This window comes from Nonomuraea sp. NPDC059023 (assembly GCF_042740095.1).
In the GTDB taxonomy this organism is placed as follows: domain Bacteria; phylum Actinomycetota; class Actinomycetes; order Streptosporangiales; family Streptosporangiaceae; genus Nonomuraea.
Genome location: NZ_JBHYIO010000062.1, coordinates 1 through 50,280 on the forward strand (window position 1 = coordinate 1; position 50,280 = coordinate 50,280).

45 protein-coding genes and 2 pseudogenes are annotated in these 50,280 nt (G+C 73.0%); 20 read left to right on the top strand and 27 right to left on the bottom strand.

What is annotated here, in order from left to right:
• Positions 1-1,325: pseudogene (locus tag ACFWYW_RS54210) on the bottom strand (hypothetical protein); the annotation flags it as partial.
• Here ACFWYW_RS54210 and ACFWYW_RS54215 point away from each other — a divergent pair.
• The 3 genes from ACFWYW_RS54215 to ACFWYW_RS54225 all read left to right on the top strand — a co-directional run bounded on the left by ACFWYW_RS54215 (position 1,324) and on the right by ACFWYW_RS54225 (position 3,769).
• Positions 1,324-2,631 carry a S8/S53 family peptidase gene (locus tag ACFWYW_RS54215; RefSeq protein WP_379612821.1) on the top strand — a complete coding sequence of 436 codons (1,308 nt, stop codon included), beginning with the start codon at positions 1,324-1,326 and terminating at the stop codon, positions 2,629-2,631. The pseudogene ACFWYW_RS54210 and the gene ACFWYW_RS54215 sit on opposite strands and share 2 nt — an antisense overlap.
• A 105-nt stretch (positions 2,632-2,736) precedes the next feature.
• Positions 2,737-3,306 (top strand): RNA polymerase sigma factor, encoded by a 570-nt coding sequence (locus ACFWYW_RS54220; RefSeq protein ID WP_379641378.1) that lies wholly within the window; start codon positions 2,737-2,739, stop codon positions 3,304-3,306.
• Positions 3,307-3,310: 4 nt separating this feature from the next.
• Complete coding sequence (locus ACFWYW_RS54225) at positions 3,311-3,769, top strand: hypothetical protein (protein WP_379612823.1); 459 nt, start codon at positions 3,311-3,313, stop codon at positions 3,767-3,769.
• Between the two features lie 2 nt (positions 3,770-3,771).
• Here ACFWYW_RS54225 and ACFWYW_RS54230 read toward each other — a convergent pair whose 3' ends face one another.
• The 5 genes and pseudogenes from ACFWYW_RS54230 to ACFWYW_RS54250 all read right to left on the bottom strand — a co-directional run bounded on the left by ACFWYW_RS54230 (position 3,772) and on the right by ACFWYW_RS54250 (position 8,933).
• The gene (locus ACFWYW_RS54230) at positions 3,772-5,022 is read right to left on the bottom strand and encodes a matrixin family metalloprotease (RefSeq protein ID WP_379612989.1); all 1,251 of its coding nucleotides are present in this window, start codon (positions 5,020-5,022) and stop codon (positions 3,772-3,774) included.
• A gap of 6 nt (positions 5,023-5,028) precedes the next feature.
• A pseudogene (locus ACFWYW_RS54235) lies at positions 5,029-5,265 on the bottom strand (peptidoglycan-binding domain-containing protein); the annotation flags it as partial.
• A 74-nt stretch (positions 5,266-5,339) separates the two neighbouring features.
• The gene (locus ACFWYW_RS54240) at positions 5,340-6,071 is read right to left on the bottom strand and encodes an RNA polymerase sigma factor (protein WP_379612824.1); all 732 of its coding nucleotides are present in this window, start codon (positions 6,069-6,071) and stop codon (positions 5,340-5,342) included.
• A gap of 4 nt (positions 6,072-6,075) precedes the next feature.
• Positions 6,076-7,245 (bottom strand): S8 family serine peptidase, encoded by a 1,170-nt coding sequence (locus tag ACFWYW_RS54245; RefSeq protein ID WP_379612825.1) that lies wholly within the window; start codon positions 7,243-7,245, stop codon positions 6,076-6,078.
• A gap of 113 nt (positions 7,246-7,358) precedes the next feature.
• Entirely contained in the window at positions 7,359-8,933 is a 1,575-nt protein-coding gene (locus tag ACFWYW_RS54250) for a PQQ-dependent sugar dehydrogenase (RefSeq protein WP_379612826.1), read from the bottom strand.
• Positions 8,934-9,278: 345 nt separating this feature from the next.
• On the opposite strand from ACFWYW_RS54250, the gene ACFWYW_RS54255 reads away from it, so the two are divergent.
• A complete protein-coding gene (locus ACFWYW_RS54255; RefSeq protein WP_379612827.1) occupies positions 9,279-10,847 on the top strand; it encodes an alpha/beta hydrolase in 1,569 nt (522 codons plus the stop codon).
• Here ACFWYW_RS54255 and ACFWYW_RS54260 read toward each other — a convergent pair.
• From ACFWYW_RS54260 to ACFWYW_RS54280, 5 genes are read right to left on the bottom strand one after another with little or no spacing between them, the layout of a single operon-like run.
• Entirely contained in the window at positions 10,831-13,464 is a 2,634-nt protein-coding gene (locus ACFWYW_RS54260) for a sugar-binding protein (RefSeq protein ID WP_379612828.1), read from the bottom strand. The two genes, ACFWYW_RS54255 and ACFWYW_RS54260, sit on opposite strands and share 17 nt — an antisense overlap.
• A gap of 16 nt (positions 13,465-13,480) precedes the next feature.
• Positions 13,481-14,260, bottom strand: a complete 780-nt coding sequence (locus tag ACFWYW_RS54265) for a carbohydrate ABC transporter permease (RefSeq protein WP_379612829.1) — start codon at positions 14,258-14,260, stop codon at positions 13,481-13,483.
• The gene (locus ACFWYW_RS54270) at positions 14,257-15,135 is read right to left on the bottom strand and encodes a carbohydrate ABC transporter permease (RefSeq protein ID WP_379612830.1); all 879 of its coding nucleotides are present in this window, start codon (positions 15,133-15,135) and stop codon (positions 14,257-14,259) included. The genes ACFWYW_RS54265 and ACFWYW_RS54270 overlap by 4 nt, the downstream gene beginning before the upstream one ends.
• Positions 15,132-16,484 carry an extracellular solute-binding protein gene (locus tag ACFWYW_RS54275; RefSeq protein WP_379612831.1) on the bottom strand — a complete coding sequence of 451 codons (1,353 nt, stop codon included), beginning with the start codon at positions 16,482-16,484 and terminating at the stop codon, positions 15,132-15,134. The genes ACFWYW_RS54270 and ACFWYW_RS54275 overlap by 4 nt, the downstream gene beginning before the upstream one ends.
• 3 nt (positions 16,485-16,487) lie before the next feature.
• Positions 16,488-17,624 carry a PfkB family carbohydrate kinase gene (locus ACFWYW_RS54280; protein ID WP_379612832.1) on the bottom strand — a complete coding sequence of 379 codons (1,137 nt, stop codon included), beginning with the start codon at positions 17,622-17,624 and terminating at the stop codon, positions 16,488-16,490.
• 122 nt (positions 17,625-17,746) lie between these two features.
• Here ACFWYW_RS54280 and ACFWYW_RS54285 point away from each other — a divergent pair, with 122 nt between their 5' ends.
• From ACFWYW_RS54285 to ACFWYW_RS54300, 4 genes are all read left to right on the top strand, one after another.
• Positions 17,747-18,505, top strand: coding sequence for a DeoR/GlpR family DNA-binding transcription regulator (locus tag ACFWYW_RS54285; protein WP_379612833.1), 759 nt, complete (start codon positions 17,747-17,749; stop codon positions 18,503-18,505).
• Entirely contained in the window at positions 18,502-19,848 is a 1,347-nt protein-coding gene (locus ACFWYW_RS54290) for a 6-phospho-beta-glucosidase (RefSeq protein WP_379612834.1), read from the top strand. Before ACFWYW_RS54285 ends, ACFWYW_RS54290 begins: the two co-directional genes overlap by 4 nt.
• A gap of 101 nt (positions 19,849-19,949) precedes the next feature.
• The gene (locus tag ACFWYW_RS54295; protein ID WP_379612835.1) at positions 19,950-20,333 is read left to right on the top strand and encodes a VOC family protein; all 384 of its coding nucleotides are present in this window, start codon (positions 19,950-19,952) and stop codon (positions 20,331-20,333) included.
• Between the two features lie 63 nt (positions 20,334-20,396).
• On the top strand, positions 20,397-21,095 hold the full coding sequence (locus ACFWYW_RS54300) for a TetR/AcrR family transcriptional regulator (RefSeq protein ID WP_379612836.1): 699 nt from the start codon (positions 20,397-20,399) through the stop codon (positions 21,093-21,095).
• Positions 21,096-21,313: 218 nt separating this feature from the next.
• Here ACFWYW_RS54300 and ACFWYW_RS54305 read toward each other — a convergent pair whose 3' ends face one another.
• The gene (locus ACFWYW_RS54305) at positions 21,314-22,513 is read right to left on the bottom strand and encodes an acyltransferase family protein (protein ID WP_379612837.1); all 1,200 of its coding nucleotides are present in this window, start codon (positions 22,511-22,513) and stop codon (positions 21,314-21,316) included.
• Between the two features lie 205 nt (positions 22,514-22,718).
• Here ACFWYW_RS54305 and ACFWYW_RS54310 point away from each other — a divergent pair, with 205 nt between their 5' ends.
• From ACFWYW_RS54310 to ACFWYW_RS54320, 3 genes are all read left to right on the top strand, one after another.
• Positions 22,719-23,564 carry an ABC transporter ATP-binding protein gene (locus ACFWYW_RS54310; protein ID WP_379612838.1) on the top strand — a complete coding sequence of 282 codons (846 nt, stop codon included), beginning with the start codon at positions 22,719-22,721 and terminating at the stop codon, positions 23,562-23,564.
• A gap of 82 nt (positions 23,565-23,646) precedes the next feature.
• Complete coding sequence (locus tag ACFWYW_RS54315; protein ID WP_379641379.1) at positions 23,647-24,732, top strand: DUF6745 domain-containing protein; 1,086 nt, start codon at positions 23,647-23,649, stop codon at positions 24,730-24,732.
• A gap of 11 nt (positions 24,733-24,743) precedes the next feature.
• The gene (locus ACFWYW_RS54320; RefSeq protein WP_379612840.1) at positions 24,744-25,193 is read left to right on the top strand and encodes a hypothetical protein; all 450 of its coding nucleotides are present in this window, start codon (positions 24,744-24,746) and stop codon (positions 25,191-25,193) included.
• Positions 25,194-25,273: 80 nt separating this feature from the next.
• Here ACFWYW_RS54320 and ACFWYW_RS54325 read toward each other — a convergent pair whose 3' ends face one another.
• The 5 genes from ACFWYW_RS54325 to ACFWYW_RS54345 form a co-directional block, all read right to left on the bottom strand.
• A complete protein-coding gene (locus ACFWYW_RS54325) occupies positions 25,274-26,302 on the bottom strand; it encodes a FecCD family ABC transporter permease (RefSeq protein WP_379612841.1) in 1,029 nt (342 codons plus the stop codon).
• Positions 26,302-27,363, bottom strand: a complete 1,062-nt coding sequence (locus ACFWYW_RS54330) for a FecCD family ABC transporter permease (protein ID WP_379612842.1) — start codon at positions 27,361-27,363, stop codon at positions 26,302-26,304. The genes ACFWYW_RS54325 and ACFWYW_RS54330 overlap by 1 nt, the downstream gene beginning before the upstream one ends.
• On the bottom strand, positions 27,360-28,385 hold the full coding sequence (locus tag ACFWYW_RS54335) for an iron-siderophore ABC transporter substrate-binding protein (RefSeq protein ID WP_379612843.1): 1,026 nt from the start codon (positions 28,383-28,385) through the stop codon (positions 27,360-27,362). Before ACFWYW_RS54335 ends, ACFWYW_RS54330 begins: the two co-directional genes overlap by 4 nt.
• On the bottom strand, positions 28,382-29,317 hold the full coding sequence (locus ACFWYW_RS54340) for a siderophore-interacting protein (RefSeq protein ID WP_379612844.1): 936 nt from the start codon (positions 29,315-29,317) through the stop codon (positions 28,382-28,384). The genes ACFWYW_RS54335 and ACFWYW_RS54340 overlap by 4 nt, the downstream gene beginning before the upstream one ends.
• Positions 29,318-29,378: 61 nt before the next feature.
• The gene (locus ACFWYW_RS54345) at positions 29,379-29,807 is read right to left on the bottom strand and encodes an Lrp/AsnC family transcriptional regulator (protein ID WP_379612990.1); all 429 of its coding nucleotides are present in this window, start codon (positions 29,805-29,807) and stop codon (positions 29,379-29,381) included.
• 123 nt (positions 29,808-29,930) lie between these two features.
• Between ACFWYW_RS54345 and ACFWYW_RS54350 the strand changes: the two genes are divergently transcribed.
• Positions 29,931-30,755 carry a tryptophan 2,3-dioxygenase gene (locus tag ACFWYW_RS54350; protein ID WP_379612845.1) on the top strand — a complete coding sequence of 275 codons (825 nt, stop codon included), beginning with the start codon at positions 29,931-29,933 and terminating at the stop codon, positions 30,753-30,755.
• An 11-nt stretch (positions 30,756-30,766) separates the two neighbouring features.
• Positions 30,767-32,074, top strand: a complete 1,308-nt coding sequence (locus ACFWYW_RS54355) for an FAD-dependent oxidoreductase (RefSeq protein ID WP_379612846.1) — start codon at positions 30,767-30,769, stop codon at positions 32,072-32,074.
• On the opposite strand, the gene ACFWYW_RS54360 is transcribed toward ACFWYW_RS54355, so the two are convergent.
• Entirely contained in the window at positions 32,071-33,351 is a 1,281-nt protein-coding gene (locus ACFWYW_RS54360) for a UDP-glucose dehydrogenase family protein (RefSeq protein ID WP_379612847.1), read from the bottom strand. The genes ACFWYW_RS54355 and ACFWYW_RS54360 overlap by 4 nt on opposite strands.
• A 119-nt stretch (positions 33,352-33,470) precedes the next feature.
• On the opposite strand from ACFWYW_RS54360, the gene ACFWYW_RS54365 reads away from it, so the two are divergent.
• The 3 genes from ACFWYW_RS54365 (at position 33,471) to ACFWYW_RS54375 (ending at position 37,020) form a co-directional block, all read left to right on the top strand.
• The gene (locus ACFWYW_RS54365; RefSeq protein ID WP_379612848.1) at positions 33,471-34,697 is read left to right on the top strand and encodes an alpha-L-fucosidase; all 1,227 of its coding nucleotides are present in this window, start codon (positions 33,471-33,473) and stop codon (positions 34,695-34,697) included.
• A gap of 4 nt (positions 34,698-34,701) precedes the next feature.
• Positions 34,702-36,162 (top strand): M81 family metallopeptidase, encoded by a 1,461-nt coding sequence (locus ACFWYW_RS54370; protein ID WP_379612991.1) that lies wholly within the window; start codon positions 34,702-34,704, stop codon positions 36,160-36,162.
• A 198-nt stretch (positions 36,163-36,360) separates the two neighbouring features.
• Positions 36,361-37,020, top strand: coding sequence for a class I SAM-dependent methyltransferase (locus tag ACFWYW_RS54375; RefSeq protein WP_379612849.1), 660 nt, complete (start codon positions 36,361-36,363; stop codon positions 37,018-37,020).
• A 30-nt stretch (positions 37,021-37,050) separates the two neighbouring features.
• Here ACFWYW_RS54375 and ACFWYW_RS54380 read toward each other — a convergent pair whose 3' ends face one another.
• Genes ACFWYW_RS54380 through ACFWYW_RS54395 form a run of 4 tightly spaced genes read right to left on the bottom strand, consistent with a single transcriptional unit; the run spans position 37,051 to position 40,738 of the window.
• Positions 37,051-38,289, bottom strand: coding sequence for a flavin-dependent oxidoreductase (locus ACFWYW_RS54380; RefSeq protein ID WP_379612850.1), 1,239 nt, complete (start codon positions 38,287-38,289; stop codon positions 37,051-37,053).
• Positions 38,290-38,292: 3 nt separating this feature from the next.
• Positions 38,293-39,057 carry an ABC transporter permease gene (locus tag ACFWYW_RS54385; RefSeq protein ID WP_379612851.1) on the bottom strand — a complete coding sequence of 255 codons (765 nt, stop codon included), beginning with the start codon at positions 39,055-39,057 and terminating at the stop codon, positions 38,293-38,295.
• Entirely contained in the window at positions 39,054-39,797 is a 744-nt protein-coding gene (locus tag ACFWYW_RS54390) for an ABC transporter permease (RefSeq protein ID WP_379612852.1), read from the bottom strand. The genes ACFWYW_RS54385 and ACFWYW_RS54390 overlap by 4 nt, the downstream gene beginning before the upstream one ends.
• Positions 39,794-40,738, bottom strand: coding sequence for an ABC transporter substrate-binding protein (locus ACFWYW_RS54395; protein ID WP_379612853.1), 945 nt, complete (start codon positions 40,736-40,738; stop codon positions 39,794-39,796). The genes ACFWYW_RS54390 and ACFWYW_RS54395 overlap by 4 nt, the downstream gene beginning before the upstream one ends.
• 145 nt (positions 40,739-40,883) lie before the next feature.
• Between ACFWYW_RS54395 and ACFWYW_RS54400 the strand changes: the two genes are divergently transcribed.
• Positions 40,884-42,506, top strand: coding sequence for a tetratricopeptide repeat protein (locus tag ACFWYW_RS54400; RefSeq protein ID WP_379612854.1), 1,623 nt, complete (start codon positions 40,884-40,886; stop codon positions 42,504-42,506).
• Here the strand turns inward: ACFWYW_RS54400 and ACFWYW_RS54405 are convergent.
• From ACFWYW_RS54405 to ACFWYW_RS54415, 3 genes are read right to left on the bottom strand one after another with little or no spacing between them, the layout of a single operon-like run.
• Entirely contained in the window at positions 42,495-43,541 is a 1,047-nt protein-coding gene (locus ACFWYW_RS54405) for a LysR family transcriptional regulator (protein WP_379612855.1), read from the bottom strand. The genes ACFWYW_RS54400 and ACFWYW_RS54405 overlap by 12 nt on opposite strands.
• 17 nt (positions 43,542-43,558) lie before the next feature.
• Positions 43,559-44,218, bottom strand: coding sequence for a response regulator (locus tag ACFWYW_RS54410; protein ID WP_379612856.1), 660 nt, complete (start codon positions 44,216-44,218; stop codon positions 43,559-43,561).
• On the bottom strand, positions 44,215-46,236 hold the full coding sequence (locus tag ACFWYW_RS54415) for a sensor histidine kinase (protein WP_379612857.1): 2,022 nt from the start codon (positions 46,234-46,236) through the stop codon (positions 44,215-44,217). Before ACFWYW_RS54415 ends, ACFWYW_RS54410 begins: the two co-directional genes overlap by 4 nt.
• A 155-nt stretch (positions 46,237-46,391) precedes the next feature.
• Here ACFWYW_RS54415 and ACFWYW_RS54420 point away from each other — a divergent pair, with 155 nt between their 5' ends.
• Positions 46,392-46,958 (top strand): hypothetical protein, encoded by a 567-nt coding sequence (locus ACFWYW_RS54420; RefSeq protein ID WP_379612858.1) that lies wholly within the window; start codon positions 46,392-46,394, stop codon positions 46,956-46,958.
• A gap of 54 nt (positions 46,959-47,012) precedes the next feature.
• Complete coding sequence (locus tag ACFWYW_RS54425; RefSeq protein WP_379612859.1) at positions 47,013-47,336, top strand: ArsR/SmtB family transcription factor; 324 nt, start codon at positions 47,013-47,015, stop codon at positions 47,334-47,336.
• 6 nt (positions 47,337-47,342) lie between these two features.
• Here the strand turns inward: ACFWYW_RS54425 and ACFWYW_RS54430 are convergent, their stop codons facing one another.
• Complete coding sequence (locus ACFWYW_RS54430) at positions 47,343-47,945, bottom strand: AAA family ATPase (RefSeq protein ID WP_379612860.1); 603 nt, start codon at positions 47,943-47,945, stop codon at positions 47,343-47,345.
• 37 nt (positions 47,946-47,982) lie between these two features.
• Positions 47,983-48,522: a winged helix-turn-helix domain-containing protein gene (locus ACFWYW_RS54435; protein ID WP_379612992.1), complete on the bottom strand. Its 540-nt coding sequence runs from the start codon at positions 48,520-48,522 to the stop codon at positions 47,983-47,985.
• A gap of 112 nt (positions 48,523-48,634) precedes the next feature.
• On the opposite strand from ACFWYW_RS54435, the gene ACFWYW_RS54440 reads away from it, so the two are divergent.
• Positions 48,635-50,203: an MFS transporter gene (locus ACFWYW_RS54440; RefSeq protein ID WP_379612861.1), complete on the top strand. Its 1,569-nt coding sequence runs from the start codon at positions 48,635-48,637 to the stop codon at positions 50,201-50,203.
• The last annotated feature ends 77 nt before the right edge of the window (positions 50,204-50,280 follow it).

A 50,280-nucleotide genomic window follows, 5' to 3' on the forward strand; every position in this document is an offset into this window, starting at 1 on the left:
GCCTGTTCGGCGCCCTGCGGGGGGGCCTGGGCGCGCAGTTCCGAGGAGCCGAGCGTGCCGCGGTGCTCGTCGATGACGGCGAGGCCGCGGCCGCAGGCGTGCAGGAGCGCCCGCGCGTCGCCTTCGAGCCGCGCGAGCAGGGCGTGGGCGAGCCAGCCCGTGGTCCGCGCCTGCGCGGGGCCGCCCCGCCGCGCCCGCGCCGCCGCCGTGAGGTGCTCGCGCGCCACCCGGGTACGGCCCAGCGCGAGCGCGATCCGGCCGGCCAGCAGGTGGCCGAGCGGCAGGTGCGGTGAGGAGAGCGCGGCCAGTTCGCGCACGCACGCCCCGGCCGCCCGCAGCAGCGCGCCGGTCGGCGACCCGGCGGCGAACTCGGCCCGCACCATCACCAGCCGCGCGTGCGCCCGCCACCACCGGCGCCGCTGCCGGTCGAAGAGCCGGGCGGCGCCTTCGGCACGTTCCAGGGCGGCGGCTGGGCGGCCGGCCGCGAGGGCGCAGTCGGCCGCGGTCAGCATGAGCTCGGCCTGTTTGGAGCGCTGCCCGCGCGTCCCGAGCAGCCGCTCGATGGCCTCGTCCGCCTCTGCCAGCGCCTCCTCTGGCAGCCCGGCGGTCAGCAGGGCGGCGCAGCGGTGCAGGCTCAGGTTGGCGTCGGCCGCGCCGAGCCGGTCGTAGTGGCGGGCGGCGGCGTCGAAGTGGCCGAGCGCGGCGGGCAGGTCGCCGACGCGCAGCGCCAGCACGCCGTGGTTGGCGGTGGCGTCGGCCGACTCCAGCTCCTGTCCCGTCTGGACGAACAGCTCCCCGGCCCGGCCGAGATCGGCGGCGGCGCGGGCCAGCGCACCCAGCGCGAGGTGGCAGAAGGCCCGCTCGGTGCGGGCGCGGGCCTCCCACAGCAGGTCACCGGCCACGCGCAGGACGGAGATGGCGGCGTTCAGGTCGGCCAGCGCGGCGCGGTGGCGGCCCAGTACGAGCAGCACGCCGCCGCGCCTGAGCAGGATGCGGCCGTGGGTCAGGCCGGTGGACAGCTCCACGGCGGTGTTGAGCGCGGTGCGGCCGGAGGCGGTGCGCCCGGCGAAGACGAGCGCGACGCCGAGCGTGGCCAGGACGTCGGCCTCCCGCTCGGCCGAGCGGGACTTCCTGGCCAGCCGCTGGGCCGCGCGCAGCTCCCGTACCGCCTGCTCGATGTCGCCGAACTCACGCAGCACGATGCCGATGGCCTGCCGGGCGAGCGAGGCGGCGTACGGGCCTGGATCGTCGGCCAGTAGCCGGCGGGCACGTTCCAGCGCCTCGTTGGGACGCGACAGCGCGAGGGGGAGCAGGTCGGCCGCCATGAGTCCGACAATGCGCGCCGGCCGTAGCGCCCGCAAGCCCTACGGCGATGTACTGGCTATGGATGCGGTCTTCGAGGCGCAGTTCCGAGCCATCCAGCGCAGGATGGCGGCAAGGGGGGTCACCGCCGAGGTGGCGTGGACTCCCGACGGGCAGGTCGACTACGTGTACGAGGCCGATCGCCTGCTGGTGATCGACGAGGGCAGGAACGTGGGCCGGGTCAGGGAGTTGCTGCCCGGCGCCGAGGTCGTTCCCGAGGAACGGCAGCGGCCGGAAGGAGAGGAACGCCAGCCCGGCAACACCACGATGCTGGTGTCGATCGAGAACCTGGACGACGGCCGGCGTACCGTGCCGGAGGCGCTCGACCTGCTGGAGGAGCGGGACGGCTCGGCCCGTGCCGCGGACGAACCGCCGCTGGCCTCGCCCAACCACGTGCTGCACATCACCCGGCTGTGCCCCGCGGTCGAGCCCGAGGTGCCGGGCGGGATGCCCGCGCAGCCGTGGCCGCCCCAGCGGGCCCCGGCGGAGAAGGCGCGGCGAATCCTGATCGGGATCGTGGACACCGGCATTCTCGAAGACCTCCCGCACCCCTGGCTGGCGGGGGTGCGCGGCGACGTCGAGCGGATCGGGCCGATCCTGCCCTCGGGGCTGGCGCACATCGAGCAGTTCCAGGGCCATGGGACCTTCGCCGCCGGGGTCGCGCGCTGCACGGCGCCGGACGCGGAGGTGTACGTCGCCGACCACTTCGCCGAGTCGGGGGCGGAGCGGGAGAACGTGATCATCAACAAGATCATCCGGCTGATCAGGGACCTGCGCCCGCAGGTCGTCAACCTGTCCGCGGGTACCTACACCCGCAACCGCTGGGACTCGCTCGGCTTCTCCCTGTTCCCCGACCTCTTCCCGGACGTGCTGCTCGTGGCCGCGGCCGGCAACGACGGCACCTGCCGCCCCTTCTACCCCGCCGCCTTCCCGTGGGCGCTGGCCGTCGGCGCGCTCGGCCCCGACCAGGTCCACCGCGCCTGGTTCAGCAACCACGGCCCGTGGGTGGACGTGTACACGCTCGGCGAAGGCCTGGTCAACGCCTACGCCACCGGCACCTACACCTACCGCGAGCCGCCCCGGCGCCCCGCCAGGCAGAACTTCGCCGGCATGGCCCGCTGGGACGGCACCTCCTTTTCCGCACCGCTGGTCGCCGGGATCGCCGCCGCCCACCTGGCCACGCACGGCGGCGGTCCCGAGGACGCCAGGCGGGCGGTGCTGGACGCCACCCGGCACGAGCGGGGTATCGGGGCCGTTCTGCGGCTCTGACGTATCAGGGCGCCGCCGCCCGCCTCTGTAAGGAGTGAGAACGACTGTGACGGAGGCCGGCATGATGCGCTTTCCCGGCGGCGCCCGCCGTATGAAAATGGCGTGATGCGCGATGATCCAGCGGTTGTGTCCCTTGTCCGGCGCGCACACGCCGGCGACAAGGACGCGTGGGACGAGATCGTGGAGCGCTACGCTCCGCTGGTGTGGGCGACCTGCCGGGCCTTCCGCCTCAGCCGGGACGAGGCAGACGACGTGGCCCAGACCGTGTGGCTGGCGCTGCTGGACCACCGGCTGCGCGAGCCGGCGGCGCTGCCGGGCTGGCTGGCCACGGTGACGCGGCGCGAGTGCGGCCGGCGCAGCGCCTCCGCCGCCTGGCAGCGCACGCACCTGAAGCCGTGGGCCGACCACGACGCGCCCGCCGACGACGAGCCGGTCGACCGCGAACTGCTGGAGGCCGAGCGCAACACCGCCCTCTACGCGGGTTTCCGCCAGCTGGGCGAGCGGTGCAGGGCTCTGCTGTCCTTGCTGGTACGGCTGCCGCCGGCGCCGTACGAGGAGATCAGCGCGACGCTCGGCATCCCCGTGGGCTCGATCGGCCCCACGCGCGGACGCTGCCTGGCGGAGCTGCGGCGGCGCCCGGAGGTCGCGGCGCTGATCCGCTCGGAGGGAGGCTGACGCGATGGAGTCACCGTGGTGGGCGGACGACGAGCGGCTGCTGGCCGCGCTCGGCCAGGCCAAGCGGGCGGCCGAGGAGGTGCCGCCGGAGTTCGTGAGCGCGGCCAAGGTCGCGTTCGTGTGGCGTGATGTCGAGGCCGAGCTGGCCGGGCTGGTCTACGACTCGGCACTGGACCGGGAGCTCGTGGCGGTCACCAGGGGCGGGCAGCGGGTACTGATCTTCCGCACCGGCAAGGACACGATCGAGGCCGAGGTGGGACCCGAGACGCTGCTCGGGCAGTTGCTCCCACCCCGGCCCGGTACGGCCGAGCGCCAGCTCGCGACCGGGGAGGCCGAGACCACCCCGATCGACGAGGCCGGCTGCTTCGTCTTCCCCTCAGCGCCGTCCGGCACCTTCCGGATCCGCTGCCGCTCGCAGGAGGGCGTCGTGCGGACCCCGTGGGTGACCGGCGCGCCACGCTGAGGTCACGACCAGCCGTTGCTGGGCGCGGTCTGCCAGCGGTGCCAGAGCGCGGAGTCGGTGCCCTTGATGAAGACCTCCAGCCGCCCGTCGTGGTTGGTGGTCGCGATCGGGCCTTCGAGCATCTCGCCGCCGAGCCCGGACCAGCCGGACCAGCCGCCGCCGGGCGAGACCTGCCAGATGTGGTAGACGGTGTTGTCCAGGCCGCGGACGAACACCTCCAGCCTGCCGTCGCCGTTGCGGGCCACGGAGGGCTCGTCGATCCAGCCGCCGAGCGAGGCCCACCCGGACCAGCCGCCGCCGGGGGTGACCTGCCAGATGTGGTGCAGGGCCGAGTCGGAGCCCCGGACGAACACCTCCAGCCGCCCGTCGGGGTTGACGGCGACCTCGGGGTCCTCGATCCAGCCGCCGAGCCCGTGCCAGCCGGACCAGCCGCCGTTCGGGACCGTCTGCCAGTTGTGGTAGAGCCCGCCGTCGGTCCCCCGGCCGAAGATCTCCAGCCGCCCGTCGTGGTTGCGCCCGACCGCGATCCGTCCCTGCAGGACCCCGCCCAGGCTCGACCAGCCGCTCCATCCGCCGCCGGGACTCGTCTGCCAGTTGTGGTGCACGGCGTTGTCGGTGCCGCGGACGAAGACCTCCAGGCGGCCGTCGGCGTTCGTGCCCGCGGCCGTGGCGAAGACGACGCCCTGCAGCGACGACCACTGCGGGCGGGCGCCGTAGATGGAGCGGATGCCCTGGATGTCGTCGTCGCTGAGCTCGCGGCGTACGCCCTGGTAGGACGGGAACATGACGGCGTTGTTGTCGGCCGAGTGGGCCAGGCCCAGCCCGTGGCCGATCTCGTGCAGCGCCACCGTGTACAGGTCGAACCCGCTCGGCGGTACGTTGACCGACCAGGTCTCGTCCTCGTCGAAGTGGCAGTCCCCGGCGATGTCGCCGCCGTTGGGCGGCGGGTAGAAGCAGTGCGCGAGCACACTGCCCTGGCCGTCGAAGGGGAAGCCGTCACCGTGGTCGCGGGCCGCCCAGGCGATCCGGATCTGGCCGTTGTTCCCGACCTCGGTGAAGGTGAGGTTCGTGACCGCCGCCCACCGGTCGAAGGCCGCCCGCAGCGCCGCGCGCTGGTCGGCTTCCGACACGTCCGGGCTGAAGGGCGGGGTGAAGCTGTAGGTGACCTCGTTCGTCGGCCACCGGTTGCCCTGCGCGACGAACTGGCCCGCCGACGGCTGGTCGGGGAAGCCGCAGCGCGGGGTGCGCATCATCGTCAGCGTTTCCTCGTTCAGCGCGCCGGTCGGCTCGATGCCGTGCTGGCGCTGGTACTCCGAGAGCGCCAGCTCCATCCGGTCGTCGAACAGCGTCAGGTCCTCCGGGGCGAAGACGACGGCCGGGCGGAACAGGGCGTTGCCGGTGCGCAGGCCCGGGTTGGGGAAGTAGCCGAAGCGCTTGAGGAACATGTAGAGCTGCCGCACGTCGGGACCGGAGTCGCCGTGCTTGAGAGGGATCATGAAGATCGCCTTCCTGCGTGGGAACGTTCCGTTCACCCCTACGGAGGCGGGCGAACCCCTCGTGATACATCCGGTCAGCCGAGAATCCAGCCGGTGACGATCTTCCTGCCGCCCGCCGTACGGCAGAGCAGATAGAACGGGAAGCGAGGCAGCGGCCGGATCGTGAAGCGGCCCTTCTCGCCCGGCGTGGCCGGGTGGGACGGCGGGCACGGGCCGCGCGCCTCCACCTCGGCGGGCTGGGCGGGCCCTGCGGCATGCCCGCTCCCCTCCAGGATGCGGCGGAGCCTGGCCAGGCACCGGCCGCGGCTCGGGCCGATCCCGCCGACCGGCATGCCGAGCCGCTCGCCGATCAGGGCGTACGGCAGCGGATCCGGGCCGAGGCACAACGTCAGCAGGTCGCGGCAGCGCGGCGGGAGCTGGGCGAACGCCCGGCGCAGGAGCAGGTCGCGCTCGGCCTTCTCCAGCTCTTCGGCGATCAGGTCCGGCCCGGTCTCCGGCTCGAAGTCCAGCGGCCGCTCCACGTCGCCGCGCCGCTGGACCTCCCGCGCCCTGCGCAGGCACTCCCGGTGGGCGGTCCTGGCCAGCCAGCCGGGAAGGGCGGCCGGTTCGCGCAGGGCGTCCAGGTTCTCGACCAGGCGCAGCCACACCGTCTGCGCCGCGTCGTCGGAGTCGGGCCGCACCAGGCGGAAGCGGCGGCACATCGACCACACCAGCGGGGAGTAACGCTCGACGATCTCGTCCCAGGCGGCCTGGTCGCCCTTTCTCGCCCGCGTGACCAGGGCCACGACCTCCGGGGCGTCCCTCATCGGCTCAGGTCTGGCCGGGCGGATGGATGTCGTGGACCGCCGGGCGGTGAAGCAGGTACTCCTTGGCCTCCCTGGCGCTGGATCCGCGCCGGTGGGCCAGGCCCGCGATGGCGCCGCTCACCGCCGCCGCGGCGAACGAGGTCCCGCTCCAGGTGGCGGCGCCGGAGTAGAAGGCCTCCTCGCCCTTGGGCAGGCTCACCCTACCCTCCAGGTAGGTCGAGGTGACCCCGGCCCCCGGGGCGTGCAGGGCCACCCACGGCGCCTTCGGGCTGAACTCCGCCTCCGCCCCCACCGCCACCACACCCTCGCAGGCGGCGGGGAACGCCTTCGCGTGCCGCCGCCCGCCCGGCTCGGCCCCGTGGTTGCCCGCCGCGGCGACCAGCACGGCCTGCTCCCTGAGGCGGGCCACCGCGCGCCCGATGACCAGCGGGGGCTCGTCGTCGGCGGTGAAGCAGGCGAAGGACAGCTGCAGCAGGTCCACCTCCTCGGCGACGAAGCTCACCATGCGGGTGGCGACGTCCCAGGAGTCGGCGCAGACGGCGTCCTCGTCGAGTGCGGCCCGCACGACCAGCTCGGCGTCGGGGGCGTGGGCGGCGATGATCCCGGCGACGAACGTGGCGTGTCCCGCCAGCATCGGTGTGGGCGCCTCGCGCACCCGTGGCAGCAGGGCCGCCGAGTCCGCCATGAACCGGCCCGCGAGCTGGTCGTGCGGCCAGATCGGGGTGTCCAGGATGCCGACGCGCAGCCTCGGGTGATCGGTCAGGCTCCTGGGCGCCAGCCGTACGCCGCCCGGGACGTTGCGCGGGGCGCCCGCGGACGCGAGTCCTTCGACGTTCTCCACCAGCCGGTGCTTGCCGATCACGAACTCCGGGCGTTCCTCCCGCAGCGCGCGCAGCACGAGATCCAGATCCTCCACCGGTGTCTTCGTGCCCCGCGGCACCAGGTCCCGCCGCTCGCGTAACATCCTTGCCACCGCCGGCAGCCCGGTGACCTCGATCCGCGCCAGCCCGAGCAGGGCGCTGCCCGCCTCGTCATCCCGCCGCACCCACGCGGGGCCGTCGATGTCCGCCCATGTGTCGATCAGGTGCGTGACCGCTCTGAGGTGCACCAGGTCGACGACGAGCTCGTCGTCGTAGTACTGCTCCACGCCGGTGTCGGTGATCCGGCCGCTCATGTGACCCTCCGGGGTGCGAGTTACGTGCCATCTGTACGGAGGGCGCTGAGCGCCGGCTGATACAAACCGCCGGGGGTGGGGTGCCGTGTGGGGTGGGCGCGGCACCCCCCGGGTCAGGACTTGGTGATGCGGACGCTGTCCAGGCCGGCCTCCAGGAGGCTGGCGGTGGCGGCGTCGTTGGCCTGGACCTCCAGCTGGACGGTCTGGCCGGCGAAGGCGGTCAGGTCGGCACTGGCCTGCTGCCACGCCCCCGCCACCTGGGATGCCGCGCCCAGGCGCTCGTAGACGGTGGTGCCGCCCACGCGTACGCGCAGGTAGTCGGCGGAGGAGGAATTGTTGAGGTGGGACAGGTAGGCGGAGAAGGTGAGGGTCAGCCGGGTGGCGGCGGGCAGGGTGATCTGCGGGGAGCGCACGGTGGTCAGGCCGCCGTCGACGTCGTTGGCGCCCGCCTGGCTGCCGGCGGTGCGGCCGGTGACCAGGGAGTTGGCGCCTCCGGCGGCGTTGCCGGGCTGGATGGTGGCGCCGGAGTACGTGGTGGGCTCGGGGTCGCCGCGCTCCCACCGTCCGGAGGTCGCCGTGTCGGACGCGCCGGGGGTGGTCCAGCCCTTGTCCGTCTCGAAGTCGTCCTCGTAGACCGTCTCGCCGCCGCCGGTGTCTCCGGGCGGGAAGCGGACGACGCGGTCGTCCTGGGGTGCGGGGGTGCCGCGGCCGTCGCGGTTGCCGGTCAGGATCCAGAGGTGGCCGTCGGGTGCCACCGCGGCGTGGCGGAGCCTGCCGTACGTGCCCCGCAGGACGTTGTCGGGTGTGCCGCCCGGGAGAGGGACGCGCCAGAGGCGGGTGCCGCGCAGCGCGGCGGCGAACAGGGTGTCGCCGATGATGGCGGCGCCGCTCGGCGAGGCCTCCGCCGTGGTCCAGGTGACGAGGGGGTCGCGGTAGCGGGGCGCGCCGCCGTTGCCCTCGACGACCGGCCAGCCGTAGTTGCCGCCGGCGACGATCTGGTTGACCTCGTCCCAGGTGTTCTGGCCGAACTCGGTGGCGTACATCTGGCCGGCCGCGGTCCAGGCGAAGCCCTGCACGTTGCGGTGGCCGAGGGTGTAGACGAGTGAGCCGGCGTACGGGTTGTCCGGGGGGACGGTGCCGTCGGGGCGCATGCGCAGGATCTTGCCGGCGAGGCTCTGGAGGTTCTGGCTGTTGCCGGTCTGGTTGGCGTCGCCGGTGCTGGCGTAGAGCATGCCGTCGGGGCCGAAGTGGATGCGGCCGCCGTTGTGGATGCCGGACTTGGGGATGCCGCCGCGGATCAGGGTGGGCGTGCCGGGGGCGGACAGGGTGAAGCGGACGATCCGGTTGTCGGAGGCGGCGGTGTGGTAGGCGTAGACGTAACGGTCCTGGGCGTAGGTCGGGGATACGGCGATGCCGAGCAACCCGCCTTCGCCGGAGGCCGAGACGCCGGGGACGCGGGCCACCTCGACGGGGGCGGCGCCGGGGCGTACCTGGACGATTCTGGCGCTGTTGCGTTCTGAGACCAGCGCGCTCCCGTCCGGCAGGAAGGCGAGGCCCCAGGGAATCTGCAGGCCGCTCGCCACTACTTCCGGACGGGTGAAGTCGATGTCGGCCGGCTGTGCGTGGGCCGGGGCGTGGAAAGCCGTCGCGATGAGGGTGGTCGCGATCAGCGTGCGAATAAGCACCATAACGCCGACATGACAAAAGCCAATAAACGCTGTCAAGGCCCGAAACCCCCGGCTTTCAGCCGAAAACCCAACCGTATATACGTCACATATCCGACTATCAGGCGATATTTCTGGTCGCTCCGAGTTTTTCAGGGTTTCAGCGTTAGCCACCGCCCCACCAGACCCGACCACACCACCTTCCACCGCCCAAGATTCCCACCTCACCGCCACCCCTAACAAAACGCCATGCCGCAAACCCGCTCCCGATCCATCCCCCCGGCCCCACCCGGGTCGGCCGAACGGCCGGGTGATCTCCGTCATCCGGCCGATACGCCGGGAAATCGGCGGCCACTAACGTCGCTGCACATGCCGATGATCCACACCTCTTTTCCCACCTCCCCGGGCCCGCGGGCCGGGCGCCGGTGGGCGGGCCGCGTGGTGGCGGCCGGGCTCGGGGTGGCGCTGCTGCCCGCGCTCGCCCTGCCGGCCGCCGCCACGACAACCACCGACCAGGCCGCCGCTGTCACGACAACCGCCGACCAGGCCGTTGCCTGGGGTGCCTGCAAGGACAGGCAGCTCAAGCGGGCGGGCGCCCAGTGCGCCAAGGTGCGCGTGCCTCTCGACTACGACGATCCGGCGGGCCGTACCATCGAGATCGCGGTTTCGCGCGTCAAGGCCACGGGCGAGCGGCGCGGCATCCTGCTGGCCAACCCGGGCGGGCCCGGCGGCGTGGGGCTGGGGTTCGCGGCGTATCTGCGGGCCACGTTGAAGGGCGTCGCCGGCCGGTACGACCTGATCGGGTTCGACCCGCGCTTCCTCGGCGAGAGCACCCCGATCACCTGCGGCAAGGCCGCCCCCAAGCCCGAACCGCCACGCACCACCTCTCCCCGGAGGGAGTTCGAGGAGTCGCTGCGCGCGGCCCGCGACACCGCGCGCCGCTGCCTGGACAAGGGCGGCAACAGGGAACTCCTGCCCCACGCCACCACGAACAACGTCGCCAGGGACATGGACGCCATCCGGGCCGCCCTCGGTGAGCGGAAGCTGTCCTTCTTCGGCGTCTCCTACGGCGCCGACCTGGGCGCGGTCTTCACCCAACTGTTCCCCGGCCGGGTGGACCGCATGGTCATCGACTCCTCCAGCGACCCGAGGGTCACGCAGTACGAGCTGTTCCGGCAGTCGGGCGGACCGCTGGAGCGGGCCCTGGACCAGTGGGCCCGCTGGGCCGCCGCCCGGCACGACCGCTACCGGCTGGGCCGTACCGGAGCGGCGGTACGGGCGGCGGTGCGGCGGCTGGTCGAGCGGGCCGAGCGCAGGCCGCCGGTGGTGGACGGCGTACGGCTGGACGCGGCCGTCCTGCGCCTGCTGCTGAGACAGCTCGTCCAGCACCGGGAGCAGGACGAGGCGCTGGCCGGGGTGGTGCGCGACCTGGTGAACCGGCCGGTCAGGCCGGGACCCCACCTGCGGGCGATGCTGGACCTGCTCCGCTCGCCCGACCTGGCCGGCAGCATGCTGGGCGCCACGTTCTTCATGTGCGGCGACGCCGGCTGGCCCGCGGGCGGGTGGCCGGACGATCCGGAGACGTACTGGCGGAACATGCGGCAGAGCCGGGCCGCGCAGCCGGTGTTCGGGCCGCTGGTCAACGGGATGATGGCGCCGTGCGCGTACTGGGAGGTGGGTTCGCGCGAACCGGTCACCGCGATCGGCAACGCCGTACCCGTGCTGATGCTGCAGGCCAGGTCGGACAACCTCGGCGGTGCGCTCGTCCTGCACCGGCGGCTGCGCGGATCGCGGCTGCTGACGGCCGAGATCCGCGCGCACGGCGTGTACGGGCGCGGCGCCGACGGCGGCAGTCCGCTGCCCTGCGCGGACCGCGCCGTCAACGCCTACCTCGGGGGTGGCGAGCTCCCCGGCAAGGACTTCACCTGCCGCCCGTGAGGCGGGCCTGTGAGGCCTGCGTCCCGGGTCCGGCCTGCCAGCCCGCGACCACGGCCGCCCTGCCGGACAACGCCCGGGTGAGGGGCACGCTGACCGTCGTGCTCCCCTTTCCTGACACGGTGACCACGTGGCCGCCCGCCGTACCCTTGGCGTCGCGCACGAACAGGTGCGCCTTGCCCGCGGCGCCCGTGACCAGCGTGACCTTGACCGAGTCCCCGCGAACGACGGCCGAGACGACCCGCCCGAAGGCCGCGCGCGCGACGGGCGGGCCGCCCGCGAGCGGCAGGCCCAGCCGTACGGCCTGCTCCAGCGACTCCGGCGAGTCCAGGCTGGACAGCCCGGTGTCCGGGATCACCGGGTCGGGCGGCGTGGTGGGCCGGCCGGCCGGAGGCTGGTAGCCGGGCATGGTGGCCAGGCCCCACCGGTACGGGTCCCCCTGTACGCCGCCCCATGTGGACCAGCCGATCCGGGTCTGCCCGGTCTTGTCCTGGGTGTCGGAGTCGTAGAAGAGGATGTTCACCCCGAGCCGGGCGGGGTCGACGGCGCCGGGCACCTGCTCCAGCGGAATGGCCAGCTCCACCGTGTAGCCGCCGTCCCCGGTCTTGGCGGCCACCGGCAGGTTCGCCGGCCCCTGCCGGTTGTCGGCGTCGCGCAGCACGCACGGCGGCCCTTCCGCGGTCACCGGCAGCACCGCCGCCTTGAAGGTGGTGGAGGTGTTCTCCGAGACGCCGCGCGGGTCGAGCGTCACCTCCAGCGCGTCGGTACGCCAGTGCCGCTTGCAGTCGGCGGCCGGCAGCTTGGTGCCCACCACGTCGTCCTTGATCCGGGCCAGCACGTAAAGGGTGTCGTCACGCCAGGCGAGCTTGGCCGTGCCCGAGCAGTCGGCCGGGGAGGCGCAGGCGCTGCCCTCCCAGAGCCGGGAGATGTCGAGCGCGGGCCCGGGGTACTCGCCGTCCGCCTCGGCCCCGTCCACGGTGGGCGCGGCGGCCGGGATCACGGTCGCCGGGACGAGCTCCAGCGCGGGCTTGCTCACGCTGGAGCCCTCCCCGCTGGTGGCGGTGATCGTGTAGGCGTAGTCGCCGCCCTCGTTGGAGGTCTTCAGCGAGGGGTCGGAGTTGGTGACGATGAACGGCACGGTGACCGACGCGCCCGGCGCCAGCCCGCTGTAGGGGGCCTCCACGCGGTCGGCGGTGAACCCGTCCGGCAGCTCCACCTTCACGCTGCCCGACTGCGCGGTGCCGGAGACGTTCGTGACGACGACGCCGACCTGCCGCGAGCCGCCGGAGCCCAGCGTGAGCACGGGGGTGACCAGGCCGCGCAGTTGCGGGGCGAGCTCGCCGGCCCACGTCTCGTACTGGCCGACCTGGGGAAGCAACTGCTGCGTCGCGCGTACGGCCGCGCCGACCTCGACCTGCCGATCGGTGTACCCGCTCCCCCGCTCGGTGGCCAGGGTGGCGGCCAGCCGTACCCGCTGGCCGGTGGCGGCGCCCTGCGGCGGCGTCACCGTGAAGACGGCGGCGCCATCGCGCCCCGCGGACAGCCTGCCGAGCTCACCCGAGCCGCTGACCTGCCACCCGGCGGGCACGCGCAGCGTCACCGACGAGCGGCCGAGCGCCGCCCGGCCCCGTACGGCGGCGCGCACGGTGAACGCCTTGCCCGGCCGCACGTCGAAGGCGCTCGGGGTGAGCGTGAACTCGGTGCCGAGCGGCACCGTCCCCGGCGCCCTGACCAGCGCGCCGTCGAGGATCGCGGTCGGCGCGGCGGCGGCCTGGCCACCCGGAGCCGGGAACGGCGCCCGCGCGTCCACCTGCGTGAACAGGTCGCAGCCGAGCTTGGCCGGATCCGTGGGCACGTCGGGGAACCCGGCCCAGCCCTGTGAGGCGTAGACGCGCTGGGCGTCGCGCTCGATCGCCGCCCACGTGCGTCCCTGGGCGGACGAGGCGCGCCCGCTCCACACGCCGTAGACGTTGCGCACCGGGTCGGTGACGGCCGAGCAGCCGGGGCCGGCCGGCGCGGTGATGCCGCGCGCGCCGCCGAGCAGCAGGCGGGCGGGCGCGAACGGCCGCAGGCCCTCTTCTCTCAGCTGCTCGGGGAAGGCCTTGGGGTCGGCGGCGGCGTAGAACGCCTCGACGGCCAGCCTGGCGGCCTGCTGGTGGTTGCCGTGGTTGCCGGGCGACGGGGCGGGGTCCATGGTGAGCAGCACTTCCGGCCGGGTCTGCCGGACGATCCGCACGACCTTGGCCAGCGTGTCGCCGCCCCAGATGCGGTCGGTGAGCGGGGCGCTGACGGTGTAGTAGAAGTCGACGTCGTCGAGGTTGAACACGTCGGTGACGCCCGCCTTGGCGACCGCCCGGCGCTCCTCCCCTTCGCGCAGCAGGCCGAGCGCGGGCCCTTCCTCGGGCCCGACGGCGTTGCCGCCGCCCTCGCCGCGGGTGACGGTCACGACGCCGGTGCGCACGCCGTGGTCTTCCTTCCACTGGCCGAGCGTGGACAGGCTGAAGGCCTCGTCGTCGGGGTGCGCGCCGACGAAGAGCACGCCCAGGTCCTTCGCCGGCTCAGCCTTTGCGGGTACGGCGGGCGTCAGGAGGAGGAGCGTGGCGATTAAGGGTGTCAGCATGGAACCTCCGGAGGGGCTATTCGCGGACCGCCCCCTGGAGCAGCCCGCGGATGAAGTGGCGCTGGAGGAACAGGTAGAAGATCACGACCGGCGTCGCGACGATCACGGACCCGGCGGCGAGCAGGGCGAAGTCGGAGGTGTACTGGCCCTGGAAGAAGGCCAGTCCGAGCGGGGCGGTGCGCAGCCCCTCGCTGGTCACCATGATCAGCGGGATGAGGAACTCGTTCCACGTCCACATGAAGACCAGCAGGATCAGGGTGACGATCGCGGGCCTGGCCGGGGGCACGAGCACCTGCCAGAGCGTCCGCCAGACCGAGGCCCCGTCGATGCGGGCGGCCTCGACGATGGCGCGGCTGGAGGAGCGGAAGTAGGCCCGCATCCAGAAGGTGCCGAACGCGACCGACAGCGCCACCTGCGGCAGCGCCACCGACCAGAACGTGTCGGTCAGCCCGAGCGTGCGCAGGTCGAAGTAGAGGGGTACGGCGATGGCCTCGCTCGGCATCATGATCCCGAGCAGGAACAGGTAGAACAGGATGTTCTGCCCGCGAAAGCGCATGGTGCCGAAGGCGTACCCGCTCATGATCGACAGGGTGACGCTGACGACCACGACGAACGCCGACACCCCGAGGCTGGTGCGCAGGTAGGTGTGGAAGTGCCCGGTCTCCCAGGCCTGCGCGAACCCCTCGACGCCGCCGCCGGCCGCCGCCTGGAGGATGGTGAGGATGGGGAAGAGCGCGAACATCGCGAACACCGACAGGATCGCGTAGTTGCCCAGTCGCTCGGCGCGGGAGATCACGGGACGCTCCTGTCGGCGAAGCGGTTGATCACGAAGGAGACCGCGAAGATGAAAAGGGTCAGCGTGACCCCGATCGCCGCCGCCGAGCCGACCTGGCCGAGCTCGAAGGCGCGGTGGTAGACCTCGTAGGACGGCACCGAGGTGGAGTTGCCCGGCCCGCCCCCGGTGGTGATGTAGACCAGGTCGAACGTGCGCAGCGCGGCGATCACGGTCAGCGTGAGCGCGACCGCGATCTCGCCGCGCACCGAGGGCAGCGTGACCGCGAAGAACTCGCGCACCGCGCCCGCGCCGTCCAGCCGCGCGGCCTCGTACAGCTCCAGCGGGATCTTGCTCATCCCGGCCAGCATCAGCACGGTCACCAGCCCGGTCTCGAACCAGGTGCCGACCACGCCGACGGCCGGCAGCGCGAAGGCGTAGTCGCCCAGCCAGCCGCGCGCCAGGCCGCCGAGGCCGACCGCTTCGAGCAGGGCGTTGAGCGAGCCGTCGGAGGAGTAGACCTGCCGCCAGGCGACGGCCACCACGACCATGGCCACGACCTGGGGCAGGAACACCACCGTCCGGAAGAACCCCAGCCCGCGCACCTTGGCGTGGTTGAGTATCGCCGCCAGCATCAGCCCGATCGCCAGCGGCAGCACGGCGTAGAAGAACATGAGCACCAGGGCGTGCCCGAAGGCGTCGCGCAGTTCCCCGTCGGCGATGATCGCCGCGTAGTTGTCCAGCCCCGCCCACGTGCCGAGCGTCAGCCCGTCCCAGTCGTAGAGCGACAGCTGCACCGCCCGGCCGATCGGGTAGAGCAGGAAGGCCGCGTAGACGGCGAAGGCCGGCAGCAGGAACAGGTAGGCGACGCGCCGGGGCTCGCCTGGCGGGCGGGTCATCCGTTGCTGTCCACGAACTTCTTGTAGTCCTTCTCCAGCGTGGCCAGGAACTCCTCCGGCGTCGCCTTCTTGGCCATGAGGTCCTGCAGCGCAGCGCCGAGCGTGTCGGCGAAGGTCGGGGTGGCGTAGTCGAGGTACGGCAGCAGCCCGTCCTGCTTGGTGATGGCGGCGAAGGCGGTGAACATGTCCTTGGTCGGGCCCTCCTCCACCGTCTGCTGGTCGGTGTCGGCCACCGGCAGCAGGCCGTTCTGCGTGAGCACCTTCATCGCGTCGGCGTTGGTGATGAAGTCGAGGTAGGCCGCCGCGGCGTCGGGGTTGGGGCTCTTGGCGGTGACGGCGAACGGCAGGCCGGTGCCGCCGGTGGCGGCGGGCGTGCCGGGCGGCAGGGAGAAGCCCAGGTCCTTGCCCATGCTCTTGCCGAGCTCGCCGATCAGCCAGCTGCCGCCGATGTAGAAGACGCCCTTGCCCTTGCCGAACGCCTGCCAGGAGGCGTCGTAGCCGAGGCCGTTGACGTCCTTGTTGAGGTAGCCCTTGTCCATCCAGTCGACGAGCTGCTGGGCGGCCTTGGTGTTCTCCGGCGTGGACCAGGTGGCGCCCTTGCGGCCGAAGCCGAGCGTGGCGATCTGCTCCTTGGGCACGAACTGGCCCTGGACGGTGCCGAAGACGTGCACGGCGGGCCACTTGTCGAGGTTGCCGAGCATCAGCGGCTGCTCGCCGGCCTGCTTGGCCTTCTCCAGCGCGGCCTGGAAGTCCGCCCAGGTCGTGGGCGGCTGGAGGCCGAGCTTGGTCATCTTGGTGCGGTTGTAGAGGAGGCCGACGACCTCGCCGGCCTGGGGCATGCCGTACACGCTGCCCTGTCCGAAGTCCTTGCCGTCGGGGGTGTAGCTGACGTACTGCAGGACGGACTGGGGGTAGCGCTTCTTCCAGCCGTACGCGTCGGCGTAGGCGTCGAGCGGGCGGAGCTGGCCGGCCTTGACGAAGGCGCCCATCTGGGGGCGGCCGTTGTTGGCCTGGACCACGTCCGGCGGCTCGTTTCCGCTCAGGGCCAGGCGCAGCGTGGTGTTGAGGTCGTCGAAGGAGCGCGAGACCCGCTTGATCGTGATGTTGGGGTACTTGGCCTGGAACGCGGTGTTGAGCGCGGTCATCTGGGCGTTCTGCGCGCCGCGTACCTCCTGGTCCCAGACGGTCAGCGTCACCTTGCCGAGCGCGGCGGCGTCGGTGCGGACCGCGGCCGGGCTCGACGCGGCCGGCGACGATGCGGCCGGCGGCGCCGAGGACCCGGGGGCGCAGGCGGCCGCGGCGAGCGCCACGGCACCGGCGGCCAGCGCGGCGCGCGTGGAGGCGTTCATGGGTTACTCCTTCTGGGCAGGCGGCTGGGGAGCCATCCCCAAATCGGCGTAGCGGGCGATGGTCGCGGCCGCCCTGCGGACAGCGCCCACCGGTACCGCGGGGACCAGGGTGTCGAGGAAGGCGTAGCGCCGCGCCAGCGACTCGCCGTAGGCGCCGGTGTGCCCGGCGGAGGCCCGCACCTCGTGCCACCAGTCGGCGATGTCGCCCCAGCCCGGCGCGGCCAGCGACCCGCCGAACTGCTGTACGGCCAGCGCCGCGCAGAGCCCGGCGAACGACAGCCGGTCGGTCAGCGGCCACTCGCACAGCGTGCCGAGCACGAACGCGGCGCCGAAGACGTCGCCGGCGCCGGTGGGGTCGAGCGCGTTCACCCGCGGCGAGGGGACGAACGCCTCCTCGCCGGTGGTGGAGTCGATCGCCATGGCGCCGTTGGCGCCGTCGGTGACCACGGCGAGGGGTACCCGGTCGGCGATGGAGTAGAGCGCGTCGCGCGGGGTGTCCATGCCGGTGTAGGCCATGGCCTCGACGGCGTTGGGCATGAAGGCGTGGCAGACGGCGAGCTGGTCGAGCACCGCCTGCGACCAGGCGCCCGAGGGGTCCCAGCCGACGTCGGCGAAGACCAGCGCGCCGTCGCGGTAGGCGAGGTCGGCCCAGTTGCGGTCGCCTTCGGAACCGCCGAGCGGCTCGTCCGGGGAGAGCGTGACGATGACGGCGCGAGTGCGCGGCGGCTTGCCGATCATCTCCGAGGCCGCCATGGGCGAGGGATGGCCGTGGGTGACCATGCTGCGGTCGCGGTCGACGGCCATGGAGACGGTGACGGGCGAGTGCCAGTGCTCGAAGCGGCGCGACCTCGACAGGTCGACGCTCTCCTGTTCCTCCAGGGTCCGCCAGCAGAAGTCGCCGTAGTCGTCGTCGCCGAACGCGGCGGCCAGCGAGGTGCGCAGGCCCAGGCGGCTGGTGGCGATGGCGAGGTTGGCGATGCCGCCGGGGCAGGAGCCCATCCCCTCGGCCCAGACCTCGCTTCCGGCGGTGGGCATGGCGGGCAGGCCGGTGAAGACGATGTCCAGGAAGACCATGCCTGCCAGGAAGACGTCGAACTGGGGGCCCTCGGAGCTTCGCCGCTGGGCGAGAGGGTCGTACACGATAGCCGGTCCTCCTCGACAGATCGAAGATGTGCGCAATCTTGCACGTTTGCTCGCTCATAGCAAGGGCCATTGGTAAATCGTGCTCACTGATGCGCGAAAATGACTGATACGATCCGTACGTGCTTCAGCGCCTCCGGCATGAGGAGATCATGCGCCGCGTCCGGTTGTCCGGCGCCACGAGCGTGCACGACCTGGCCAGGCAGCTCGGTGTGAGTCCGTCCACCATCCGGCGCGACCTGGAGGTCCTCGACCGCGACGGCACGCTCAAGCGGGTGCGCGGGGGCGCGCTGCCCAGCGTCGACGCCGACACCGACATGCCGTTCGCGCAGGTCGCCGCCATCCACGAGGGCGACAAGGAGGCGGTCGCGGTGTGCGCGGGGCGGCTCGTGCGCGAGGGCGACGTGGTCCTGCTCGACATCGGCACCACCACGATGCGCCTGGCCAGGCAGTTGCGCGGGCGCCGGGTCACCGTGGTCACCTCCAGCCTGGCCGTGCTCGACGTGCTGCGCGCCGATCCCGAGGTGGAGCTGCTGGTGCTCGGGGGGATGGTGCGCCGGCCGTACCACTCGCTGGTGGGGGTGCTCACGGAGGAGGCGCTGCGGCAGGTGGTCGCCGACCGGGTCTTCCTCAGCGCGAGCGGCGTGCGGCGCGACGGGCAGGTCGTCGACACGACGCTCGCCGAGGTCCCGCTGAAGCGCGCCATGATCGCGGCGGCGGGGCAGGTGGTGCTGCTGGCCGACCGGCACAAGTTTCCCGGCACCGGCGCGTTGCGGGTGTGCGGGCCAGAGGATCTCGACGTCGTCGTCACGAACGACGGCGCGGACGACAGCACGCTGCGCGCCTGCGCGGCGGCCGGCGCGGAGGTGGTGCTCGCATGAAACTGGCCGTTCTCGGCGGCGGGGGCTTCAGGGTCCCTCTCGTGTACGGCGCGCTCCTGCGTGACCAGGCGAAGCCGCGCGTGGAGGAGGTGGTGCTCCACGACGTGTCCGAACGGCGGCTGGCGGCCATCGAGAACGTGCTCGGCCAGCTGGCCGAGGGGCACGAGCGCCCGCCGCGTGTGCGCACCACCACCGACCTGGACACCGCGCTGGCCGACGCCGACTTCGTCTTCTCCGCCATCCGCGTGGGCGGGCTGGCGGGGCGTACGGCCGACGAGCGGGTGGCGCTGGAGTTCGGCCTGCTCGGGCAGGAGACCACCGGGCCGGGCGGCATCTCGTTCGGGCTGCGCACGATCCCGGTGGCGGTGCGCGTGGCCGAGCGGGTGGCGGCGGTGGCGCCGCGCGCCTGGGTCATCAACTTCACGAACCCGGCCGGGATGATCACCGAGGCCATGCGCGGCGTGCTCGGCGACCGGGTCGTCGGCATCTGCGACTCGCCGATCGGGCTGATCAGGCGGACCGCGGCGGCGCTCGGCCTGGACTCCGCGCGCGTCTCCCCCGACTACGTGGGGCTCAACCACCTCGGCTGGCTGCGCGGGCTGGTCCACGAGGGCCGCGACGTGCTGCCCGGCCTGCTCGCCGACGACGCGGCGCTGCGGCAGGTGGAGGAGGCGCGGATCTTCGGCGGCGACTGGGTGCGCACGCTCGGCGCGCTGCCCAACGAGTACCTGTACTACTACTACTTCAACCGCGAATCCGTGGCCGCGGCCCGGGCCGCCGAGCACACCAGGGGCGAGTCGCTGGTCCTGCAGCAGGACCGCTTCTACACCGCCGTGCGCGAGCGGCCCGGTGACGCGCTGAGCGAGTGGACCAGGACGCGCCGGGAGCGCGACGCCAGCTACATGGCCGACACCCGCGACCTCACCGGCGCCGGTGAGCGTGAGGCCGCCGACCTCCAGGCGGGCGGGTACGAGGGGATCGCGCTGGCGCTCATGGCGGCGATCGCGCGGGGCGAGCCGTCCACGATGATCCTCAACGTGCGCAACGGCAGCGCCGTACCCGGACTGCCGGCGGAGGCCGTGGTGGAGATCCCGTGCGCGGTGAGCGGCGCGGGCGTACAGCCGCTGGCCACGCGGCCCTTGCCCGGCCGGTTCCTGGGCCTGATGCAGCAGGTCAAGGCGGTGGAGCAGGCGGCCATCGAGGCGGCGCTCACCGGTTCTTCCGCGCTGGCGGTCGAGGCGCTGGCGCTGCATCCGCTGGTCGACTCGGTGGACGTGGCCCGGCGGCTGCTCGACGCGTACCGGGCGCGCATCCCGGAGCTGGCAGCCGTCCTTCCCCGCTGAAAAGCCTCTTGCGCGGGTACCCGCTCGGTGTCTACTGTAAAGCTCAGTATCCGGCGGACACAAAGTCTCCGGAGGAGAGATTACTGAGATAGGGGACACTCATGTCGCTCTTCGTCAACCTGCACGTCAAGGACCTCGCCGCCAGCCTCGGATTCTTCGAGAAGCTCGGCTACAGCGTCGACGAGCAGCTGACCAACGACGACGCCGGCTGCGTGAACCTGGGCGAGGGCGTCTCCCTCCTCCTGGTCACGGAGCCGTTCTTCACCTCCATCACCGGCAAGGCCATCCCGGACACCGGCGCGAGCACCGAGGTGGCGCTGGCGCTGCAGGTGGAGGGCGGGCGCGCCAAGGTGGACGAGATGCTCACGACCGCGCTGGCCAACGGGGCGAGCGAGACGGGCGAGCCCGAGGACAACGAGTACATGTACAGCCGCAGCTTCCGGGACCTCGACGGTCACCTCTGGAGTGTTCTCGTCATGGCCTGACGTGTCTTGTGTAAACAGAGGTATCCTCAAGACACACCACGTGGTGGATCCGAGGAGGAGCGCATGGCGGCAGGAAACAAGATCGAAGAACTCCTGTGGGAACAGCCCGCGCCCGCACGGCCCTCGCTCAGCCTCCCCAACATCGCCCAGGCGGCCATCGCGATCGCCGACGCCGACGGCATCGAGGCGGTCTCGATGCAGCGGGTGGCGGGCGACCTCGGGTTCACCAAGATGTCGCTCTACCGGTACGTCTCCAGCAAGGCCGACCTCGTCGCCGTGATGATCGAGCGGGCGGTGGGCGATCCGCCCGATCTGTCGGGCATCGAGGGAGGCTGGCGGCCCAAGCTGGAGGAACTGGCCCGGCTCGTGGCGGCGGTCTGGGCCCGGCACCCGTGGCTGCCGTGGGCCACGCTGGGCGACCGGATGATGGGGCCGCGCGAGATCGGCTGGACCGAGGCGGCCGTCGGCGCCCTGAACGGGACCGGCCTGACCGGCGGCGAGCGCATGGACGCCGCACTGCTGATCTTCGGCCACCTGCGCAACACGCAGTCGCTCGCGACGGCGGGCACCCAGCCGTGGGCCGAGGACCGCCAGGCCAGCCCCGCTTTGGCCCAGATCCTGGACCGGCACGCCAGCCGCTTCCCCGCCCTGGTCGAGGCGCTGGCCGACGTGGGCGACGCGCCGCGCGACTCGGGCCGCTCCTTCGGCCTGACCTGCGTCCTGGACGGCCTCGCCGCCCGCATCACCACCCCCCGCCCCTGACCACCCCCGCCCCTGACCACCCCCACGCCTGACCACCCCCAACCTCCGACCGCCCCACCCCGACCCCGCGCTCACGCCGGCAGCGCCCCCGAACTCCGGGCCCTTCGACCCCGAGGAGGCCCCAGGCCCCTGGAGGCCGCCCTTTCGCCGCGCCGCCGGAGTGCCCTGCTGCCGTGAAGCCCAGGTCTCCGAGCAGGGGGTGCCGCCGGGCACGCTGGTCAGGGTGGGGTGGTGAGGCGGCGGGCGTAGGACTGCATGGGGCGTTCGAGGTAGCGGTAGGTCAGCCAGCTCGCGGGCAGCATCAGCAGCAGGCACAACAGGCTGATGCCGATCTGCAGGGGGGCGGGCGCCCAGCGCAGGTCGCCGGTCATCGCGATCACCCCCGTCAGGATCGGCAGGTGCAGCAGGTAGAGCGAGTAGCTGATCACCCCGAGCCACACCAGCGGCGCCGGCACCCGGCGGGTACGCAGGAGCATGCCACCGGCGAACGTGGCCGCCGCCAGCACGATCGTGGTGATCCACACCGGCGGCCGCACCCACCACCACCCGGCGTCCAGCGCCCACACCGGGGTGAGCGCCACGAGGATCGCGGTCACGGCCACCGGCCACAACCGCCCGGTCCCGCGCTCCCATCGATGGACGGCGGTCCCGGCGAACATCACCGACAGGATCGCCGCCCCGAACCACGGCGTGGGGCTGGCGGTCAGCAGCAGGGTGAGGGCCATGACGCCGAGGGCGACGGCGGCGGCCGTACGGAAATATCCGGTGATGACGCAGGTCAGGCCCAGCCCGAAGACGGCCAGTGACGCCCAGGACAGCCACGCGCCCGTCAGGGGCGCGTTGCTCAGCGCGAGCCCGGCGGCCATGGCGGCGGCGGCGAAGGCGACCGACAGCGCGCTGCGGCCCACCCGCACGCCCGCCACGAACAGCGCGGCGACCAGCAGGTAGAAGACCATCTCGTAGGAGAGGGTCCACATGGTGTTGACCACGCCTCCGGCGCCGACCACGTCGAGGAGCATGGTGGCGTGCGAGGCCAGCGCCGAGGCGTCGCGGGGCACCTCCCTGCGCACCGGCAGCCAGAACGACAACGCCAGCACCACCGCGATCACCAGGAGGTAGAGCGGGTAGAGGCGGAAGAAGCGGCTGATCCAGAACGCGCGTACGTCGCCTTTGCGTTCCAGGGACACCGGGATGATGTAGCCGCTGACCAGGAAGAAGACGAGCACGCCGTACATGCCGAGGTTGAAGGAGGTGGGGCGCAGCCACGGCATCGCCCAGGTCAGCAGGTGCTCGCCCACGACGGCGAGCGCGCCGAGGCCGCGCAGGGCGTCGAGCCAGGCCAGCCGCGCGGGCGTCCCGGCGGCGACGGCGGGTACGGGCGGGGCGGCGGCGACGTCGTCGGGACGGGCAGCAGGCATATATCCCAACGTACCGAAGTGTCGGGAAAATCACCTTCAGTCCTGGATCAAGGTTCCTGCGGAGAGAAGTAGCTTAGGCCTACCTAACTTGCGAAGCGGAGCACTCGATGTTTCGCCGTGCGGCCGTACGCGTCGCCGCGCCGTTCCATGAAGCACAAGGATCATCCAGTACGTCATCTACGCCGTCGAACGCGACAAGGCGACCGTGCTGACCGCCTACGTCAACGGCAGCCTGTCGGCCGGGGCCGCACCTGACGCTGTCGGCGCTGGTCGGCGCGCTGCTGCTGGTGCTGGCCGACCTCGCCGCCCAGTCTCCTACGGTGGCGACCCCGTCGTACGCGATGTCAGCCTGGACATCCCGCACGGCGGGTTCACCATGGTCATCGGCCCGAACGGCTGCGGCAAGTCCACCCTCGTCAAAGCCCTGGCCAGGGTCCTGAAGCCGGCCGAGGGCACGATCACGCTGCACGGCCGCGACCTGTGGTCCTACCGGGGCCGGGAGGCCGCCAGGCACGTGGCGCTGCTGCCGCAGAACCCCGTGGCCCCCGACGGCATCACCGTCGGCGGCCTGGTACGGCGCGGCCGGTACCCCCACCACACGCTGCTGCGCCAGTGGTCGCCCGGCGACGACGCCGCGATCGGCTTCGCCCTGGAGCGCACCGGCCTGCGCGAGCTGACCGGCGCGCAGGCCGGCCGGTTGTCCGGCGGCCAGCGCCAGCGCGCGTGGATCGCCATGGTCCTGGCCCAGCAGACGGACCTGCTGCTGCTCGACGAGCCGACGACGTTCCTGGACATCTCCCACCAGTACGACCTGCTGGAGCTCTGCCGCGAGCTGCACCAGGAGGGCCGGACCATCGTGGCCGTCCTGCACGACCTCAACCAGGCGGCCCGCTTCGCCACCCACCTCGTCGTCATGGACGCGGGCCGGGTGGTCGCCGAGGGCCCGCCGGCAGAGGTGCTCACGCCGGAGCTGGTCAAGCGGGTGTTAGGGCTCGACTGCGACATCGTGGCCGACCCGCGCAGGGCCACGCCGATGGTGATCCCGCACTGACCGGCACTTGCGCGGGGCGCGCCCGGCCTGCCATCCTGGCCCACATGATCGTCATCAGAAAGGGCGTGCGCGCCCTCGCTCCGTGAGTGAGCAGCGGCGGCCGGTGGCCGCCGACATCCACGATGAATGGCTGGGCTGGGCACTGTCCACGCGGCCCGCCGACCGGCCCGCCGCGCAGGCGGCCATCACCTCCCTGTACGAACGGCTCGGCCGTCCCGCGCCCGCGTTCGTCTGGACCGACTCCCCCGCCGCCGCGCTGAACCACGTGCCACGCGGCATGCCCGTCCAGGCCTTCGGCCGACTGAACACGGCCGCCGAACTGTCCGTCGCGCAACGCCTCGCGACCCTCGTCTCCACCCTGCGCCACGCCCTCGACCAGCACGTCGGCCATGTCTGGGACCCCGGCTGGCCGTCGCGCGGCCCCGACCCTCTCGACGCCGTCGTCCGCGATCCCCTGCGCGAGACCGTCCGCGACGGCGTGTGCACTCCCCTCCGCCTCGCGCTCCCCCTCGCAGACCGCCTCACCTGGTACGGCCAGCACGACGCCAGCTGGATCGCCCACTACGACGCCTGGCGGCGCGTGGGCGGCCTCCGCTACGGCGCCCTGACCGCCCAGCTCGAACCGTGGGCCGAGCTGGCCCGGTCCTGCGGCTGGTGGTGGCCGCTCGAGGACCGGTGCGTGATCGCCGAGCGCCCGCTGTCGATCCGCCTGCGCGAGGGCCGCCTGCACGGCGACGACGGCCCGGCCGTCACCTTCCCCGACGGCTGGTCCGTGCACGCGCTCAACGGCTTCGTCGTGCCCGAGTGGGTCATCACGGGGCCCACGCCCGGCAAGATCGCCGCGGAGCCGAACGTGGAGGTCCGGCGGCTGGCCATCGAACGCCTCGGGTGGGGCCGCTACATCGAGGAGGCCGGGCTGAGCCTGGTCGCCTCGGCCCCCGACCCCGGCAACCCGGGCTTCGACCTGGAGCTGTACGACCTGCCGCCGACCGCGCTCGGCCGCCGCCCGAGGGTCCTGCTGGCCGTCAACGGCTCGGAGGAACGCGACGGGCGGCGGCGCCGCTACGGCCTCGGCGTCCCGCACTTCATCGACGACCCCGTGGCGGCGGCCGCCTGGACCTACGGCCTGTCCGCCCATCACTACACCCAGCTGGCCCGGCGCACATGAAAGGAGAATCCGTGAACCTCGACACCCTGTCCCGCCGTACCGGCCTGACCGTCCTGGACCACCTGGAGCGGCAGGTCGCCATCCCGGTGCTCGACGGCCTCCAGGCCCAGGGCGACCTGCTGATCGTCCCGATGCCCATGGTGGCCGTGGCCATCTCTTTCCCGCCGCCGGCCCGCTGGTCGAAGGTGTTCGGAAGGGGGCTGGAGGTCCTGCGCGGAGCCGCGGGCGGCAATCCGCACACGCTCGTGGCCGACGACGGCGCCTGCGTGTGGACCTGGGACGTCCGCGACACCATGGACCTGGCGCTGGGCGTGTTCCGCTGCGTCCGGCCGGTCTACCTCCTGCATCCCGAGCACGGGGCGAGCGGCTTCGCCCCCGGAACGTACGTGGTGCGCCGCCAGCGGGAGCTCGACCACCGCGGCTGGCGGCGCGGCGGCCGCGGCCGCCTGGTCGCCGACTAACGGTGGGGGCCCGCTCAGACGTGGCGGGCCCTCAACCTCAAGCGTGGCGGGCTCTACCTCAGGCGTCGCGGGCCCTCGCCTCAGGCGCGGCGGGCTCTGGCCAGGAGCCACAGGAGCAGTGGCGCGCCCAGGACGCCGGTGACCACGCCCACCGGCAGTTCCAGGTCCGGGATGACACGCCTGGCCACCAGGTCGGCCGCGAGCACCAGGAAAGACCCGGTGAGCGCGGAGGCCAGCGGGGGCGGCCAGGCCGTACCGGCGAGGCGGCGGGCGATCTGCGGGGCGGCGAGCGCGACGAACGCGATGGGACCGGCGGCGGCGGTGCCGAAGGCGACCAGCCCCACGCCCGTCGCCAGCAACGCGAGCCGGGCCCGCTGCACGGGCGTGCCCAGCACGACCGCGACGTCCTCGCCCAGCTGCAGCGCCCGCGACGAGCGGCCGAGCAGGAAGGTGAGCGGTGCGAGCACGGCGAGGGCCAGGGCGAGCGGCGTCACCTGGTCCCACGTGCGGCCGTTGAGGTTGCCGAACAGCCAGCCGAGCGCGGCCTGCGCCTGGAAGGCGTCGGTGATCACCATGAGGTACTCGGTGGCGCTGGTGAACATCCACGACAACCCGATGCCGACCAGCACGACGCGGTAGCCGGTGACGCCGTGCCGCCACGCGAGCAGGTAGGTGAGCAGCGCGGCGGCCACGGCGCCGGCGAAGGCGAGCACCTGGACGCCGGGACCGGCGTCCAGGCCGAACACCATCCCGGCCACGACGGCGACGCCCGCGCCCTGGGTGACGCCGATCATGTCGGGGCTGGCCAGCGGGTTGCGGGTCATGGTCTGGAACAGCGCGCCGGACAGCCCGAACGCGGCCCCGGCCATCAGCCCGACCAGCGCCCTGGGCAGGCGCAGCTGCCAGACCACGAACAGCTGCCCCTGCTCGCCCTGCCCGAACAACGCGCCGACGACCTCGCCGAGCCCGAGCGGGATGTCGCCGAGCCCCACCCCGAGGCAGAACGCCAGGAACGCGAGCACGGCCAGGCCGAGGCAGACGGCGACGAGCCGGATCCGCACCTGCCAGGAGACGGGCGGGGCGGGCAGGCGGACGGTGAGGTTGGTCATCAGAGCTCCGCGAGACGGGCGCGGCGGGCCAGGATCACGAAGATCGGGCCGCCGATGAACGCGACGATGATGCCCGCCTGCACCTCGATCGGCGCGACGATCATCCGTCCGGTGACGTCGGCGGCCAGCAGCAGGCAGGGGCCGAGCGCCGCCGACAGCGGCAGCAGCAGCCGGTGGTCGCTCTCGCCACCGGCCCAGCGGGCGACCAGCCGGGCCAGGTGCGGGATGACCAGGCCGACGAAGACCACGGGGCCGATCGCCGCGACCGCGGCGCCGGTCAGCAGCGTCACGGCGGCGGCGCCCTGGAGCCTGACCAGGCCCACCCTGCGGCCCAGCGCCACGGCGACGTCGTCGCCGAGCGCGAGGCTGTTGAGCGCGGGCGCCGAGGCGAGCGCGAGGACCATGCCCGCCGCCACGAACGGCAGCAACTGCGGCATGAGCTGCGCGCCCTGCCCGGCCAGCGATCCGGCCGACCAGAACCGGTAGCGGTTCAGCGACTCCGGGTCGGCCAGCACGATGGCGCTGGTCAGCGAGCTGAGCATGACGGTGACGGCGACTCCGGCCAGCGCCAGCTTCACCGGGGTGAGGCCGTCGCGGCCGAGGCCGCCCAGCACGTAGACGGCGACGCTGACCACGAGCGCGCCGGCGAAGGCGAACCAGACGTAGCCGTAGAGCGAGCCGATGCCGAAGGCGGCGATGGCCACGACGACCGCGAACGCGGCTCCCGCGCTGACGCCGAGGATGCCGGGGTCGGCCAGCGGGTTGCGGGTCAGCGCCTGCATGAGCGCGCCGGACAGGCCGAGCGCCGCCCCGGCCATGAGGCCGAGCAGGGTGCGCGGCACGCGTACCGACCAGATGACGTCGTGGACCGCCTTGGTGACCTCGCCGCCGGTCAGCGCCTGCGCGACCTGGTCGAGCGGGATCGCCCGCGCGCCGACCGACAGCGACAGCGCGCACAGCACCACGAGCCCGGCGATCGGCACTCCGAGCAGGATGGCGCCGCGGCCCAGGCGCGCCGCGGGCTGAAGCCCCGCGCCGGGCTTCAGCGCGGCCGATCTCACGAGGAGGGTTCTGGCTTGGTCTCCGGCTTGCCGTCGACGGCCGCCGACAGCATGGGAACCAGCCGGTCCAGCAGGTACGGCAGGCTGAGCACCGTGATGAAGGAGGCGGAGTCGGCGAAGTCGGTGCCGTCCACGACGAACACCTCACGGGCCTGCTTGGCCACCTTGAGGTTCTTGTAGACGCCGTCGCCGCGCAGCGCGGCCACGTCCTTGTCGGCGTTGGTGACGCTCCAGATCAGGACGTCCCGGTCGAGCAGGTCGAGCCGCTCGCGGCTGATGTTGGCGCCGAACTTGTCGCCGATCACCTTGTCCAGGTCGGGCGGGAGCGTGAAGCCGAGCGAGGCCAGCAGGCGGCTGCGCGGGTCCTGGCTGCCGAAGACGAAGTACCCCTCGTACATGCTGACCATCAGCGCGCCGGCGCCGACGAAGGCCGGGTTGTCCTTCTTGACCTGCTCGAAGCGTGCCTCGACGCCCTTGACCATCGTGTCGGCCTCGGCGGGCTTGCCGACGATCGAGCCGATCGTCCTGGTGAGCTCCTGCCACGGGATGCCGAAGTCGATGTACTGCTTCGGCTGGGCGACGGTCGGGGCGATCTGCGACAGCGTCGCGTACTGCTCCTTGGTCAGCCCGGAGTACAGGCCGATGATCAGGTCGGGACGCAGCGCCGCGATCTTCTCGGCCTGCGGTCCGGTGCCGGTGTCCTTCAGCACCTGGGGTACGGCCGCGCCGCCCAGCTCGTCCTTGGCCCAGGGGCCGACGGCGCCGGGGTGCTCGCCGAACCACTCGGTGGTTCCCACGGGGACCACGCCCAGGGCGAGCAGGGCGTCCTGCTCGACGAGGCCGACGGTGACCACCCGCTGGGGCGGCGCCTTGACGGTGGTGCTGCCGAACTTGTGCTCGATGGTGACCGGGGTGAACCCCTTCGCCGCGGGGGCGCTCGTGGCCGGGGCGGCGGTCAGGTTGTCCGGGGCGCAGGCGACGGTGCCCAGGAGGACGGCGAGCGCCAGGATGATGCGCTTCACGCGTTGTTCTCCGCCCTGCCCATACGCCAGTAGCCCATGAAGGCCACGGCGCGCTTGTCCATGCCGCGCTCGGCGACCAGGTGACGCCGCAGGGCTCTGATCATCGCCGCCTCTCCGGCCAGCCAGGCGTAGAGGGGGCCCTCCGCCTGCTCTTCCGGCACCTCCCAGAGTTCGTCGACATCGACGTCTATTTCCCGAAAGTCGATGTCCCTAAAGTCGATGTCCCTAAAGTCGATGTCCTCGAAGGAGTCGGCGGGCTTGTGGTCGGGAAGCAGGCGCCCGGCGGCGGCCTCGACGGCCGGGATGAGCTTGTCGCCGTGGTCGCCGCCCTCGCGGGCCAGCCACGTGACGGTGACCTCGCTCGGGGAGTCGATCGGCAGGAAGTCGGTGGCGTGCGGCACCTCGATGAGGGCCGCGCCGCGGGTGCCGGCGGGCAGGCGTTCCAGGGTGGCGCAGATCGCCGGGGCGGCGGTCTCGTCGCCGGCCATCAGGATGGCGCCAGTGCCCTCCGGCGGGTGGAACTCCAGGCCGCCGTGCGGCTCGCCGTAGCGGGCGTCGGGGCCGAAGAGACCGACCTCGTCGCCGGGCCGGACGGCGCCGGCCCAGCGCGCGGCGGGGCCGCCGTCGCCGTGCAGCACCACGTCCACGTCCACCTCGCGCAGGTCCGGGCGCACGTTGCGGACGGTGTAGGTGCGCATCGGGTTGCAGCGGTCCTGGGGCAGGGCCCGCCAGCGCTGGAACCAGTCGGGGCCGGTCGGGAACTGCGTCAGGCCGTGGCCGGGCAGGGGGAAGATGAGCTTGATCCGCTGGTCGTACCCGTTGTCGGCGAAGAGATCGAGGTCCTCCCCGGTGAAGGTCACGCGCAGGAACGACGGGCTGAGCAACTCCAGCCCCCGCACCCGCACATCGAACAAGCGAAAGGGTTCAACCACGACAAACTCCACTGATCACACGGGGGACTTAGGTTAGGCTAACCTACCGCACCCCTCCCCGCTAGCTCGGTGGCAGGGTGGCTCGCCAGGGGACCGGGGTGGACAGGACCATCGAGCTGCTCGGCGTGCCGTACCCGGCCAGCCGGTCGATCAGCCCCTCGAAGTCGGTCATCGTCGCGACCGCGACCCGCAGCACACAGCAGGCCCCGCCGGTGACCCGGTGCACCTCGAAGATGTCGGGAGAGTCCAGCGCGTCCGGGTGCCGCAGCACGCATCCCGGCCCGTAGCAGGACATCGTGACCAGCGCCACCACGCCGCGCCCCGCCGCCCGGGGGTCCACGTGCGCCCGGTAGCCGCCGATCACCCCGGCCTCCTCCAGCTTCCGCACCCGCTCGGCCACCGCGGGCGGCGACAGGTGCACCCGCCGCGACAACTCGCTGAAGGACAGCCGCGCGTCGGCCTGCAGCTCACGCAGCAGCAGCCAATCCATCTCGTCCACTTTCACCACCGAAACCCAGAAGCCCAAATCAGGCACCATCCGCCTGGTGGAACACCCTAAAGGCCGTTGAATCGTCATTCCACGTACGGGCCCCGCGCGGGCATCATGAGCCCCATGGATGTCACCCCGATCACCGCACTCCAACGGCAGGAGCGAGCCCAGGCCAACGGCGGCGCGCCCACGCTCGAGTTCGACCGGCAGGCGCCCTACGACCGCTACGTCCGCGCGAGCACGCTGCACGCCCTGCAGACCCCGCTCAGCGATGACCCCGGCGAGATGTCCTTCCTCATGGTCAGCCAGGTCATGGAGCTGTACTTCGGCCTGATCCGCTACGAGCTGCGCCACGCCCAGGACCTCCTGGCCGGCGACGACGTCTGGGCGTCGCTGGCGCCGCTGCGCCGGTCCGCGCTGCACCTGGAGGCGCTCAACGCCTCCTGGCAGGGGCTGCGCTGGATGACGCCGGCCGAGTTCAACCGCTTCCGCGACCTGCTCGGCGAGGGCTCCGGCTTCCAGTCGGCCATGTACCGGCACCTGGAGTTCACGCTCGGCCTCAAGTCCGAGCAGCTCATGCGCCCCTTCCGCGGCCAGCCCGAGATCCACGCCGAGCTGCGCGCGAGCTTCGAGGCGCCCTCGCTGTGGGACGAGACGCTGGAACTGCTGCGCCGCCGCGGCCTGGCCGGCGAGCCCGAGCAGGTCGTGCAGGCCTGGGTGACCATCTACGCCGACACCGGCCCCGACAACCACCTGCGTCTGCTCGGCGAGGCGCTCACCGAGGTCGCCCAGCGCTTCGGCGACTGGCGCTACCACCACCTGCAGTCGGTGAAGCGGGCCATGGGCGCCAAGGCCGGCAGCGGCGGCTCGGCCGGGCTCGTCTGGCTGGAGCGCAGCATGGCCCGGACCGTCTTCCCCGAGCTGTGGACCGCCCGCACCTTCATGTGAGGAGTTTTCCCGTGGCAGGTTCCCCAGAGGTCGCGATCGTCGGCGCCGGTCTTGCCGGCTGCCTGCTCGCCTGTTACCTGGCCAGGCGCGGGCACCGGGTCACGCTGTACGAACGGCGGCCCGACCCGCGCGCCGAGGGCGCCGAGCGCGGCCGCTCGATCAACCTCGCGCTGTCGGAGCGCGGGCTGTCGGCGCTGCGCGGCATCGGCCTGGAGGAGCAGGTCATGGCCGAGGCGCTGCCCATGCGCGGCCGGCTGATCCACCCGGTGCGGGGCGAGCTGGACCTGCAGCTCTACAGCTCCGACGGGCTCCGCTCGATCAACTCGATCAGCCGGGCCCGGCTCAACGCGGCCCTGCTGGACGCCGCCGAACGGCACGCCGAGGTCCGCTTCGAGCACCGGCTCACCGGGCTGGACCCGGCCACCGGGACCATGCGCTTCGACGGCGGGCAGGAGGAGAAGGCGGCCGTGGTGCTCGGCGCGGACGGGGCCGGCTCCGCCGTACGGGCGCGGCTGGCCGAGCACACCGGACTGCGCGAGCGCACCGACTTCCTCGGCCACGGCTACAAGGAGCTGACGATCCCGGCACGGGACGGCGCGTTCGCGATGGACCCGGGCGCGCTGCACATCTGGCCGCGCGGCACCTCCATGATGATCGCGCTGCCGAACCCGGACCACTCGTTCACGTGCACGCTGTTCTGGCCGGACGAGGACTTCGACGCGCTCGACTCACCGGAGGCGATCGCGCGGCACTTCGGCGAGGTGTATCCGGACGCGGTCCCGCTCATTCCCGATCTGGTGGACGACTTCGCGGCCAACCCCGTCGGGCGGCTGGGCACGGTGCGGGCCGTACCGTGGCAGGCGGGCGGGCGCGTGGGGCTCATCGGCGACGCGGCGCACGCGATCGTGCCCTTCTACGGCCAGGGCGCGAACTGCGCGTTCGAGGACGTCGTGGTGCTCGACCGCTGCCTGGACGAGACCGGCGACGACTGGGGCCGCGCGCTGCCGAGGTTCGAGCGGGCGCGGCGGGCCGACACCGAGGCGATCGCCGAGATGGCGCTGGCGAACTTCGTCGAGATGCGCGACAAGGTCGCCTCGCCCGTCTACCGGCTGGCCAGGCGGGCCGAGCACGCCCTGCAGGAGGCGCTGCCCGGCCGCTACGTCTCGCGCTACGAGCTGATCTCCTTCTCCACCGTCCCGTACGCGCGGGTGCGCCGCCGGGTCCGCCGCCAGCAGCAGGTTCTCGGCGCGCTCGCCGCCCTGGGCGCGCTGGGTGCGGCGGCGCTGGTGTTCGGGGCGGTGCGACGCTCCGGGGCTTAGGGGCGTCCGACGCTCATGTAGGTGTAGCCGAGGGCGCGCATGGTGGCCGGGTCGAGGTGGTTGCGGCCGTCGAACAGCACCGGCCTGCGCATGGTGTCGCGGACGTCGGCCCAGGGCACGTCGCGCAGCTCGGGCCAGGCGGTGGCGAGGATCGCCGCGTCCGCGCCGGCCAGCGCCTCCTGCGGGCTGCCATGCCGTACGGCTGACGCCCAGGGCTCGGGCTGCCCGTCGGGGGCCAGCGGATCCCAGCACGTCACCTTGGCGCCCTCGGCCAGCAGCCGCGCTGCCAGCACGGTGCTCGGCGCCTCGCGCATGTCGTCGGTGCCCGGCTTGAACGTCATGCCGAGCACCGCGATCCTGGTGCCGCCGAGGCCGCCGAGCGCGTCCTTCAGCTTCTGGATGGCCCGCCGCTTCTGCAGGTTGTTCACCTCGATGGCGGCGTTCAGCAGCTGGGTGTGGTGGCCGGTGTTGCTGGCGAGCTGCTTCAGCGCCTCGGAGTCCTTGGGGAAGCAACTGCCGCCCCAGCCGATGCCGGCGCGCAGGAAGTGCGGGCCGATCCGGTGGTCCAGCCCGACCGCCTTGGAGACCTGCTCCACGTCCGCGCCGGTCAGCTCGCACAGCACCGCGATCTCGTTCATGAAGCTGATCCTGGTCATGAGCATCGCGTTGCTGGCCAGCTTGACCATCTCGGCCGAGGCCACGTCCATCACCTCGACCGGCCCCGCCACGCCTTCGTGCAGTTCGGTGACGAGCCGGATCACGCTCTCGTCGGAGGCGCCGACGACGACCCGGTCCGGGCGCATGAAGTCGGCCACCGCCTGGCCTTCCGCCGTGAACTCGGGGTTGGAGGCGTAGCCGACGTGGGCCAGGCCGCTCTCGTCGAGCACCGCCCGTACCCTGGCGCCGGTGCCGACCGGGACCGTGCTCTTCACCACGACGGCCTTCAGGTGCTCGGCGCCCTTCAGCGACTCGACCACCGACCAGACGCGCGACAGGTCGGCGTCTCCCGCCGCGGTCGGCGGGGTGTCCACGCAGACGTACACGATCTCGGTGCCCGCGAGGGCTTCCTCGGCGCTCAGCGTGAAGGTGAGGCGTCCGGCGTTGGCCGCGATGAGCTCGCCCAGGCCGGGCTCGTGGATCGGCACCCGCCCGGCGTTCAGGAGGCGGATGCGCTCGTCCTGGATGTCGCGGACCGCGACGGTGTGGCCGAGCTCGGCCAGGCACGCGGCGGTCACCAGGCCGATGTAACCGGCCCCGAATACTGCGATCTTTCGCATCTCTTCCTCACCTCTTCACCCGCAAGAGTGCCCGAACAGGACCAGGCTCAGGAAATCGGGGTGAGGGGTGCTTCTATAGTGGTCCCACAGACATCCGATGAAAGGCGAAATTTCCAGTCATGGCGATACAGTCGTGGTTCCCCCAGGCCAAACTGGGGATCTTCGTTCACTGGGGCATCTACGCCGTCGACGGCGTGGCCGAATCGTGGTCGTTCTTCGACGGGCGGGTCAGGTACGACGACTACATGAAGCAGGTGGACGGGTTCACCGCCGACCGCTTCGACGCCGCGCAGTGGTCGGATCTGTTCGCCGCGGCGGGTGCCCGATACGCGGTGCTGACCGCCAAGCACCATGACGGTTTCGCGCTCTGGCCGACGGTGTGGTCGGAGCTGCGTACCGGACGCGACTTCGTCGGCGAGTACGTGCGCGCGATGCGCGAGCGCGGGCTGCACGCGGGCCTGTACTTCTCGCACCTGGACTGGTCGCACCCCGACTACGCCAGCGTGGGCACCGGCGACAACCGCTTCGCCCACCCGGAGCCGGGCAAGGAGGACCCGGCCGCGTGGGAGCGGTTCCTGGCCTTCCACCGTGGGCAGTTGCGGGAGCTTCAGGAGCGCTACGCGCCCGACCTGCTGTGGTTCGACGGCGACTGGGAGCGCGACGCCGCGACCTGGCGGATGAGCGAGCTGCGCGAGGAACTGCGAGCCCGGCAGCCGGAGGTCGTGATCAACGGGCGGATGCAGGGTGAGGGCGACTACGCCACGCCCGAGCAGGGCGTGCCGATCGAGCCGCCGGCCGGTCCTTGGGAGCTGTGCCTGACGATCAACGACTCGTGGGGCTACCAGGGGCACGACACCAACCACAAGTCGGTGCGCCAGCTCGTCCGGATCTTCGCCGAGACCATCGGGGGCGGCGGCAACCTGCTGCTCGACGTGGGGCCGCGCGCGGACGGGACCATCACCCCCGAGCAGGCCTCGCGGCTGCGGGAACTGGGCGACTGGATCCGGCCGCGGGCCGAGGCGGTCTACCCGACGGGACGCGGGCTGCCGCCCGGCCACTTCAACGGGGCCAGCACGGTCTCGGCCGACCGGCGGACGCTGTACCTGTTCGTGTTCGACCGGCCCAACGAGTTCGTGGTGCTGCGCGGGGTGCGCAACAAGGTCACCTCGGTACGCGTGCTGGGCGGGGCCGGTGAGCTGCGGCACGAGCGGTTCGGCGGGCTGAACGAGGTGCCCGGATGGGAGTACGTCTTCCTGGCCGACTCCGACCTCGATCCGCTGTGCACGGTGCTGGAGGTCCGGCTGGACGGGGAGCTGGAGGTCTACCGTGACCACACCCGCGACTAGGCGCGTGGCGATCTGCGGCATCGGCACAGAGTCGAGCACGTTCAGCGCACACCGCACCGGTTACCGAGACTTCACCCTTTGGCACGACTTTTCGCGTTATCCGTTTCTTTGTCAGGACTCTGGGCGGTGGCCTGAGGAGGTGGCGGGGGTCCGGGTGGAGTTCGTGCCGATCCTGGTCGCCCGTGCGCTGCCGGGCGGCCAGGTCACCCGGGAGGCGTACGAGCGGCTGGAGTCCGAACTGCTCGCCGGGTTGCGGGCGGCGGGGCCGTTCGACGGCGTCTATCTGGACCTGCACGGCGCGATGCACGTCGAGGGCCGCGACGACGCCGAGGCCGCGCTCGCCGCGGCGGTCAGGGACGTCGTCGGCCCCCGCGCGCCGATCGCCGCCTCCATGGACCTGCACGGCCAGGTGTCGCGCCGCTTCGCCGAACTGGTCGACCTGCCCACCGCCTACCGCACCGCGCCGCACGTGGACGTCGAGGAGACGCGCGAGCGCGCCTGCCGCCTGCTCGTCCGCGCGCTGGCCGAGGACCTGGACGTGGTCCGCTCCTGGGTACGGCTGCCGCTGCTGCTGCCCGGCGAACGCACCAGCACCCGCCGGGACCCGGCCGCCGCGATCTACGCCCGCCTGCCGGAGATCGAGCGACGCCCCGGCGTCCTGGACGCCTCGATCTGGATCGGCTACGCCTGGGCCGACGCCCCGCGCTCCAGCGTCAACATCCTGACCACCGGCACCTGTCCGGAGGCGGTCACCGCCGCCACCACCGAACTGGCCGGCGACCTGTGGCGCTCCCGCGACGACTTCGCCTTCGCCATGCCCGCCCTGCCACCACGCGCCGCCATCGAACAGGCGTTGTCCTCACCCCACCGCCCGTACTTCATCAGCGACTCCGGCGACAACCCCACGGCCGGGGGCTCGGGCGACGCGGCGTTCTTCCTGTCCGACCTCCTGTCCACCCCCGCGCTGGCGGGCGGCGGGAAGAGCGCGATCTGGGCATCCTGCGTGGACCCCACGGCGGTGGCCGCCTGCGTGGCGGCGGGCGTCGGCGGCGAGGTGACCGTGCGGGTGGGCGGCGTCTACTCCGGCGACCCACCGGTGCACCTGAAGGGCACCGTCCACGCGGTACGGCCCGCCGACCCGGTGGGCGGCGACCTGGCCGTGGTCCGGGCCGGAGGCGTGCACGCGGTGCTGACGACGCGGCGCAAGCCGTACCACCTCGTGCAGGACCTCACCGACCTGGACCTCGACCCGTGGCGGCACGACCTGACCGCCATCAAGATCGGCTACCTGGAGCCCGACCTGCACCGGGCCGCCGCCGCCTCGATCCTCGCCCTCACGCCGGGCGGCGTGAGCCAGGACCTGCCGGCTCTCCCCTACACCCGCCTGACCCGCCCCATCCACCCCCTCGACCCCGCCATGCCCGCCCCCGACCTCACCCCCGCCCTGCTGAAACGCCCCCGCTGACACCCCTCCGGCCGCCCACGCCCGGGTCCCCGATCTCCTGTGATCCCGCGGGACACGGGGCGACCTCATGCGGCGAGAGACCCCACGGCCCCTCGCTCACCCGTGGGGCGTCAAGGGGGCGTCAGGATTGAGGGGTTGGGCATGGGGATTTCATGGCCGGCGGGCCGTATGCGGGGGGTGTGGGCCGATAGTGGAGGCATGACGGCTATCGCCTCTGATCGTCCTCCCGACAGCAGGACCGACATCGGTCGCGGCATGGAGCAGTTCCACCACCCTCGCCCGGTCTGCGCGGGCCGCGGCGCCGCGTTCCGGCCGACGCCCCAGCGTGCACGACTGATGTCCGGGCTCACCGGCCGGGTGGTCGAGTTCGGCGCCGGTGACGGGGTCAAGCTCACCTGCTACCCCCCGGAGGTCCAGGAGATCGTCCTGGTCGAACCCGATCCGTTCCTGCGGGCCGCGGCGGAGCGGGTGGCGGACGAGGTGCCCGCTCTGGTCAGCATCGTCGGCGGCGACCCTGCCCGGGTGGCGCTGGACAGCGGCTCCTGTGACGCCGTGGTCCACTCGCTCACCCTGTGCTGCTGCGCCCGCCCCGAACGTACGCTCGCCGAGGCCCGCCGGATCCTGCGCCCCGGTGGCCGGCTGCGCTTCTACGAGCATGTTCGCTCGGCCAACCCCGTCCTGGCCCTGACCGAGGCGCTGGTCAGCCCGCTCTGGTCGCGGGCCAGCGGCGGCTGCCGTCCCAGCCGCGACCCGGTCGCCGCGATCCAGGCGGCGGGCTTCGTGCTCGAAGACCTCGACCGCTTCACCTTCCAGCACGTCAGCCACGTCCTCGGCACCGCCGTCAGCCCGGCGTCCTGACCCCCGCACGCACCGCACGCGACGATCGGGTCACGGTCGTGGGGCGCGTGCCGTACCCGTCGGTGCGACCGTCCATGACCTGGCGGCGTTGAGCTCCGCGACCTCCATGTCGGTGACGCGGGCGTGGAAGCCGTGCAGCCGGGCCCGCTCCTCGGCGCTCAGCACCTCGTCGATGTGCCCGAAGCCGCCGGGGGCGCGCCGGGCGATCTCGTCAAGGATCTCCTCGACCGCCATCCGCCGGTGGTTCTCGACCAGGCGGTTGACCTTGGCGCGGCGCTCGCTCTCGTAGGCGGCGAGGCTCGCGGTGGTGGCCAGGTGGTAGGCGAGGACGCGGGCGTCGACGACGGTCTGCGAGCCGCCGTTCGAGCCGATCGGGTACATCGGGTGCGCCGCGTCGCCCAGCAGGGTGACCCGGCCGCGCGTCCACCAGGGCAGCGGGTCGCGGTCCACCATGGGGAACTCCCACACCTGCGGCGAGCGGGCGATGAGTCCCGCGACGTCGAGCCACGGGAAGCGGCGCTCGCCGAAGTGCTCCAGGACGTCCTCGTGGCGGCCGGTGACGTTCCAGCCGGCTCGGGCCACCGGTCCCGGCGTGCCGGTCCTGAGCTCGGCTACCCAGTTGACCAGCCCGTCGCCGATCGGGTAGCAGACGAACTTCCCGACCTCGTTCGCCCCCGACACGATCATGGTCCGCCCGTCCAGGTACGGCTGCGCCGCAGCCGTCCCCCGCCACATGCGCACCCCGTTCCAGAGCGGCGCCCCCTCCCCCGGATGCAGCCGCGCCCGGACCGCCGAGTGCAGCCCGTCGCACCCGACGAGCACGTCGCCGTCGAGCACCCGGCCGTCGTCCAGGTGGAGCCGGACCCGGTCGCGGTCCTGTTCGAAGCGCTCGGCCCTGCCGGTGACCAGCGCGGAGGGGCCGAGCCTGGCGCGTACGGCGTCGAGCAGGAGCATCTGCAACTGCCCGCGGTGGATGGAGTACTGCGGCCAGCGGTACCCGGCCGCCCGCCCCCGCGGCACGTCCATGATCATGTTGCCGTGGCGGTCGACGTAGCTCATGTGGGCCGTGGCCACCGAGCGTGCCTCCAGGTCGCCGGCCAGGCCCAGCTCGGACAGTTCCTTGACGGCGTGCGGCTGCAGGTTGATGCCGGCCCCGATCGGCCGCAGGTCGGCGACCTGCTCGACGAGCACGGCGTCCAGGCCCGCGGCGTGCAGGCTCAGCGCGGTGGTCAGGCCGCCGATTCCGGCTCCGGCGATCAGCACGTGCATGGGTCATCCTCCCGTGTGGTGGTGCCAGGCGAGCAGCCGTCGCTCGGCCGCGAGGAAGGCCGCGTTCAGCGTGTATCCCACGACGCCGAGAACGGCGACGGCCGCCCACATCTGGGGCGGGTCGAGCGACTGCTGGGCGAAGATCAGGCGGTGGCCGATCCCGCCGGTGGTCCCGACCAGCTCGGCCAGGACCATGAGGACGAGCGCGGCGGGCAGGCTGATCCGCAGCCCCGCCGCGATGTACGGCGCCGCCGACGGCACGACCACGAACCGCAGCCGCTGCCCCCGGCTGAGCCGGTAGACCGCGGCCACCTGCAGATGGGCCGGGTCGGCCGCCCTGACGCCGTCCATCGTGCTGATCAGCACCGGCCACACGACCCCGCAGGCGATCGTGGCGATCTGCATCGGCGCGCCGAACTGGAACAGCGCCACGAACAGGGGCACCAGAGCGGGCGGCGGGATCGAGCGCAGCAGGTGCACCACCGGCTCGGCCACGGCGGCGGCGGTACGCGAGCGTCCCACCAGCGTCCCCGCGGCGACCCCGGCCAGGCCGGCGATCGCCCAGCCGCTCAGCAGGTGCGCGAGGCTGGGCACGAAGTCCTCCAGCGCCTGGTCGGTCAGGAACAGCCGGGCGGGCGGCCCGGAGAACCACAGCTCCCACGCCGCCACGACGATCCCCGACGGCGGCGGATAGTACGCCTGCCCCGCCATCCGGGCACCGGCCTCCCAGAGCGCGGCCAGCACGATCGCCGCCCACCACCGCCTCACCGGGCCGCCGGCCCGAACCGCCGCAGCGCCGTACGCTCGGCCAGGACCAGCAGGCGGCTCAGCGCCAGCCCGAGCACCCCGGTCCAGACGGCGGCGGCGAGCATCGCCGCCCGGTTGCCCGGCCCACCGGCCAGATCCCGCAGGAACGTCCCTACCCCCGCCGACCCGCCCGCCAGCAGTTCGGCCCCCACGGTGACGATCAGCGCGACCGCGACCGCGTGCCGCACCCCCGTCACCACGTACGGCACCGCGCTCGGCAGATGCAGCCTGGCCACGATCGCCGCAAAGGGGAACCCGAAGGCCCGCAACGTGTCGACGGCGACCGGATCGGCGGAGCGCGCCCCGTAGAGCGCGTTGAACAGGATGGGCCAGGCGCAGGCGTAGGCGGCGAGCCCGGCCCTGAGCGGCAGGCCGGGGCCGAGGATGAGGATGGCCGGCGGGATGAGCGCCAGGGACGGCACCGGCCGGGCGAACTCGATCACCACGCGGGCGTGCCGCTCCAGCGCGGGCAGGCAGCCGAGCGCGAGCCCCGCCGGTACGGCCAGCGCCAGGGCGATCAGGACGCCGAGGAGCGCGGTGCCCGCCGTACCGGCGAGCTGGGTCCAGAAGCCCGGATCGGACCCGAGGTCCACCCCAGCGCGCAGCACGTCGACCGCGCCCGGCACGCCCGCCGCGGCGGCGGCCTGGAGGGCGAGGCCGAGCAGCAGGAAGCCGGCCGCGCCGAGCAGCACGCGCCTCACCGCGCGGGCGTGATCAGATCGGCCGCCCTGACCGGCCGCTTGCCGCCGAAGTAGCCGAGCCTGGCCATCGTGTCGGAGACGCCCTGGAGGGTGGCGGCGTCGGCGGCCTGCGGGTAGGTGCCGATCGCGAGGCCCCCGGGAGCGGGGTTGAGGCCCTTGACGTACGTGGGCAGGATCTCGCCGAGTACCACGCGGTCGGCGGCGATGCGGGCCCCGGCGGCCATGGCGCGCTGGAAGGCGGCGACGGTGTCGGGGTTGTCCTTCACGAACGCGGCGGTGGCGGCGTACCCGGCGACGGGGAAGCCGGCGGGGATCTCCGCCACGGTCGTCATGCCCTTGCCCGCCGCGGTGCCGGCGAACGGCTCGCCCAGGAAGGCGGCGTCGACCTGCTTGTTCTCCAGCGCCGGGATCATCTCGGGGAACGGCACGGCCACGAAGTCGCGCTTGTCGTCGAGCTTGACGCCCGCCTCCCCGGCGGCCCGGCGGACCAGCAGGCTCGGCACGGAGTTGAGGGCGTTGACGGCGATCTTCTTGCCGGACAGGTCGGCGAGGGTGCGGATGGGCGAGTCCTTGGCGGCGACGATCCGGTGGGTGCCCTTGCCCGTGTGGTAGCCGTCGGCCACGACCTTGAGGTCGGCCAGGCCGCCGGCCTGGGCGTTGAACCAGGTCAGGTAGTTGCCGAAGGAGATGTCCATGCTCTTGCCGATGAGCCGCGGGAGCGCGTCGGCGCCGCCGCCCAGGACCTCGATCTTGACATTGAGCCCTTCCTTCCGAAAAAGACCGCGTTTGTCGGCGATATACACGGGCGCCACGTCGATGATGGGCAGGACCCCGATCACCAGGTCGGCTTTTTGCTGTCCCGGCGAATGCCGGACGGTATCAGGACCGGTGCAGGCCGTCAGCACTAAGCAGGCGACGACGGCGGTCAGACGGGCTGTCACCGTGGGTTCTCCTCTGGCTCGGCGAAATGTCTGGCGGATAACTCCGAATGATCCTCCGATCATTACCGCGAAATTCGGCCATTTCGTCCATACCTCTTGGTAGAAAGCACTCTGTTCTTGGTCGGAGCGCAGGAAAGGCAAGGCATTGACGCGAAGAATCGGCAGGGTCCCCCAGCTGCCGCCGGACAGCGGTCTCAACATCGTGATTCTGACCATGGCGGCCTCCATGTCCGGCGACCGGCAGAGCGCCGAGATGCTGGCCGAGTGCGCGGAGACGCTGTTCGCCGAGGGCGACGACGCCGACGCGCTCGACTGGTTCTCGCTCATCGTGGAGGGCGGCGAGCCCGAACTCGCCCCGCACGCGGCGCTGCGCATCGGCGACGTGCTCGTCGACGAGGACATGGCCACCGCCCAGGCCGCCTGGCGCCACGCCGCCGACCACGGCGCCGGGCAGGTCGCGAAGATCGCGCGCGACAACTTCGAGGTGCTCGCCCGCCACGACGTCGAGCCGCGCACCAGCCCCGCCACGGCCGAGGAGGTGATCGGCCGCGCGGCGCTGGCGCGCGGCCGGATGTGGGTCGCGGAGGGCGACCTGCGGGCGGCGGCCCACGCGTTCGGCCAGGCCACGGAGTCGCCGATCCCCGACCTGGCCGCCGAGGGCCTCGCCTACCTGGGCTCGGCGCTGGCGCTGGCGGGCGAGCCCGGCCAGGCCGTGCCGGCGCTGGAGCGCGCGATCGCCACCGGGCACCCCCGCTACGGCCCCATGGCGGCGGTCGACCTGTCGTCCATCCTCAGCGCCCGGGGGCAGCACGACCGGGCGATCGCCGTGCTCAGGCAGGCGCAGCGGGGCGAGGGCTGGGCGGCCTCCATGGCGGCCGTCAACATCGGGGTGCTGCTCGCGCGCGAGCTGGGCGACCTCGACGCCGGTCTGGCCGAGTTGCGCCGCGTCGCCGCCGGTCCCGACCCGATGGCGGCCGCGGGCGGCCTGTTCAACCTCGCCACCCTCTTGGAGGAGAACGGCGACGCCGCCGGCGCCCGGCGCGCCTACCAGGACGCCGTGGCCCGGCAGCAGCCGATGTTCAGCGGGAAGGCCGCGGTCAACCTCGGCATCCTGGAGACCAGGGAGGGCGACCTCCAGAGCGCCGAGACCGCCTGGCGGCTGGCCGTACGGGTCGGCGGGCCCGAGGACCAGGCCAAGGCCCACGACATGCTGGAACGGCTCAGCCTCCTCGACCCGGCCGACTCCCTCTCCAGGGGCGCGAACCTGCTGGCGGAGGGCGAGCGTGAGGCGGCGCTGCGCGAGTTCGAGCTGGCCATGGACAGCGGCCATCCGCTGCACGCGCCGTGGGGCGCCGCCCATGCCGGGTTCCTGTTCTCGGTCGAGTCGGGCAGGCAGGGCGCCGAGGCGGGGATCGGCCGGCTGCGCGAGGTGGGGCAGGCCGAGCTGGAGCCGAGGGCGTGGGTGCTGTTCGGCGTGCTGGCGGCGCGGCACGGCGACCTCGACGCGGCCGAAGCCGCCTGGCGCACCGTCCCCCGTACGGCCCGCGACGCCTTCCCCGCCGCCGCCTGCCTGCTGTGGGTGCTGCACCGGGACCCGGCGCAGGCGGAGGGGGCGTTCGGCTGGGTGCTGCAGGTGGCCGGCGACCTCGCGCGCGACGTGGTGGAGGCGGCCGAGCAGATCGGGCACGTACGCGCCCGCCACGGCGACGAGGCCGGGGGTCAGGAGGCGTACGAGACGAGCCGCAGGCTGGCCGCGCTAGCGAACTGACGGGTGCCCGGTCTCGGCGGTCTCCTCGCGCAGGGCCTCCCACAGGAGGTTCAGCGGGTGGTCCGGGGCGTAGCGTTCGCGTTCGCCCTTCCTGGTGAACACCGCGGAGACCATCTCGACCTTGGGCTCGACGTCGTGCACCAGGTCAACGACGCGTAGCGACCCGCCTTCCGCGACGCGTCTGGCCAGGGTGCGGGTGACGATCATGCAGCCTCTGGCCAGGCGGGAGCGCAGCAGGGCGAGGCCGTACTGGACGTCCTCGATCTCCGCGGCGATCGTGAGGCGCTCGCGGAAGGCCGGCCCGAACCAGCGCGTCAGGAAGTCGGCGATCAGCCCGCTGCCCGGCACGACCAGCGGCAGTTTCGCGAGCGCGCTGACCGGCGCCGAGGGGCCGGGCAGGTCCTCGTGCGGCAGGTTGGTCAGCAGGACGGGGCTGCCGCGGCGCCATTCGAGCACGTCGTAGGCGTCGTGGGCGGCGGGCGCTCCGACCGGGGTGACGACGCTGCCGCACAGCAGGTCCACGCGGCCCTCGTCCAGGCGCGGCCAGAAGTCCTTGGTGCGCACGTGCACGAGCCGGAACTCCACGCCGCGCCGCGTGAACTCCGCCGCCACCCGATCCCACGCCCGCGACAGGATCCACAGCGTGAACTCGGTCGTGCCCACGGTCAGCGTCGTGCCGATGCGCCGCCGGCCGGCGTGCACGTCGTCCATCAGCTCGGCCAGCACCTCCTGCGCCCGCTCGACCAGGCTCTCGCCGGTGGGGGTGAAGGCGAAGTCCTTGCCCCTGCCGCGCTTGCTGACCAGGACCTCGCCGCAGAGGGCCTGGTAGGTGCGGTTGAGGCTGTCGAGCTGCTTCTGCACGCTGGACTGCTCCCTGCCGAGCAGCCGCGCCGCCTGCAGCGCCGAGCCCGTCCGCCGGACCACGGCCAGCGTCCTGAGCTGGTCGAGGCTCGTGTCGAGCAGCGCGGGCGGGCAGCTCAGCAGCAGGGCCAGCGGCTCGTCGGGCGGCACCAGCTCGGGTAAGGGCGCGGACATGCCACGAACCTACTGCCTCACCCGCCGCGCCCCAGCCCCGCCTCGCGCGCCCGGACGATCGCCTGCGCCCGGTCGGCCACCTGGAGCTTGGCGAAGACGTTGGAGACGTTGTTGCGCACGGTCTTCGGCGACAGGTGGAGGCGCTCGGCGATCTCGCCGTTCGAGCGGCCGGCCGCGATCAGCTCCAGCACCTCACGCTCACGCGCGGTCAGGTGCGGGAACGGCCTCGCCCCCGACGCCTCTCCCCGCGCCAGCCGGGCGAAGAAACCGCTCACCCGGGCCGCCAGCGCCTGCCCGAAGATCACCTCCCCGCCCGCGACCGCGGTGATGGCCCGCAGGATCTCGCCCTGGTCGGCGCCCTTGAGCAGGTAGCCGCGGGCACCGGCGACCATCGCCGCCAGCACGGTGTCGTCGTCCTCGTGCATGCTCAGCACCAGCACGCCGGCCTCCGGCACCTCGGCCACGATCCGCTCGGTGGCGCGGATGCCGTCCATGCCGGGCATCTGCAGGTCGAGCACGACCACGTCCGGCCGCAGCCGCACTGCCAGCTCGACAGCCCCCAGCCCGTCGGCCGCGGTGCCGACCACCTCGGCCCGCCCGGTCGAGTCGAGCATCATGCGCAGCCCGTCGCGGTAGACGGGATGGTCGTCGGCCAGCACGACCCTCGGCACGCTCATCCGGCCCAGCCCGACGGCAGGACCGCGTGGACCCGCGTGCCGCCGCCCGCGCCGGGCGTGACCGCGCACCGGCCGCCCAGCTCGCGCGCCCGCTCCCGCATGGCGGCCAGCCCCACGCCCGGCGCGATCTCGGGACCCACGCCCCGGCCGTCGTCGACCACCTCGACCTCCAGCTCGCCCTCCGCCGTGCTCAGGCGGATCTCGCAGGTACGGGCCGCCGCGTGCCTGGCGACGTTCACCAGAGCCTCGCACACGATGCGGTAGGCGGCGACCTCCGTCGCGGCGGGCAGCTCGCCCAGGTCGGCGTCCACCCGTACGCGCACGTCCAGGCCGCCGCCGCGGAAGCGCTCCGCCTCCCGCTTCAGCGCCTCCGCCAGGCCCCAGCGGTCCAGGGCGGGCGGCAGCAGGTTGTGCACGAGCCGCCTGACGTCCTCGATGACCGTGCCCAGATCGCCCCGCACCTGACCGAGCACCTCCCCCGCCGCCCGCGGATCGCGGTCCAGCAGGTTGCGGGCCGCCTCCACCTTCAGCGCCGCGGCGGCCATGGCCGGGCCGAGCCCGTCGTGCAGGTCCCTGCGCAGCCTGCGGCGTTCCTCCGCCACGCCGGTGACCAGCCGCCCGCGGCTGAGCCGCAGCTCCTCGGTGAGCGCCACCGCCCGCACCGCCGCGGCCGTCTGACGTACGACGTCGGCCAGCAGCCGCTGGTCCGCCTCTGCCAGCCGGCCACGCGGCACCAGCGCCAGGCGGCCGATCCGCTCGCCGCGGTAGGTGATCGGCAGCACGAGCACGTCCGCGCGCGGCTCGCCGTACTCGGCCGTGAGCGTGCCGCCGTCCTGCCCGTCGAGCTCCACCCTCACGTACGGCGAGCCGAACGCCCGCGACACCGCCCGCGCGGCCTCCGGCAGCGGCCCGCCCGGCCCGCTCGCCTCCTCCAGCCGCTCGGCCAGCGCCGACACCACCTCGTACGGCTCCGCCCTGCCGGTGAGCATCCGGTTCACCCAGCGGCGTGCCCGGTCGCGGACCGGGGCGTAGGCGACGGCGACCACCGTGGCGGCCAGCACGGCGGCCACCGGCTCGTCGATCAGCGCGCCCAGGCCCACGAAGATGGGGACGTCGACGGCCACCACCGCCACGGCCAGCCCGCCGTACAGGATGGTCCAGCCGAGCAGCGGGTCGATGTCGTAGAGCCGGTAGCGGCCGACGGCGACCAGCACGGCGCCCGCGACGGCCAGGAGCGACGCGACGAACGTCAGGTCCTGCGGGATGCCGTCCACCGCGAGGGGTAGCACGATCAGCACGCCGTTCAGCACCGCGGCCAGCGCCATCCAGCGCAGTTGGGCCCGCAGCACGCCTGCCGAGCCGCGGAAGCGGCGCACGAACGCCACCACGGGCACCACCGTGCTCAGCGCCAGCAGCGCGGGTACGGCCGGCAGCACCGACAGCCACACCTGGTCCGGCAGGAACGGAACCGGCAGATCGACCCCCGGCCACGGGGCGCCCTGTCGCGCGGTGTCCGTGACCAGGCGCCAGGGGACCGTGACGAAGACCGCCACCGCGAGCCCCGCCGAGGTCAGCGTCGCCCATGCCGCGGGCCGCCAGCGGCGGGTGGGCAGGCGGCCGTCGGGGAAGTACAGCAGGACCAGCGGGGTCACCAGGTTCAGCAGCGGGCCCAGGCGGGCGCCGGTGAACAGGGCGGCGGCGGTCAGCGGGAGCCGCCCGCCGTACGTCTGCGAGGACAGCACGGCGTAGGCGGCGCCGAGCCCGTTCAGGCTCGCCACGAGCGCGCTGCCGAGCAGCAGCCAGGTCATCGGGTGCCGGGGCAGGCGGCTGGACAGCACCAGTCCGGCCCCGGCCAGGGCCAGAGCCGGGATCGTGGACGACCAGATCGACCAGTCGAGGGGTTCGGGGCGCGGGGCCGTACCGGAGAGAAGGTCCAGGCAGGTGGCGGCGAGGACGCCGGCGGCGGAGAGCACGGCCACGGCGGTGGCGGCGGCTCTGGGCAGGGGGTACCAGAACACCGTTCCAGCGTGACACAGCAGGACACCCGTGACAGGGGACCGGTATCCCTCCCGGACCGGGACATCTGCCCCGCTCAGACCGGGACCTCGTGCTCTGGTGGCCCGGGACGGCGGCGGGAGAGCGTGGGTGCCTCATCGACCTTCAGGAGGCACCCATGATCACCCACAGCACTTCGGCCAGGGCGGAGGGCGGCCGGCTCGCGGGGGCGCTGCTCTCCGCCGGCGCTGCGGCGTGGGCCGCCGGCACGGTCGTGGTGGGCGAGAAGATCCAGGAGGGCGTCCAGACACTCGACACCGTCACGGGGATGATGTTCGTGGCGGGCGTCTGGGCGTTCGTGTGGCGGGTCTGGACGACGCGGGCCACCGGCGAGCGTCTCGGCCGGGTCGTCCCCCTCGGCCTGCTCGTGCTGCTGCCCGCCGCGTTCCTGCTCAACGTCCTGTCCTTCGGCTACGCCACCCACGACGAGTTCCCGCTCTGGATGCAGATCCTGGACGCCGCGTGGCCGCTGAGCATGCTCGGGATGCTGGCGCTGGGGATCACGATCGCCGCCGCCGGGCGGGTCGAAGGGCCGCTGCGGTGGCTGCCCCTGCTGGCCGGGCTGTGGTTCCCGGTGACGATGGCGGCCCAGATCCTCGGCGGTCCGGCGGTGTCCACGTACGTCAGCGCCGCCTGGCTGATCGGCACCTACGGCGTCATCGGCCTGCTGATGGCCAGGCGCTGAGCGGACGGCGCGCGGGTTTGCCAGGGCTCGGGCCCACGGGGACCATAGGGAGTCATGCGCGCACCCGACCCGAACGCCGAGCAGGTGAAGGCGGCCGTCGAGGCGTTCCGCATGCTCAGCGACGGCACGCGGCTCCGGCTCATGTGGCTGCTGTCATCGGGCGAGTACGACGTCGGGTCGCTGGCCGAGTCGGTCGGCGTGCCCCGGCCGTCGGTCTCGCAGCACCTGGCGAAACTCCGCCTGGCGGGCCTGGTGGAGACCCGCAGGGACGGCCGCCGGGTCCTCTACCGGGCCCGCGACGCCCACGTGCGCGCGCTGATCCACGAAGCGCTGTTCCACGCCGACCACGAGGTCTCCGGCATCCCCCGGCACGACTGAACACGGCTACGAGCCGGTGTCCACCACCGTCGGAACGTCCTCGAACACCAGGGCGCGCAGGGCGTCGGCCGCCGCGCGGTCCAGCACCGTCGCGCTCGCCGCCGGCCCCGGCGAACCGGCGCGGACCTGGGCGAGCAGCCGCCGCCAGCGGCGGCTGTGCCGGTCGAACGTCGCGGCCGGCACCACCCGGCCGCGCGCGTGCTGCCCCTCCAGCGCCGTGCGCGGGTCCACGTCCAGCAGGATCAGATGGAACGGCCGGCCGCGCCGCCTGGCCAGCCACGCGAACCCGTGCAGGACGTGCGGCCAGGCGCCCCGGTTGTGCGCGACCACGGAGTGCCCGGCGGACAGTTCGCGCCCGATGCGCGACACGTGCCCGACGTAGACCACGAACGTGCGCACCGGCTTGGGCGCCCACGACAGCCTGCGCCCCCACCGGTTACGCGACTGGCGCGAGTCGATCACCCGGACCGGGCCGATGGCCACGGGCTCGTGCTCGTCGCCGGTCAGGCCGTACAGGCGGGTCAGCAGGGTGCTCTTGCCGGCGCCCGGCAGCCCGGTGAAGATCACGAGCGAGCCCGGCGGATAACGGAGAGCCTCGTTGGATACCACGCGGCCTCCCGTTATGGCATGAACGTCGGCGCACACTCTACCCGGCCCCCGTGGGAAAGACGTCGAAGTGGACGATGACCCGGGCGGTGCCCGGATGGCCGGGCCCGCGCTCGTCCGACACCACGCGGTAGGGCTCGATCACCTCCATGACGGCGTCGCGCATGGCGATGCTCTCCTCGGTCGTCAGCCTCAGTGAACGGCGGGACAGGCCGCTGGCCTCCACCCACTCCCTGGGGGTTTCGGGTTCCTCGGCGAGCCAGCGTTCCAGTTCGGCGCCGCGCTGCCGTACCAGGTCCTGGAGGAGGACGCGGATGACGCCGAGCGTCTCGCTGTCGGCGGCGTCCTCGGGCGTGCCGTAGCCGAAGCCGCCGGGGGTCACCCGCCAGTACTTCTCCTTGCCCTTCCCCATCCCCTCCGCGACCTCGATCATCCCGTGCCTGGCCAGTTCGCGCAGGTGGTAGCTGGTGGAGCCGGTGTTCTCGCCGACGCGGCCGGACAGCTGGGTGGCGGTGGAGGGGCCGAGCTCCTCCAGCAGTTCGAACAGCCGCAGTCGCAGGGGGTGAGCGAACGACTTCATGGCGTTCACGTCGAGGGTCCTCTTGGAAAAGCGCTTGCCCGCCATGAGTGTGCAAACCTATCTTTGCAAAGAAACACATGCACAGTTTTCTTTACACACTAGCGGAGCCGTGATGCGTTCGTTCGGATTTCTGTGGTCGTCATCGGCGCTGTCGAACCTCGCCGACGGCGTGCTCAAGGTCGGCACCCCCCTGCTGGCCGTCACGTTGACCCGCTCCCCGGCCGAGGTCGCGCTCGCCGGCGTCGCCACCACCCTGCCCTGGCTCCTGCTCGCCCTGCCGGCCGGGGCCGTGGCCGACCGCCAGGACCGGCGGCGCATCATGGTCCTCGCCAACGCCTTCCGCGCCGCCCTGCTGGTGGCCGTCGCCGCCTTCGCCTGGTCCGGCACGTTGTCGCTCTGGATCCTGCTGGCCGCCGTCCTCCTCTCCGGCATGGCCGAGGTCTTCGCCGACACCTCCGCCCAGTCGGTCCTGCCGATGACCGTCCCACCCGACCGCCTGGCCTGGGCGAACGGCCGCATCGTAGGCGCCCAGACGGTCGGCAACGACTTCATCGGCTCGCCGCTGGCCGGCGTCCTGGTCGCCCTTCTCCCACCCGCCATCCTCGGCACCCCCGGCATCCTGTACGGCTTCGCCGGGCTGTTGCTGCTGGGCATGCAAGGCACCTACCGCCCCACCCCCGCCCTCACCACGGAAACCACCACACCAGCCTCCGCCTCGTCCGCCCTCACCACCCACGACGCGGTGTCCGCCTCCGGGCCTGGCTCGCGCGCACGCGCCGCCACCCGTCCCAGCGCACCCGCACACTCCACCCCGAACCCGACCCGCACGCCCGGACATGCCACCCCGGACCCGGCCGTCCCCGGATCACCCACACACACCACCCCCGATCCGGCCACCTCCGGATCGCCCGCACACACCACCCCGGACCGGGCCGTCTCCGGACCGCCCGCACGCATCGCGCCCGATCCGGAGGGCGCCGGTGCCTTGGGTTCCGGGGCGGGCGGAGGCTCTGAGGCGTCCGGATCGGGGGTGGGCGGTGGGGCGGGGCCGTACCGGCGGAGTCTGGTGGTTGACATCGGCGAGGGCCTGCGGTACCTGTGGGCGCACCGGTTCCTGAGGTTGCTGGCGGTCTGCAGCGGGATGCTGAACCTCGGCAACGCCGCCTTCTTCGCCGTGTTCGTGCTGTGGGTCGTCGGCCCGGGATCGCGCATGGAGCTCTCACCCGCCGCGTACGGCCTCATGATGACCGCCTTCGCCGTCGGCGCCGTGGGAGGTTCGTTCGTGAGCGACCGCGTGATCCGGTGGGGTGGCGAGGGGCGGATGCTGGTGGGTTCCTGGCTGGTCAGCAGCCTGCTACTGGCGGCCCCCATCCTGGCACCACACCCGGCCGTACTGTTCCCCGTGGCGATCCTGTGGGGCGCCACCAACACCTGGTCCAACGTGATCGTCATCTCGACCCGCCAGCGGATCATCCCCGACGGCCTGCTCGGCCGCGTCAACTCCGCCTACCGACTGATAGGTATGGGCGGCATGCCGATCGGCGCCGGAGTGGCCGGCCTGATGGGCGAGGCCTGGGGCCTTCTATCGGTCTTCATCGCCTCGGTAGCCATCTGCCTGGCCGCCGTAGCCCTGATCTCCCGCGCGATCCCCGCCTTCACCCCCTCAACCCCCCACCCCTAATCCCCCTCGCCCCTCGCCCCTCGCCCCTCGCCAGCGCGCAGGACACCAACGAGTCCAGTGGTCGACAACCCTGGAAG

What these genes read in the sequence shown, in the direction of transcription:
- ACFWYW_RS54215 (WP_379612821.1), top strand. Translation starts at nt 1,324, where the DNA reads ATGAGTCCGACAATGCGCGCCGGCCGTAGCGCCCGCAAGCCCTACGGC.
- ACFWYW_RS54220 (WP_379641378.1), top strand. Translation starts at nt 2,737, where the DNA reads ATGCGCGATGATCCAGCGGTTGTGTCCCTTGTCCGGCGCGCACACGCC.
- ACFWYW_RS54225 (WP_379612823.1), top strand. Translation starts at nt 3,311, where the DNA reads ATGGAGTCACCGTGGTGGGCGGACGACGAGCGGCTGCTGGCCGCGCTC.
- ACFWYW_RS54230 (WP_379612989.1), bottom strand. Translation starts at nt 5,022, where the DNA reads ATGATGCGCACCCCGCGCTGCGGCTTCCCCGACCAGCCGTCGGCGGGC.
- ACFWYW_RS54240 (WP_379612824.1), bottom strand. Translation starts at nt 6,071, where the DNA reads ATGAGGGACGCCCCGGAGGTCGTGGCCCTGGTCACGCGGGCGAGAAAG.
- ACFWYW_RS54245 (WP_379612825.1), bottom strand. Translation starts at nt 7,245, where the DNA reads ATGAGCGGCCGGATCACCGACACCGGCGTGGAGCAGTACTACGACGAC.
- ACFWYW_RS54250 (WP_379612826.1), bottom strand. Translation starts at nt 8,933, where the DNA reads ATGGTGCTTATTCGCACGCTGATCGCGACCACCCTCATCGCGACGGCT.
- ACFWYW_RS54255 (WP_379612827.1), top strand. Translation starts at nt 9,279, where the DNA reads ATGCCGATGATCCACACCTCTTTTCCCACCTCCCCGGGCCCGCGGGCC.
- ACFWYW_RS54260 (WP_379612828.1), bottom strand. Translation starts at nt 13,464, where the DNA reads ATGCTGACACCCTTAATCGCCACGCTCCTCCTCCTGACGCCCGCCGTA.
- ACFWYW_RS54270 (WP_379612830.1), bottom strand. Translation starts at nt 15,135, where the DNA reads ATGACCCGCCCGCCAGGCGAGCCCCGGCGCGTCGCCTACCTGTTCCTG.
- ACFWYW_RS54275 (WP_379612831.1), bottom strand. Translation starts at nt 16,484, where the DNA reads ATGAACGCCTCCACGCGCGCCGCGCTGGCCGCCGGTGCCGTGGCGCTC.
- ACFWYW_RS54290 (WP_379612834.1), top strand. Translation starts at nt 18,502, where the DNA reads ATGAAACTGGCCGTTCTCGGCGGCGGGGGCTTCAGGGTCCCTCTCGTG.
- ACFWYW_RS54295 (WP_379612835.1), top strand. Translation starts at nt 19,950, where the DNA reads ATGTCGCTCTTCGTCAACCTGCACGTCAAGGACCTCGCCGCCAGCCTC.
- ACFWYW_RS54300 (WP_379612836.1), top strand. Translation starts at nt 20,397, where the DNA reads ATGGCGGCAGGAAACAAGATCGAAGAACTCCTGTGGGAACAGCCCGCG.
- ACFWYW_RS54305 (WP_379612837.1), bottom strand. Translation starts at nt 22,513, where the DNA reads ATGCCTGCTGCCCGTCCCGACGACGTCGCCGCCGCCCCGCCCGTACCC.
- ACFWYW_RS54325 (WP_379612841.1), bottom strand. Translation starts at nt 26,302, where the DNA reads ATGACCAACCTCACCGTCCGCCTGCCCGCCCCGCCCGTCTCCTGGCAG.
- ACFWYW_RS54345 (WP_379612990.1), bottom strand. Translation starts at nt 29,807, where the DNA reads ATGGATTGGCTGCTGCTGCGTGAGCTGCAGGCCGACGCGCGGCTGTCC.
- ACFWYW_RS54350 (WP_379612845.1), top strand. Translation starts at nt 29,931, where the DNA reads ATGGATGTCACCCCGATCACCGCACTCCAACGGCAGGAGCGAGCCCAG.
- ACFWYW_RS54360 (WP_379612847.1), bottom strand. Translation starts at nt 33,351, where the DNA reads ATGCGAAAGATCGCAGTATTCGGGGCCGGTTACATCGGCCTGGTGACC.
- ACFWYW_RS54365 (WP_379612848.1), top strand. Translation starts at nt 33,471, where the DNA reads ATGGCGATACAGTCGTGGTTCCCCCAGGCCAAACTGGGGATCTTCGTT.
- ACFWYW_RS54375 (WP_379612849.1), top strand. Translation starts at nt 36,361, where the DNA reads ATGACGGCTATCGCCTCTGATCGTCCTCCCGACAGCAGGACCGACATC.
- ACFWYW_RS54380 (WP_379612850.1), bottom strand. Translation starts at nt 38,289, where the DNA reads ATGCACGTGCTGATCGCCGGAGCCGGAATCGGCGGCCTGACCACCGCG.
- ACFWYW_RS54405 (WP_379612855.1), bottom strand. Translation starts at nt 43,541, where the DNA reads ATGTCCGCGCCCTTACCCGAGCTGGTGCCGCCCGACGAGCCGCTGGCC.
- ACFWYW_RS54410 (WP_379612856.1), bottom strand. Translation starts at nt 44,218, where the DNA reads ATGAGCGTGCCGAGGGTCGTGCTGGCCGACGACCATCCCGTCTACCGC.
- ACFWYW_RS54420 (WP_379612858.1), top strand. Translation starts at nt 46,392, where the DNA reads ATGATCACCCACAGCACTTCGGCCAGGGCGGAGGGCGGCCGGCTCGCG.
- ACFWYW_RS54425 (WP_379612859.1), top strand. Translation starts at nt 47,013, where the DNA reads ATGCGCGCACCCGACCCGAACGCCGAGCAGGTGAAGGCGGCCGTCGAG.
- ACFWYW_RS54435 (WP_379612992.1), bottom strand. Translation starts at nt 48,522, where the DNA reads ATGAAGTCGTTCGCTCACCCCCTGCGACTGCGGCTGTTCGAACTGCTG.
- ACFWYW_RS54440 (WP_379612861.1), top strand. Translation starts at nt 48,635, where the DNA reads ATGCGTTCGTTCGGATTTCTGTGGTCGTCATCGGCGCTGTCGAACCTC.